General features: G+C 41.3%; 50 protein-coding genes (2 of these 50 only partly in view). 20 read left to right on the top strand and 30 right to left on the bottom strand.

Annotated features, from left to right (window positions below):
• Nucleotides 1–264 carry the beginning of a DUF3857 domain-containing protein gene (locus AC1DYB_RS13920; RefSeq protein ID WP_477435743.1) on the bottom strand. 1,659 nt of this gene lie to the left of the window's left edge, so 264 of the gene's 1,923 nt are visible here — the first part of the coding sequence; the start codon lies at nt 262–264; its stop codon lies off the left edge, out of view.
• A complete protein-coding gene (locus AC1DYB_RS13915; protein ID WP_477435741.1) occupies nt 264–3,554 on the bottom strand; it encodes a hypothetical protein in 3,291 nt (1,096 codons plus the stop codon). Before AC1DYB_RS13915 ends, AC1DYB_RS13920 begins: the two co-directional genes overlap by 1 nt.
• Before the next feature lie 362 nt (nt 3,555–3,916).
• On the opposite strand from AC1DYB_RS13915, the gene AC1DYB_RS13910 reads away from it, so the two are divergent.
• Nucleotides 3,917–4,375: a hypothetical protein gene (locus AC1DYB_RS13910; RefSeq protein ID WP_477435739.1), complete on the top strand. Its 459-nt coding sequence runs from the start codon at nt 3,917–3,919 to the stop codon at nt 4,373–4,375.
• Between the two features lie 301 nt (nt 4,376–4,676).
• On the opposite strand, the gene AC1DYB_RS13905 is transcribed toward AC1DYB_RS13910, so the two are convergent.
• The 6 genes from AC1DYB_RS13905 to AC1DYB_RS13880 all read right to left on the bottom strand — a co-directional run bounded on the left by AC1DYB_RS13905 (nt 4,677) and on the right by AC1DYB_RS13880 (nt 8,396).
• Nucleotides 4,677–5,228, bottom strand: a complete 552-nt coding sequence (locus tag AC1DYB_RS13905; protein WP_295719897.1) for a hypothetical protein — start codon at nt 5,226–5,228, stop codon at nt 4,677–4,679.
• Complete coding sequence (locus AC1DYB_RS13900) at nt 5,221–5,940, bottom strand: hypothetical protein (RefSeq protein ID WP_477395754.1); 720 nt, start codon at nt 5,938–5,940, stop codon at nt 5,221–5,223. Before AC1DYB_RS13900 ends, AC1DYB_RS13905 begins: the two co-directional genes overlap by 8 nt.
• A 212-nt stretch (nt 5,941–6,152) precedes the next feature.
• The gene (locus AC1DYB_RS13895; RefSeq protein ID WP_295719892.1) at nt 6,153–6,344 is read right to left on the bottom strand and encodes a cold-shock protein; all 192 of its coding nucleotides are present in this window, start codon (nt 6,342–6,344) and stop codon (nt 6,153–6,155) included.
• A gap of 119 nt (nt 6,345–6,463) precedes the next feature.
• Nucleotides 6,464–6,982 carry a hypothetical protein gene (locus AC1DYB_RS13890; RefSeq protein WP_295719888.1) on the bottom strand — a complete coding sequence of 173 codons (519 nt, stop codon included), beginning with the start codon at nt 6,980–6,982 and terminating at the stop codon, nt 6,464–6,466.
• Between the two features lie 181 nt (nt 6,983–7,163).
• On the bottom strand, nt 7,164–7,931 hold the full coding sequence (locus AC1DYB_RS13885) for a DUF4382 domain-containing protein (protein WP_477435736.1): 768 nt from the start codon (nt 7,929–7,931) through the stop codon (nt 7,164–7,166).
• Between the two features lie 120 nt (nt 7,932–8,051).
• Entirely contained in the window at nt 8,052–8,396 is a 345-nt protein-coding gene (locus AC1DYB_RS13880) for an MmpS family transport accessory protein (RefSeq protein WP_477435734.1), read from the bottom strand.
• A 262-nt stretch (nt 8,397–8,658) separates the two neighbouring features.
• On the opposite strand from AC1DYB_RS13880, the gene AC1DYB_RS13875 reads away from it, so the two are divergent.
• On the top strand, nt 8,659–9,114 hold the full coding sequence (locus tag AC1DYB_RS13875) for a GNAT family N-acetyltransferase (protein ID WP_295719881.1): 456 nt from the start codon (nt 8,659–8,661) through the stop codon (nt 9,112–9,114).
• Nucleotides 9,115–9,139: 25 nt separating this feature from the next.
• Complete coding sequence (locus AC1DYB_RS13870; protein ID WP_477435731.1) at nt 9,140–9,934, top strand: GNAT family N-acetyltransferase; 795 nt, start codon at nt 9,140–9,142, stop codon at nt 9,932–9,934.
• Nucleotides 9,935–10,025: 91 nt separating this feature from the next.
• Here AC1DYB_RS13870 and AC1DYB_RS13865 read toward each other — a convergent pair whose 3' ends face one another.
• The 3 genes from AC1DYB_RS13865 to AC1DYB_RS13855 form a co-directional block, all read right to left on the bottom strand.
• Nucleotides 10,026–10,856, bottom strand: a complete 831-nt coding sequence (locus AC1DYB_RS13865) for an energy transducer TonB (protein WP_477435729.1) — start codon at nt 10,854–10,856, stop codon at nt 10,026–10,028.
• Nucleotides 10,857–11,060: 204 nt separating this feature from the next.
• Nucleotides 11,061–11,885 carry an energy transducer TonB gene (locus AC1DYB_RS13860; protein WP_477435727.1) on the bottom strand — a complete coding sequence of 275 codons (825 nt, stop codon included), beginning with the start codon at nt 11,883–11,885 and terminating at the stop codon, nt 11,061–11,063.
• A gap of 252 nt (nt 11,886–12,137) precedes the next feature.
• Nucleotides 12,138–12,983: an energy transducer TonB gene (locus tag AC1DYB_RS13855; RefSeq protein WP_477435725.1), complete on the bottom strand. Its 846-nt coding sequence runs from the start codon at nt 12,981–12,983 to the stop codon at nt 12,138–12,140.
• Nucleotides 12,984–13,278: 295 nt separating this feature from the next.
• On the opposite strand from AC1DYB_RS13855, the gene AC1DYB_RS13850 reads away from it, so the two are divergent.
• Nucleotides 13,279–13,635: a hypothetical protein gene (locus AC1DYB_RS13850; RefSeq protein ID WP_295719869.1), complete on the top strand. Its 357-nt coding sequence runs from the start codon at nt 13,279–13,281 to the stop codon at nt 13,633–13,635.
• Nucleotides 13,636–13,830: 195 nt separating this feature from the next.
• Nucleotides 13,831–15,138: an ammonium transporter gene (locus tag AC1DYB_RS13845; protein ID WP_295719866.1), complete on the top strand. Its 1,308-nt coding sequence runs from the start codon at nt 13,831–13,833 to the stop codon at nt 15,136–15,138.
• Nucleotides 15,139–15,657: 519 nt separating this feature from the next.
• On the opposite strand, the gene AC1DYB_RS13840 is transcribed toward AC1DYB_RS13845, so the two are convergent.
• From AC1DYB_RS13840 to AC1DYB_RS13830, 3 genes are all read right to left on the bottom strand, one after another.
• Nucleotides 15,658–16,254, bottom strand: a complete 597-nt coding sequence (locus AC1DYB_RS13840; protein ID WP_477435722.1) for a DUF4468 domain-containing protein — start codon at nt 16,252–16,254, stop codon at nt 15,658–15,660.
• Nucleotides 16,255–16,379: 125 nt separating this feature from the next.
• Nucleotides 16,380–17,450, bottom strand: a complete 1,071-nt coding sequence (locus tag AC1DYB_RS13835; protein ID WP_295719863.1) for an outer membrane beta-barrel protein — start codon at nt 17,448–17,450, stop codon at nt 16,380–16,382.
• A 184-nt stretch (nt 17,451–17,634) separates the two neighbouring features.
• On the bottom strand, nt 17,635–19,257 hold the full coding sequence (locus tag AC1DYB_RS13830) for an ammonium transporter (RefSeq protein ID WP_295719860.1): 1,623 nt from the start codon (nt 19,255–19,257) through the stop codon (nt 17,635–17,637).
• Nucleotides 19,258–19,867: 610 nt separating this feature from the next.
• Here AC1DYB_RS13830 and AC1DYB_RS13825 point away from each other — a divergent pair.
• A complete protein-coding gene (locus AC1DYB_RS13825; RefSeq protein WP_295719858.1) occupies nt 19,868–22,042 on the top strand; it encodes a glutamine synthetase III family protein in 2,175 nt (724 codons plus the stop codon).
• 452 nt (nt 22,043–22,494) lie between these two features.
• Here AC1DYB_RS13825 and AC1DYB_RS13820 read toward each other — a convergent pair whose 3' ends face one another.
• On the bottom strand, nt 22,495–24,276 hold the full coding sequence (locus AC1DYB_RS13820) for a chloride channel protein (protein ID WP_477435720.1): 1,782 nt from the start codon (nt 24,274–24,276) through the stop codon (nt 22,495–22,497).
• Between the two features lie 187 nt (nt 24,277–24,463).
• Here AC1DYB_RS13820 and AC1DYB_RS13815 point away from each other — a divergent pair, with 187 nt between their 5' ends.
• Complete coding sequence (locus AC1DYB_RS13815) at nt 24,464–25,645, top strand: AIR synthase related protein (RefSeq protein WP_477435718.1); 1,182 nt, start codon at nt 24,464–24,466, stop codon at nt 25,643–25,645.
• Between the two features lie 170 nt (nt 25,646–25,815).
• Here the strand turns inward: AC1DYB_RS13815 and AC1DYB_RS13810 are convergent, their stop codons facing one another.
• Nucleotides 25,816–26,919 (bottom strand): NHL repeat-containing protein, encoded by a 1,104-nt coding sequence (locus AC1DYB_RS13810; protein WP_477435716.1) that lies wholly within the window; start codon nt 26,917–26,919, stop codon nt 25,816–25,818.
• 29 nt (nt 26,920–26,948) lie between these two features.
• Nucleotides 26,949–30,284: a TonB-dependent receptor gene (locus AC1DYB_RS13805; RefSeq protein WP_477435714.1), complete on the bottom strand. Its 3,336-nt coding sequence runs from the start codon at nt 30,282–30,284 to the stop codon at nt 26,949–26,951.
• A 369-nt stretch (nt 30,285–30,653) separates the two neighbouring features.
• Between AC1DYB_RS13805 and lpdA the strand changes: the two genes are divergently transcribed.
• Together lpdA and AC1DYB_RS13795 are read left to right on the top strand one after the other, a co-directional pair.
• Nucleotides 30,654–32,045: a dihydrolipoyl dehydrogenase gene (lpdA, locus tag AC1DYB_RS13800; protein ID WP_477435712.1), complete on the top strand. Its 1,392-nt coding sequence runs from the start codon at nt 30,654–30,656 to the stop codon at nt 32,043–32,045.
• Between the two features lie 213 nt (nt 32,046–32,258).
• The gene (locus AC1DYB_RS13795; RefSeq protein WP_477435711.1) at nt 32,259–33,098 is read left to right on the top strand and encodes an MBL fold metallo-hydrolase; all 840 of its coding nucleotides are present in this window, start codon (nt 32,259–32,261) and stop codon (nt 33,096–33,098) included.
• Nucleotides 33,099–33,412: 314 nt separating this feature from the next.
• Here the strand turns inward: AC1DYB_RS13795 and AC1DYB_RS13790 are convergent, their stop codons facing one another.
• Together AC1DYB_RS13790 and AC1DYB_RS13785 are read right to left on the bottom strand one after the other, a co-directional pair.
• Nucleotides 33,413–33,673: a helix-turn-helix domain-containing protein gene (locus AC1DYB_RS13790; RefSeq protein ID WP_477435709.1), complete on the bottom strand. Its 261-nt coding sequence runs from the start codon at nt 33,671–33,673 to the stop codon at nt 33,413–33,415.
• A 3-nt stretch (nt 33,674–33,676) separates the two neighbouring features.
• Nucleotides 33,677–34,324: a DUF2975 domain-containing protein gene (locus tag AC1DYB_RS13785; RefSeq protein WP_477435707.1), complete on the bottom strand. Its 648-nt coding sequence runs from the start codon at nt 34,322–34,324 to the stop codon at nt 33,677–33,679.
• A gap of 224 nt (nt 34,325–34,548) precedes the next feature.
• On the opposite strand from AC1DYB_RS13785, the gene AC1DYB_RS13780 reads away from it, so the two are divergent.
• The 6 genes from AC1DYB_RS13780 (at nt 34,549) to AC1DYB_RS13755 (ending at nt 40,636) form a co-directional block, all read left to right on the top strand.
• Nucleotides 34,549–35,409, top strand: a complete 861-nt coding sequence (locus tag AC1DYB_RS13780; protein ID WP_295719838.1) for a sigma-70 family RNA polymerase sigma factor — start codon at nt 34,549–34,551, stop codon at nt 35,407–35,409.
• 545 nt (nt 35,410–35,954) lie between these two features.
• Nucleotides 35,955–36,257, top strand: a complete 303-nt coding sequence (locus tag AC1DYB_RS13775; RefSeq protein ID WP_477397774.1) for a hypothetical protein — start codon at nt 35,955–35,957, stop codon at nt 36,255–36,257.
• Between the two features lie 4 nt (nt 36,258–36,261).
• On the top strand, nt 36,262–36,927 hold the full coding sequence (locus AC1DYB_RS13770; RefSeq protein ID WP_477435705.1) for an ATP-binding cassette domain-containing protein: 666 nt from the start codon (nt 36,262–36,264) through the stop codon (nt 36,925–36,927).
• An 83-nt stretch (nt 36,928–37,010) separates the two neighbouring features.
• Complete coding sequence (locus AC1DYB_RS13765; protein WP_477397778.1) at nt 37,011–37,967, top strand: aspartyl protease family protein; 957 nt, start codon at nt 37,011–37,013, stop codon at nt 37,965–37,967.
• Nucleotide 37,968: 1 nt separating this feature from the next.
• Nucleotides 37,969–39,405: a hypothetical protein gene (locus AC1DYB_RS13760; RefSeq protein WP_477435703.1), complete on the top strand. Its 1,437-nt coding sequence runs from the start codon at nt 37,969–37,971 to the stop codon at nt 39,403–39,405.
• Nucleotides 39,406–39,850: 445 nt separating this feature from the next.
• Nucleotides 39,851–40,636 carry a PhzF family phenazine biosynthesis protein gene (locus AC1DYB_RS13755; protein WP_295719828.1) on the top strand — a complete coding sequence of 262 codons (786 nt, stop codon included), beginning with the start codon at nt 39,851–39,853 and terminating at the stop codon, nt 40,634–40,636.
• 73 nt (nt 40,637–40,709) lie between these two features.
• On the opposite strand, the gene AC1DYB_RS13750 is transcribed toward AC1DYB_RS13755, so the two are convergent.
• Complete coding sequence (locus AC1DYB_RS13750; RefSeq protein ID WP_477435700.1) at nt 40,710–41,123, bottom strand: hypothetical protein; 414 nt, start codon at nt 41,121–41,123, stop codon at nt 40,710–40,712.
• Nucleotides 41,124–41,361: 238 nt separating this feature from the next.
• Here AC1DYB_RS13750 and smc point away from each other — a divergent pair, with 238 nt between their 5' ends.
• Nucleotides 41,362–44,901 carry a chromosome segregation protein SMC gene (gene smc, locus AC1DYB_RS13745; protein WP_477435698.1) on the top strand — a complete coding sequence of 1,180 codons (3,540 nt, stop codon included), beginning with the start codon at nt 41,362–41,364 and terminating at the stop codon, nt 44,899–44,901.
• A 229-nt stretch (nt 44,902–45,130) separates the two neighbouring features.
• On the opposite strand, the gene AC1DYB_RS13740 is transcribed toward smc, so the two are convergent.
• From AC1DYB_RS13740 to AC1DYB_RS13725, 4 genes are read right to left on the bottom strand one after another with little or no spacing between them, the layout of a single operon-like run.
• Nucleotides 45,131–46,654: a S41 family peptidase gene (locus AC1DYB_RS13740; RefSeq protein ID WP_477435696.1), complete on the bottom strand. Its 1,524-nt coding sequence runs from the start codon at nt 46,652–46,654 to the stop codon at nt 45,131–45,133.
• A gap of 56 nt (nt 46,655–46,710) precedes the next feature.
• The gene (locus tag AC1DYB_RS13735; protein WP_477435694.1) at nt 46,711–47,319 is read right to left on the bottom strand and encodes an HAD family hydrolase; all 609 of its coding nucleotides are present in this window, start codon (nt 47,317–47,319) and stop codon (nt 46,711–46,713) included.
• Complete coding sequence (locus tag AC1DYB_RS13730) at nt 47,309–47,617, bottom strand: hypothetical protein (protein WP_477435692.1); 309 nt, start codon at nt 47,615–47,617, stop codon at nt 47,309–47,311. Before AC1DYB_RS13730 ends, AC1DYB_RS13735 begins: the two co-directional genes overlap by 11 nt.
• A 13-nt stretch (nt 47,618–47,630) precedes the next feature.
• Nucleotides 47,631–48,284, bottom strand: coding sequence for an ABC transporter ATP-binding protein (locus tag AC1DYB_RS13725; protein WP_477435690.1), 654 nt, complete (start codon nt 48,282–48,284; stop codon nt 47,631–47,633).
• A gap of 249 nt (nt 48,285–48,533) precedes the next feature.
• Between AC1DYB_RS13725 and sucC the strand changes: the two genes are divergently transcribed.
• From sucC to AC1DYB_RS13710, 3 genes are all read left to right on the top strand, one after another.
• On the top strand, nt 48,534–49,769 hold the full coding sequence (gene sucC, locus AC1DYB_RS13720) for an ADP-forming succinate--CoA ligase subunit beta (RefSeq protein WP_477435688.1): 1,236 nt from the start codon (nt 48,534–48,536) through the stop codon (nt 49,767–49,769).
• A 257-nt stretch (nt 49,770–50,026) separates the two neighbouring features.
• Nucleotides 50,027–50,311, top strand: coding sequence for a DUF6958 family protein (locus tag AC1DYB_RS13715; protein WP_477435686.1), 285 nt, complete (start codon nt 50,027–50,029; stop codon nt 50,309–50,311).
• A 168-nt stretch (nt 50,312–50,479) separates the two neighbouring features.
• Complete coding sequence (locus AC1DYB_RS13710; RefSeq protein WP_477435684.1) at nt 50,480–50,839, top strand: hypothetical protein; 360 nt, start codon at nt 50,480–50,482, stop codon at nt 50,837–50,839.
• 510 nt (nt 50,840–51,349) lie between these two features.
• Here AC1DYB_RS13710 and AC1DYB_RS13705 read toward each other — a convergent pair.
• A complete protein-coding gene (locus AC1DYB_RS13705) occupies nt 51,350–51,763 on the bottom strand; it encodes a hypothetical protein (RefSeq protein WP_477435682.1) in 414 nt (137 codons plus the stop codon).
• A gap of 700 nt (nt 51,764–52,463) precedes the next feature.
• A complete protein-coding gene (locus AC1DYB_RS13700; RefSeq protein ID WP_477435680.1) occupies nt 52,464–54,104 on the bottom strand; it encodes an FMN-binding glutamate synthase family protein in 1,641 nt (546 codons plus the stop codon).
• Nucleotides 54,105–54,287: 183 nt separating this feature from the next.
• Here AC1DYB_RS13700 and AC1DYB_RS13695 point away from each other — a divergent pair, with 183 nt between their 5' ends.
• A complete protein-coding gene (locus tag AC1DYB_RS13695) occupies nt 54,288–54,830 on the top strand; it encodes a YceI family protein (RefSeq protein ID WP_295712437.1) in 543 nt (180 codons plus the stop codon).
• A gap of 182 nt (nt 54,831–55,012) precedes the next feature.
• On the opposite strand, the gene AC1DYB_RS13690 is transcribed toward AC1DYB_RS13695, so the two are convergent.
• The 4 genes from AC1DYB_RS13690 to gatB form a co-directional block, all read right to left on the bottom strand.
• Complete coding sequence (locus tag AC1DYB_RS13690; RefSeq protein ID WP_477435678.1) at nt 55,013–55,369, bottom strand: hypothetical protein; 357 nt, start codon at nt 55,367–55,369, stop codon at nt 55,013–55,015.
• Nucleotides 55,370–55,594: 225 nt separating this feature from the next.
• A complete protein-coding gene (locus AC1DYB_RS13685; RefSeq protein ID WP_295712432.1) occupies nt 55,595–56,284 on the bottom strand; it encodes a response regulator transcription factor in 690 nt (229 codons plus the stop codon).
• A 97-nt stretch (nt 56,285–56,381) separates the two neighbouring features.
• Nucleotides 56,382–57,542: a redoxin domain-containing protein gene (locus AC1DYB_RS13680; RefSeq protein ID WP_477435676.1), complete on the bottom strand. Its 1,161-nt coding sequence runs from the start codon at nt 57,540–57,542 to the stop codon at nt 56,382–56,384.
• A gap of 1 nt (nt 57,543) precedes the next feature.
• Nucleotides 57,544–57,671: the final stretch of an Asp-tRNA(Asn)/Glu-tRNA(Gln) amidotransferase subunit GatB gene (gatB, locus tag AC1DYB_RS13675; RefSeq protein ID WP_477435674.1), read on the bottom strand. 1,342 nt of this gene lie beyond the right edge of the window; only the last 128 of its 1,470 coding nucleotides appear in the window; its start codon lies off the right edge, out of view; its stop codon occupies nt 57,544–57,546.

Raw genomic sequence — 57,671 nt, 5'->3', positions numbered from 1 at the left:
GAAATCGCTATGCGAAAACCCGTAACCGCCCATATACGCTGTAGCGCTGCCCAGCAGATATTCTATCTGTTGCAGTTCCCTGCTTTCCACATGTGGCACACCGTTTTTAAGATTGATATTGTATTCAAAAACGCGATTTAAAAGCACCGCCTTTTCATCAGGAAACTGTTTGCGTAAAGTTTCAAAGTCTTGTGCTTTTGCTGTGCTTACCCATGCGCAAAAGCAGGTAAATAAAGCGCCAAATAATAAACGTGATTTATTCATTATTTAACAGAGATAAGTTTATCATAGTAATACCACGTAGTTTTAACCAGCTTTCCGTTTTCATCAAAATATTTTGTAGGTCCATGATATTCCCCGTTGTCAAAGGTCATTTCTTTCTTCAGGTTGCCGTTGGCATAGTACTCTTTACAAACCCCGTCCGGATTATCCATAATATAATTATATACAGATTTTAGCTTCCCGTTGGGATAATAGTCTTTTGTTATCCCGTAGGCCAGTCCATATGCCGGGGTATCTTCCGACCGGATTTGTCCGTTGCTGTAGTAAATCACATCGTGGCCGTTTTTACCCCCATCGCTGTAGCTGCACTCTCTTGATGGTTTTCCGTTCGGGAAGAAGGATTTTAATGTACCATTGTTATATGCTATAACAGCAGGCGGGGTTAGTTTACCATCCGTTGCCAGGAATGAGTAAGAAACCGCGTAATCATCATCAAATGTGGTTTGGTAGGCCAAGGTGCCGTCCGGATCATATTTTTTGGCTGGGCCATCAAGCACACCGGCTTTATATAGGCCAATGTAATCCTTAGCGCCGTTTTCAAAGTAATAAGTTCTTTCGCCGCTAAGCTCGTCGTTCACATAATTGCTGCTACTGCTTAGCTTGCCATCTTCATCATAAAACTTCCAGAAGCCGGTTTTACTACCATGATCAAACACGCCCTCAGAGTTTTTTTTGCCACCGAAACGGTAACTTACATAAGCGCTATCTATATAACCCCGTTTATACACAAAGCTACTTTCCAGGCTGCCATCAAAATAATAAGTTTTACACGGGCCGTCAAGCTCGCCGTTTACATAACTACCCTCTGTCATCGGCTTGCCGTTGGCGTAAATCAGCTTATATTTTCCGGTAGCTTTCGGGAAGGTATCTACCAGCATAACCTTTTCGGTGCTATCATACTGGGTTAGTTTTTCCAGCCAGCCCAGGTGATATTTTTCTTCCAGGCTTTTTTTACCATTAGGGCTATAGGTTTCTTTAAAACCATCCAGATCATTGTTTAAATAGTACGACCGGTTGGTAAGCCTGCCCTTCTCGTCATAAAAAAGCCAAACGCCCTGGTGGTCGCCGGCCTGCAGCCACCCTTCCGATTCCATCATACCGTTGGCATGATAGCTTACCGAGTAACCATTGCTTTCATCGTCGGTCACCGGTATTTCGGCTTTCTTTTTGCCGCTTGTGTAAAAGCTCAGCGATGTGCCGTTGAGCTTATCGTTTTTATATTCATCAATCTGGCTCACCCTGCCCGATGGATAAAACAAGGTATCCGGCCCATCCAACTGACCCGCGGCGTTAAAATGTCTGTGCCTTTTTTTAATACCATCAATGCTGTAGGTAACCAAATCGGCCAGGGCTGTTTTAGCTTCGGCATGGTAAACCTGTTTGCCGGCAAGGTCATTATATTCGGCCATTACAACAACACCGTTGGCAAACACCTGTTTACTCCATACCTTGCCATCTTCGCGGTAATAAACCACCTCGCCGTTTATCTTGCCTTTTTTAGTATTATAGGTAACCGATACCTGCCCGTTTTCATAATACTCGGTATGCGGGCCTTCCTCGTTGTTATTTATATAATTGCGCTTTTCTTTGATCTTGCCCGATTCATAGTAAAATTTCCACTCCCCTTCGGCATTAGCATTCACAAACTGGCCATCGGTTGATATGCCCAGCGTTTCGAACGATGATTTGTAAGGCCCTACGGCTTTACCGGCGCTAAAGTGCGATGTGCTTTTTATTTTACCGTTTTTAAAATATTCGGTAGCTATACCGTTAAGCTCATCGTTGCTGTAATTATCTACCTCCTGCAAGCTGCCGTTGGCGTAGTATTTGCGTTCTATCCCGTCTTTTTTGCCCTGCTTGTAGGTAGCCGTAAACTTAAGGGTACCGTTGTAATTGTATGTACTGCTCACTCCTTCCAGGTTGCCGTTTACATAGTTTTCCACCGAACTTGGGTTACCATTCTCAAAATAATATTCCTGTTTACCCATCAGCTTGCCAGCCACAAAATTCTCTTTAGCCTTTAACGCGCCCGAATAAAAATAGTACGTCCAGGTGCCAATCCGCTGGCCGGCATCATTATAGGTTCCGATGTTTTTTTTATTTCCGGCACCATAAATTGACAACCACGGGCCTATCACAATTTTACCATCAGCAGATAGCTTGCCCTTGCCAATCAGCTTGCCATCTTCGTAATAATACTTTTGGGTAACGGTATCGCGGTTGGCAAAATTCAATTGGCGGGTTGAGCGGAGCTGGTTAAAATAATATGCCGCTTCGTCAACAAACTTGTCCAGTTCCTTTTTATGCTTTTTGCTGTAATCCTTTACAACAGGCAGGTTCACGTTGCTGAATGCATGAAAAATAAACAACTCCAGTTTATTCTGGCTAAAAACCTGCTTGTAATAGGGCAGGTAATATTGCATCCAAAAATCCTTACTATCCTTTTGGTACTCCAGCTTTTCAAATACCGCCTGTATCTGGCGCGATATCGGGTCGTCAATAGATACCAGGGGTTTGTATGATTTATCGAGCGCTATTTTTGATAGCACAATTTCCTCTACCTCGGCATAAGGATCGTCGGCAGTGCCCACTTTATTCTTTTTAAGCTCCAGGATCTCATCGGAACCTTTAGATATTTTATCCAGGATGCCTATCGACCGCGACCAATACCTGCCCTCGGGGTTAACCAGCAGGTAGCCAATAAGGCTCAGCATAGCCGGCATAATTTTACCCTGCTGCAAAGCCACAAAACCCAGCTGGAAATGCGCGCTGTACATATAAGGGTTTACCAGCAAGGTTTTTTGAAACATCGCCTCGGCATCGGCATAGCGATTCATGCCCATATAGGTTATCCCTTTGTTAAAGTACAATAACGAGTACGATGGGTATTTGGCTATAGCCTGGTCAAAAATCTTAACCGCTTTTTCAGGTTGATGCAAATCATTTAAAGCGTTGCCATACGTATTATACAATTCAGGCTCATACTCCCGCTGCGTAGTAAGCGAAAGTCCTTCCTGGCAATATTTTATAGCTTGTGTGTATTGGCTGTCGGCCGAGCAATTGATTGCCTTTTCGTAAACCGACCATACGTAATTGGTATCGCTACGGTTAACTTTGGTAAGCACTTGAAGAGCATCCTTAAACCTGGCAGAATCGTAAAGGGTAATAGATTGTTTAATTATTTCGCCCGAATTGACGAGTTCAATTTTTTGTGCAGAAGAAGTTTTGGATAATACAACAAACAGCAAAAACAAATAGTAATAATATTTCATGTGATAAGGTTTCAAGCAGGGCTCTCGGACAGTGAAATTATTACTTTTTTTGAAACAAACTAAAGTTTTTTGAAACAAATATTCCTTTTGCGTAAAAAAAGAAAGTCACAAGTCCGCCATCTCTTAATGTCCACAACACAAGACTTGCGCCAAGGAAGATCTCGTTTTCCGAAAAGCTCTTTTGCCGCCGATAAGTTATCTTTTCAATACACAAGCTGTATACTGGCATGGTAAAAACATCGACCAGAGGCTGAACAGGTACAGTTACTTGTACCACCGATGCGCAACGCAAGTTGTTGAAATGTAATATATTTACGAAAAAATCACACGATAGAAAAATTTATAAAATAACCTAAATCAAAATGGAAAAAATGATATGGATAATAATTGCTGCTTTACTATCAGGATTTGCAAAATTATTTTTTGATGCATTTTTCCCTGACAAGGAAAAAAACAAGGCATTTATCATAAAAGCATTTAATATCCTACTGTCTTTTCTATTGCCAATAGGATACTTGGCGAACCTATTTTTAGAGGATTCCCTGATTGATAAATCTTTTATATTTAAAGTTCTATTAATGTCTCTTATCCTAATTTCAAATATCCTAGTGGAGTTATTTACACTCTATAATAGAAGAAATAGAAAAGAACTAATAGAAGCAATAGTGGTCACAGTTAACCAGTTGACCAGCCTACATGCTAAACACGTTGATTTAACTACAACAAGTGTAGACGCAAATATTCATATTAGAGATAAGACAATGGATTTGATATCTGACATTTCTAAAAGAGTAACAGCATTAGAGAGAAAAAGGCACTGATAAAATGACAAAGAGAGGTTGTCTTAAAATACTTCCATTTCTCCGCCTCGCTCCTGCTGCCACAAGCATCCGTTCGCCGCAAGCGTCCCCGGCTTCTGGCCCGAATGCTAAGTATACGATTTTGTGTGCCAGAGGTAGGCTACCTAAGGTTCCGTACCTCTGGCACGGAGCTTCATTTTTTGTTTTTTTGCTACAAAGCTATTCCCCCGCTGGGGGAGAAACTCATTAATTTAATAGCATTGGAGAATTCCCGAAGGGGACGAAAGTTTAAGACGAGTAGTTTTCTTTTCAAAAACCAACATCACCCTTTATCAATCTCGCTAACCCGTATGGAAAGAATCCCAAATGCAAAAGTGAGCGACACAAAAACCAGTTGGTATATTAATAAAAACAGCAGCATGCTATAATTTAACATGGCCGAGGATGATGACTGGATAACTGTATGCACATCATCACGGCCCCATTCCTTAATTAAATTGGCTTTACTGCCCATTTCCTGCAGCCCTTGTTGAAGTTCGCCCTGGGGCCACACCGGGAAAAATAGGGGCTTTGAGTCTTTATACCCAACAACATATTGGTTAAAAAGAAACAGGTAAAGAAACAGGGTGACCCCAAAGGTTACTATAGAAACAATAGCCAACCGATTGATTGTTTTTATGGGAAGGGATTTGAAAAAGCCGGAGTTGAACCTCAATATTAATAGCGTAAATACCCCAAAAGACTCTATTATGCCGCAAAACAGGTATTTTGAACTATCGGGCGGTACCCCTATGTTACTTAAAAGCACACCCAAACCCGGAATAGTTGCAAATACTCCTGAGCCGGTTTTTAAAATGGCTTTCCATTTATTCATTTTGAAAATCCGCGGTTACTTTTTGAGTTGGCTCTGTATCCATAGGCCTGGTATAATGGGTACGGATCAAAAATTTATTACCCAATTTAAATACCACTGTATAAACTGTTTCATCAATAGTTACAGAAGTATTTGTTTGATCGCTATCAACCATATAATCGCTTAAAGATTCGATATGTTCTTTCCACGGAGTGTTTTCAAATTTGCTTTTCCAAATTCTATGCGGTACTAAATATACACTGGCCCTTTGCGGCTGCGACTGAAGCATTAGTTTTATCCTCATGTTAATACCGCCATATTTAACAACCTGCATCTCGCGGCCCCACCAAACAGCCCAACAGGTGAGCATTTTATGCTGATCATAAATTTTCCTGGGGATACGAACCTTAATTAAAAAGCCGACGGAATCCTTATCGATCACCCTAGCTAAATCATGATACCAGTTTATTTCGGGGGTATTATAAGTGAGGGCAAAGCCTTGAAGCGTACCTGCGCCTTTTATTTTCGAAGTTGGGTTTACGTGTAAAAAGGCTGTTATAACGGAGTCTGTTTTAAGTGTGGTATCAGGGTTATTAACCCAGGTATTATAAATTGAATCCAGTTGGCTGGCATAAAACCGAAGGCTATCAGTTTGCGAAAAGCCCTTTAAGCTATATGCCAGCATAAAGACCAAAAGAATAGCAGCTCTTTTTAAAACACATTGAAAAGTCATACTAATAGGCTTAAGAGGGCAGACTGTTTAATATTTCAACTATTTATAATCCATTGAATATTAATCTAATATAAATCATAAAAAGGATACTTGCAACCCTTTTTTTACCCTGTTGCCAGCAGCCGCGTGCCGCCCGTTTCGCCAAAATATAAAGGCATAAAAAAAGCCCTCTCCCAAAAGGAGAAGGCTTCATGAATGGTTATAATAGAGTATTAAACTATTTTTACATTTACGGCATTAGGGCCTTTACGACCTTCTTCTACGTCAAAACTAACTGAATTGCTTTCGCGAATGTTGTCAATTAAACCTGAAGAGTGTACGAAAATTTCGCTTCCACCATTATCTGGGGTGATAAATCCGAAACCTTTTTCGTCATTAAAAAATTTTACTGTTCCTTGTTGCATTATATTGTATTTAATAAGCTGCAAAGGTAAACATAATTTATGACATTTTTACTATTGGTAAATTTATTTAAGTTTTTGTTAAATTAATCCACAAAGGTCATTAGGAAACAAACCTATATTTAATCTTTGTGACCATGACCGTGCCCATTACCATGTCCCTGGTCGTCATCATCGCCATGCTTGTCTTTTTTATATTTTTGCTTGTCCCAGCCTTTGTGCTTACCATTATCCCAATGATCGCGATATTTATCATCACGGCTATCGCGGATAACAACCTGGTCGCGGCGGCCTCGGTAAGCTGCATACCGGGTACGGTAAACATCATTTCTTACCCATGGGTTGCGTTCATTTATAACAACTTTATAGCCGTGGTAAAGGTCGTAATTACCATACCTGGCCGGCAATACGGTTGTTCTGGTCCATGAATTACTTTGATAATAAATGTATTGATGTGTGGGTACAGAATAGTATACGTCAATATCAGGCATGTAATAATAATCGGCATGATCATAGCCAACAGGGCCCCACTCGGGCTGGCTGCCAATATTAACACCCAGGCTAACACTAATCTGCGCTTCAGCAGCTTTAAAACTAAGACAGCCTAATAAAATGGCTGCGGTGAAAATTAATTTTTTCATATAAGGTGAATTTATAGTTATGACATGATGCAGGTTAAATGGTTTGATGTCCACTTAACTTATTTTGAATAAAAATCGGCAGCGGGTTGTATTTGTCAAATAAAAAAAGTCGTTCAGTTGAAATATACCGGCAATATTTTATTCAACTAAACGACCTTTAATTCTTTGTATTATAGCAATATTACTGTGCTATAGTAACTACACCAACATCTTTAACAGCACCATTTGTAATTACTACGTTATTAATGCTTTTAACTAAAAATGGGTTTAACGGTACAAAGTCAATTTTATAAGTTCCGGATGCTAAACCCGGGAAATAGAATTTGCCCGTAGCATCTGTAACTGTACCAACGGTATCTGTACCTTTAATGGCGTAAACCATCGGGCTGGAGGCTGCCGGAATAACTACCCCTACCATGGCACCAGATACTTCCTGGGGTATAGCGCGGATTACTGGTTTTAAAATATATTTTCCGTTGCCGGTAGTTACAATTGACTTCGCAGCATCAAAATCAAGCAACAGCGTATAGGCAATACCTGCTTTAAGGTCATCCTGTACTTTAAGCTTTACGCCTGATGTTTGCCCGCTCGGGGTTTTAAGATCATACGAAACACCATTTACAACTACCCTGTTTCCGCTATCATTTAAAACAAGGCGAACTTCCTGCAACCTGCCCGCAGGTACATCCTGTGCGGCCAGCAACGTATCTTTACCTAACCTAAAGTTCAATATGTTAATTGGTTTGCCATTTACTGCTAAATGACTTTCGACACCTGCGGATAAAACAACTATTTCTTTAACATTTAATATAACGGCATCATAGGCACCGGGGGCATCGGTCATTTTAACACTCATATGTGTTTTTGAACCAGCATTATCACCACCTTTTTTACAGGCCGTAAAAGCCAAACTTGCCATGGCAAATCCCAATAAAAGTTTTCTTTTCATTTTTTAGTATAGTTTTTATAATCAGACAAATACACTGAATATCAATGCATTTGCAAACGGATTAAATTTTAATATTGTTAAACAAATCAACTTGTTCTGAAATAACAACAAAGGTTATTGTTAAGGCAACACGGTTGAAATAGCGATATTGCTAACTGCGCCATTGCTTTGTGCTGATTGATTACCATCAATGAAGATTTTACCACCAACCGGGCTACCATCACTACTAATTACAGTTAATTTAAGCACCAAACCATGTTTGCTTGATGGGAAACTAATAGTCCAGCTTGCATCTTCATTATTCTGAGATTGAACATTTCCATTCTGATCGGTGTAGGTAACGTTCGATTTACTTGAACCCTGGATAGTATATTTTACCGTATGGGTGCTATTGGCATCTTTTTTACAGGAAAAAGTAAAAACTGAAACCAACGCGAGGACGGAAAAAAGCAGTATTTTTTTCATGAGCTTAATAATTTTACATTCTTTTATAACATTATTGTTACAGGCGCCAGCTTACAAATGCGATGCCAGCGCTTAATATTATGTTAACCTACTCATATGCAATCCAATAACACGAGCGCTCAATTGGGTCTAAATCTCCTATTATGTATTTTATTTAGGTCATTTTGATTGATAAGCACCATTAATTTAGGGATTGAGGAATGTTTTACTTTTTAGCTTTACCCCTCCCTCCTTTTTTCCAGCTTATTATATTTTTGCATCAATGAAAACAATCAGCATAACCAGGACCACCAGTGATAACCCCGATTTCCGCAACCTTACCCGCGAACTGGATGCCGACCTGCGCGACCGCAACGGCGATATCATGAATCTGTACGATCAGCATAATGTAATAGATCAAATAGATACGGTGGTACTTGCTTATTTAAATGATGCTCCGGCTGGCTGCGGATGCTTTAAAGGATTTGATGCCGATGCGGTGGAAATTAAAAGAATGTTTGTACGCCATAACGCGCGAGGAAACGGCATAAGTACCATGATACTAAAAGAACTGGAAACCTGGGCATTTGAATTAGGTTATCAATACACTGTATTGGAAACCGCCAGTAAACAACTGGAGGCACATGGCTTGTACCGAAAATCGGGCTACGTACAAACCTCCAATTACGGCGTGTATGTTGGTTTGCCCGATAGCCTTTGTTTCAGAAAGGTTTTGTAGAGATTGATATTTTTAAAATAGGCATATGGAAGTTCAGCCTTTGAATGATAACGATGTAAACCTGCTTGGTGACTTGCAACCGAGTGGCTGGCCCAATATTATACCAAGCTTCCGCTTTTACACCGCTTCGTCTTTTTGCTTCCCTATAAAAATAATTATCGACGGTAAAATTGCCGGCATAGGCGCAACAATCATTCACCATGAAATAGCGTGGCTGGGCCATATAATTGTCCATCCGGAATACAGGGGTAAAGGAATTGGCGGCTATATTACCCAAACCCTGGTTGATATAGCCAAACAACATCATTGCGAAACAATTAATTTAATTGCAACCGACCTTGGAGCCCCCGTTTATGCAAAAGCCGGCTTTATCACAGAAACCGAATACCTTTTTTTCAAAGACATTCATATCACATCAGCACTTTCGCCTCACGTTATACCCTATAAAGAAGAATTCAGGGAACAAATTGCATACATTGCCTACTTAACCTCACAGGAAAACAGGATGTTTTTCTTTGAGGAACACCTTACCCGCGGATTGGTGTATTGCAGCAATAATATGGTTGAAGGTTTTTATCTACCTACCCTGGGTGAAGGCTTAATCATCGCCAATAACCCGGATGCAGGAATTGAACTACTGAAAGTACATCTTAATGCCAACGATAAAGTTGCTTTCCCTAAAGATAATTTATGCGCTGCTACATTTTTGTATGAAAGAGGATTTAAAGAAATCCGTACCGCCAAACGAATGATATTGGGTAAACCAAGGAACGTAATACTCTCCAATATCTATAACAGAATAGCAGGAAATATTGGTTAAGTGCAATAAAAAGCCCCCGCATAACGGAGGCTACAACCACACCACTTATTCACCACCATCTCACACGCCCCCCGCAACCCGAAACCCGATCCTAATTATCGACTAACTGAAAATTCATCGGTATTACATACTTAACCCGTACCGGGCGCCCGTTTTGAATACCGGGTTTCCACGCTTTGGCCAGCTTTAACACCCGTGTAGCCTCCTCATCAAATCCGTAACCCGCGCCGCGCTCAACAATTATGTTGGATAAATGACCATCCTTTTCTATTACAAAACTTAAAAATACCCTACCCGAGATACCCTGCTCCTGTGCAACGGCGGGGTACCTGAGGTTCTTTTGCAAAAACTTACTCCAAGCTGCGGCACCACCTACAGGCTCGGGCATAGCTTCAAGTCCTTCGCCACCGGCGTCGTAAATATGTTCATCTATTTTAACGGCATCTCCGCCCCCACCTGTTCCTGTTTCAGGTTTAATAACATTATCACCACCGGCAAGTCCTTTAGCATCTTGCGGACCAATAGCATCTTTTATATCCGCAATAACCGGTGGCTGCTCAACCGGCTCGTACGACACAATCACCGGAGTAACAAACCCGGTTGCAGGTACAGGAGGAGACACCTTTGCAGGTTCAACATGCTTAATAACCTCGGGTTTTTTAATCTCCGGATCTATAATTTTAGATACAGGCGGCAGAATTCGAAACTCAGGACCTATATAAACCGTGTTTGCAGGCTTAGGTTTAAAAATAACGCTCGCCGCTATTAAAACAGCAAGCCCGGCAAAGGTTAAGCCCATGGCTTTGCTCATTGTACGGCTATAATGCTGCCTTAGTTCGTAAGCGCCGTATGCTTTGTTACGATGGTCAAACACAAGGTCGAGCCACTCGGCATTGTACAAATTAAATTTCGAAATACTCATCTCAAACAAATTAAGTTTCTTTTAAATCAAATGTACAGAATAATATTTTACATAATTAATATTTTTGAAATTTTATTTTGATTTACAATTATTTACTGCCCATTAATTTGGCAAACAAAAAAAGCCCCCGTATAATACGGAGGCTACAACCACACTACTTATCTACCATCATCACACACGAGCCTCGCAACCCGAAACCCGATCCTAATTATTATCAGCCAACTGAAAATTCATTGGTATTACATATTTAACGCGTACTGCCTGCCCGTTTTGCATACCGGGTTTCCAGGCCTTGGCCAGTTTTAAAACTCGTGAAGCTTCCTCATCAAATCCAAAACCTGCACCACGCTCAACCTTTATATTTGATAGCTGACCATCTTTTTCGATAACAAAACTCATATATACCTTGCCCGATACACCCTGCTCCTGCGCCACTACAGGAAATCTCAGGTTTTTTTGCAAAAATTTGCTCCAGGCAGCTGCGCCCCCCACCGGCTCGGGCATTACTTCAACCCCATTAATGTCATGTACAGTATTATCAACCACGGGGCCGCTCCCGGTACCAACCGGTCCTTTATCTGCAATTACATTTCCCGGCTTATCGTCTCCTTTGCTTTCTACACTTCCAATAGTACTTGCCTGTAACTCTGCAGTGGTATGCGGCTGAACAACAGGATCATTGGCAACTATTACCGGCGGTGGGCTTGCCAGGGTTTTGATATGTTCAACAGGCTTTGGAGCATCTTCTGCTTTAGCCTGTTTTGGTTTTTCAATTAATTTTTCCTGCTTAAACGTTTTCATATCCAATATCGGCACATCGCGTATAACCAGTATCTCTCCTGGTTTGGGTTTAAAAACAATGCTGGCAATTACTAAAACAGCAAGCCCCGCAAAGGTTATCCCCATGGCTTTCGTCATGGTACGCCCATAGTGCTGCCTTAATTCATAAGCACCGTATTCTTTGTTACGACTGTCAAATACAACGTCGAGCCACTCGGCTTTGTACAAATCAAATTTTGTGATAAGCATAGTTTTAAGAATTAAATTTTATCTATAACGAATATACATACTTTATATTTTACAAAACATAAAATTATCGCACTTATTTAAAAAATAAATTTCATCAAAATTTCATCTTCAAAAATATGCTTACCGCTTAATCGTTCCTTCGCGACGGACTTAAAAAAGGTTTAGAGAAGCCAATGTGTTTAACAACAAAAAAGCCCCGCATTATACGGGGCTAAAAAACTATTACTCAATACCATTCACCACAATGGCTACTCACTGTTCAGCTAACTGAAATTTAATAGGTATTACATATTTAACACGTACAGCCTGGCCATTTTGTACACCCGGTTTCCAGGGCTTAGCCAGCTTTAGCACTCTTAGTGCTTCTTCATCAAACCCAAACCCCGCACTATGTTCAACTGCTATGTTTGATAACCTACCATCTTTTTCGATAACAAAACCTATGATCACTCTGCCGGATACACCTTGTTCCTGGGCCATAATGGGGAAGCGTAAATTTTTTTGTAAAAAACCGCTCCACGCTGATGGGCCGCCAACCGGCTCCGGCATCACTTCCAGGCCGCCAAAATCATGTATGGTATTATCTGCTACAGGAACAACCACCGGGGCGGTACCGGTACCTCCTTTGGCTCCAGAATTATCGAGTACGTTTTCAACACCTCCACTTCCGGCAACCTTAACATCGGCGTTGCCAATAGCGCCTTCAATTTTGCTAATTACGGGCGGCTCTTCGGTTGGCCCTTTACTAACAATTACCGGGGTAACAAACCTGGTGGTTGATACAGGCGGAGCAGATTTAACCGGAGGAGCCGGCACTGCAGGTTTTGGCGGTTCAATGGGCTTTACTGGCGCAACGGGCCGGCTAAGCTGCGGGGTAAGATCAACCATTGTTATTTTTACAAGTTCGGGTGGTTTGGGCTTTAAGATCAGGCTGAGCGCTACAAACAATGCGACGCCTGCCAAAGTTATAGCAAGGGCTTTTGCCAAAGTACTCTTATAATGCTGCCTTAATTCATAAGCACCGTATGCTTTATTACGATGGTCAAATACAAAATCGAGCCACTCGATTTTGTATAAATCAAATTTGGCCGAATGCATTTTGTTAAGAATTAAATACAATTATATAACGAATGTACATACATAATATTTCGCAAAAATCGAAATATTCCTACCCCAATAGCCCATTTATGACCCGTAAACCGACATCGCTAAATTCCATGAATACTCTTTATTTATTAACAAATAATCAATAAACAGTTTAATTTTTACATTATTTTAATAAATTATCAAATTTAAAAGACAAAATCAATACATAATTACCATATAAACAGATAAAAGATTAAAATATTTACAAAAAAAGCACGTTTATTTTAATTTTTTACTACTTTTAGATATGGTTAACAGGCTTTATCGATTTACTGCCTTATTTTTTCTACTCTTTTCCGGGTTTTCAGCCTCGGCAAGGGGAGCATTATACCATATTAACCACAAAGACGAAAAAAAATCCACCGTATCGGCTACAACAGCTCATCATAATCCATATAATTATGACGCTATCCTTAACAATGTACCGGTACAGCTTATCAACCTGCAACAGCACAGGGGTGCTTACCCGCTGCATGGCATTTATATAAGCCCCAATTTTTACACTATACATGTAAAGTATCTCAACTTTGTTTGCGGCGGGGGCACCAGCGAACTATCGCGTTTCCGCAAACTCATCCTTTTTCCGTTTCATGATTTCTGGTAGCAGATAAAACAGTTTCATCCGTTTGCGCTGATTACGCAGCCGGATTTTATTGTTTTTTAAAAAATTTAGTTTTAATACTGATGGCATTTTGATTGGGTGCCTCATTCAGTATTAGTTTTTGAAACTGCCCGGTATTTTGATTGGGTACCGGGCAGCTTCTTTAAATTTTATTAACTCTTCCCTAAAACCCGAAGCATGAAAAAATTCATACCATTTGGCATACTTTTACTTATAATCGTATTAGCCCTTGTATTTCCATCTGTTACCTTAACAACTATTAAAGACAGTAAAATTGATACGGGCGATACCGCCTGGCTATTAGTGAGCACTGCTCTTGTATTGATTATGACACCTGGCCTTGCCTTTTTTTATGGCGGTATGGTGAGCAAAAAAAACGTACTCTCCACCATGCTTCAAAGCTTTGTGTGTATGGGCGTAATTACTGTAATATGGGTTATTTTTGGTTTCAGCCTTGCCTTTGGTGATTCCATTGGCGGTTTCATTGGCGATCCGCGTACCTTTTTTATGATGAAAGGCACGCTGGGTAATGCTACCTGGAAACTTGCCCCTACTATTCCGTTGGTATTATTTGCCATGTTCCAGTTAAAATTCGCGGTTATTACCCCCGCGCTGATCACCGGCGCCTTTGCCGAGCGGATCCGTTTTAACTCCTATGTTATTTTCCTTTGCCTGTTCATGATATTCATTTACGCCCCGCTGGCCCACTCCACCTGGCACCCGGATGGCTTTTTATTCGGAAAAGGCGTGCTTGACTTTGCCGGTGGTACAGTAGTACACATGAGCGCAGGATGGGCAGCGCTTGCATCAGCTTTATATTTAAAGGGACGTAACGAAATATCACACAGTCCGGCCCGTATAAGCTACGTACTATTAGGTACAGGTTTATTATGGTTTGGCTGGTTTGGCTTTAATGCTGGCTCTGCATTAGGTTCTGGTACACTTGCAGCAACTGCATTGGCTACTACAACCACAGCATCTGCCGCGGCAGCAATGGCCTGGATGTTTTTTGATATTCTTCGCGGTAAAAAACCTGGGGTATTAGGCGCTTGTATTGGTGCCGTTGTAGGCCTGGTAGCTATTACGCCTGCGGCCGGCTTTGTAACAATCCCCCACTCATTAATCATCGGTATTGTTGCGGCTGTGGTAAGCAACCTGGTAGTTATCTGGAGAAGCAAAACCAGCATTGATGATACGCTGGATGTATTTCCGTGCCATGGCGTAGGCGGTATGGTAGGTATGCTGTTAACCGGCGTATTTGCTCATCAAAACGTAAACGCGGGTAACACAACCGGCAATGGCTTGTATTATGGCGAAACACATTTATTCTTCCTGCACCTGATAACTTTAGTAGGTGTATCGGCATTCGCGTTCTTTGGCTCATTAATCCTGTTAAAAGTAACAGACATGATCAGCACGTTACGTGTTACTCCCGAAGAAGAAATGGCAGGCTTGGATCTTAGCCAGCACGATGAAGGATTGTAATTTTTATAATAATATCAATTGTTCCTGATTTTATCAAACCCTAACTAAACTAACAAGACAAGAAACAAATTTTAAAAAATACTTTGTCAAACCAATAACACAAAGAATTAACGTTTTTATTATTATCTCGCCAGGTTAATAAAAAACTAAAGCCGCCCTGTATTAAAGGGCGGCTTTTTTATTGACCACGAATTTGGCGAATGTAAAAGGGACGAATTTCACTAAGAGAGTCGCTCTTATTATCTCCCCAACCAGCCTACAATATGGACACATCTCTTGGAACTTATCAATTAATAAAACCGTTTGCCATTTCGACCGAACCAATTGGGGTTTTGAGCGCTGGAGGTGAGGAGAAATCTACTACCCCCTGCATCTCGATATAAAAAGCCTAAATACAGGGTGCAGAAAATTTCTCTTTCGCGCTCCCGTTCTTTACCCTCCCTTGCTCAATCGAAATGACAATCTATTTTATTAAAAAGTGCTTCCACAAAGCACTTCTGAATCAATGGGCCAGGCAACCTACCACTCCTTGGTCGATATCTTTTTGATCCCTTTATCGGTTTTTGGCAGCGATGAGGTTTTTAACATGTATGATTTTAATATCGCACCTACCTGGCGGCTGTTTTGCAGCACTTTATCCAGGTAAACAGCCAGATCCCTCTTGTCAACTTTATTTTTGGCCTCCTCCAATGGTATATTTACACCTGGCGTAGGCACATCAGCCCCATATCTATCGCGCTGGTACGGCGTATAAACAAAATCGGTAAACCAATAGCGGTATTTCCCATCCTTCACCTCTATCCTTAAAGTGTAGGTAATCTGGCCGCCAACGCTGCTTAATATCAAAGCCTTTTTAGCAACCATAAAACTACCGTTGCCTGTTAAAACACCCTGAGCTTCATCAGCCAAAGATGTTTTTATTTTGCTTTTTGAGGCCGCCGTTTTCATAAAATATAAACCCCTGCGGTACAGTGTATCTTTGCTCAAATCGGCTTGCGCTACGGTTTGGTAATAAATATACTTGTTGCGCTCATCAAAAGCCAGTGAATCTGCTTGCTGTGCCGCTACGGTTTTAGCAAAAAAGATACACATCATGGCCACTATCAAATTTCTCATACGTTTAAAATAAGTATTATAAACAGCTGCGCCAAATTTAACCCGGGCATGCAGCTTTTGCTATAAAGATAAAAAGCCTCCCGGTTATCGGGAGGCTTTTCTAAAAATATTGCTTTACGTAAATTTTAGAAAGAATATACCGCCGCTAATACAAATTGCGAAGCGGATTTAGTACCGGTTAAACCGTCACTTTTAACAAATCCATCTATATTTTTGGTGTGATCCAACCTAAATTCTGGTATAAAATTTAAAGGACCAGCTTTAATATTAGCAGTTAAAGTAGAAGCAAATACTGAATTACCCGGAGCAATACCAATATCAGGACCACTGTTTGTTGCTTTTGCTTTGAAATACTCTTCTCTTAAACCAAAAGTTACTGTTTTTGAAACAGCCAACTGCGGATACAACGCGTAACCGTAATAATTTAACGCGCCAGCACCTGTTTTTCTTGCAGCATTTAAGCCTAATTTAAAGGCATCAGTTATTTGGTAAGCTGTAGTTAAATCCAATACAGTACCAGAATATTTACCGCTTGCCAGGTTAATATAAGCTGTCCACCCTTTAACAGGGGCTAAAAACAACTGCGCACCAAAGGTTGATACTTCCGGAGTACCTGAATTTGATTTGTAGGTATTCCAGTTATCATTAAATACACCAGCCATTAAACTAACTTTATCAGAGAAAGCGTAAGTCGCCTTAAAGCCTGCATTTTGGAACGGGCCGGCACTAAATAAATATGATGTGGAATAGTTAAAATTGGCTGCCGGGCTAATAACTTCGTAACCAACAAATGTTGCCATATAACCTGCGGTTAAATTAAAGCTCGCGGTTACATCATATGAAACATATAAATTTTGAATATGATAGCTGGAGGTTCCTGCTGGTAAAGAGCCATAAAGCGCATCAGGAATTGATTGCTCCTGGCCACGCGGACCAAAAGACATTTCACCAACAAAAGATGCTTTACCCACTTTTTTCTTCAAGCCCAGATCAATCATACCGATAGATACTGAATTTTGATCAGAGGCAAAAGAAGTTTGAATATTGGGACGCTTTGCAAAATCATATTTGTAATAAGTATCTACCGAGCCATAAATGACCAAAGGAGCATCTGAAGTGGTCTTCACCGTGTCCTGCGCTTTAACCGTAAAAGCGGCAATACTTAAGAATGATAAAAGTAAAAGTGTTTTTTTCATGATAACGATTTAATTGATTTGAATTTGATTTGGGTTGAATAAAGCTTCCCCATTAAGCTAATGCACAACATAGCCTTCAGGTAAAGCGGTTAAAATTTAAAAGATTAAGAAAAATACCTGTGCGGATGGTAAAACAGATGTCGGTAATGATTTAACCAACCGCACAAGGTATTATAGAATTTTATTATACTGTAGTTGGGGATTTTACACCTTTATCAAAAAGGCCGCTCAAGCTGATCTCGTCATCCTGAACCGGGTAAACTTCAATACCGTGATCAAATACATCGATACCACCGGCTCCTGTTTCACCTTCTTCTTCAATGCGTAATTTCCATGGATGACCTAATTTATTGATGACAAACATCATTGCAAAAGTTACTATAAACACAGCTGCTGTAATGGTAAAGCTACCAATGGCTTGTGCTTTAAGTACGCCAAAGCCGCCACCGTAAAATAAACCTGTAACCGGTGCTGAGTTATCAGCTCCTGTTGGGCCTGTAGCACCAAACTGGCCAGATGCAAATAAACCTAATGATAATGTACCCCAGATACCGTTAAAACCGTGTACAGATACTGCACCAACCGGATCGTCTATACGGAACCATTCGATCAAATAAACACCACCAAAGATGATGAAACCAGATATACCACCAAGCAATATAGCACCAAGCGGGCTTACCCAGTAGCAAGGGCAGGTAATGGCAACTAAACCAGCAAGGAAACCATTAATAGTGAAAGCTAAATCAAACTTACCTTTGGTTGGGCCAAACCATAAAGCAGCAAGCATAGCAGTAAAACCACCGGCGCAGGCGGCAAGCGTAGTGTTGGCAGCAACACGGCCAATACCCTGCATATCCATTGCAGATAAAGTAGAACCCGGGTTAAAACCGTACCAGCCAAACCACAGGATGAAACCACCCACTGCAGCTACTAATAAGTTATGACCTGCAGGTAATCCGCCTTTTTCTTTATCATCACGGGCAAAAATCCTACCCAACCGTGGGCCTAATACCATTGCACCCGCCAATGAAGCTACACCACCAATAGTGTGCACCACTGTTGAACCTGCAAAATCACGGAAAGGCTGAGCGCTGATGTGAGCTAAGAAGCCTGAAGTTCCCATTGTTGCAAGGAAACCATCCGGTCCCCAGGCCCAGTGACCAATTATTGGGTAAATAAAACCTGTAATACCTATACTGTACAAAATATCGCCACGGAAGCTGGTACGACCAATCATTGCACCAGAAACAATAGTTGAGCAAGTATCAGCAAAAGCGTACTGGAATATCCAGTGTGCCAAAACAGGGATACCTGTTGAACCGTAAGTATCAGGCGTGTTTTGCAGGAAGAACCAGTTAGTGATGGTTTTACCATCAGCACCCAATCCACCCCAGCCAATGAAACCGTTACCATTACCAAACATAAAGGCATAACCTATGGCATAAAATAACAAACCACAAAGGCAAGTATCAAAAATACACTCCATTAAAACGTTCACCGTTTCGCGTTTGCGGGCAAAGCCTGCTTCAAGCATAACGAAACCAGCCTGCATACCAAATACTAAAAAGGCTGCAACCAGCGTCCAAACCGTGTTAACTGTATTAATTAACGTGGTTTCATGAGCGGTGTATGTATCGGCAGCATGTGCCGATGTGCCAAATACACCTGGCAGAACCATCATTGCTGCAAATACCAGCAATAGGCCAATCATTTTTCCTGTTAGAATGGTAGCACCCAGCGCCCATTTCTCTCGTGTCAGCTGCCGGACTGAACTTAGGAGGTCTAATTTTGTAGAACTTACTTTCATTTGTTTTTTAATTTAGTTTGATTGTTTTTTAATAGTTTAATTTTAGTTTGATTGTCGTATTGTTAATTTGTTTGATTGCAAGGGATAAATTATTCAGAATTACCTCTCAAAAACACACTCTTTAGGTTTTGACCTATAAAATCTACATTCCTTTTGTAAAAAATATAATATTTATAGGGTTTCTGTAAATTATTTCCTGAAATTAGGTAGTATTTTTAACAATAACAAATTTTCGACAAAAAAAAGATCACAAAAAGTGTAAAAATTATAAAAATCATAATTCAAAAGTTAAAAACAGATTAAATTTTAATGAATTTCAAATTACAAAACGCAATAAATTCACATTAAATGAAAATAACACAAAAAATAAGATGATTTAAATCTTAAAGTTCCATTTTTTACCTGTTTTAGTTAAAAACAGTTAAAAAATTAACGCAAAAGGTAAGTTTTATGGCATTATGCAATAAAAATAAACTTTCACTTATATAAATGATTTATAAATCAGGCTGCCGTATATCACTTCCCTCTATTATATTTCAATTATTTTTAATGCTTATTTAAAGGATAGTTCTATTTTTGATTTTGCCTTTATTTTAAACCGCATATAATTATGTCTAACATTCGATTTAAAGCACTGCAGGACGTTCTGAGCAGAACCATACCTGAAGTTAAACCACCTGCTGCAAAAATCTCTGATTATTTTGGTGCCAATGTTTTTGATAAAAAGAAAATGAAGGAATACCTTTCAACAGAAGCATACCAGGGCATTGTTAATTCTATTGAAAAAGGCGAACCTATCCCACGTGATTTAGCAGAACAAATAGCATCTGCCATGAAATCATGGGCTTTGGGCAAAGGAGCAACACACTATACACACTGGTTTCAGCCACTTACCGGCACAACAGCCGAAAAACACGACGCTTTTTTTGAACCCACTGCCGATGGCGGCGCAATTGAGCGTTTTAGCGGCGATGCTTTATCTCAACAGGAACCGGATGCATCCAGTTTCCCGAGTGGCGGCATCCGCAATACCTTCGAGGCCCGGGGCTATACCGCCTGGGATCCTTCATCGCCCGCGTTTTTAATGGCGCGTACTTTATGTATACCCACCGTATTTGTATCATACACCGGCGAAGCGCTGGATTATAAAGTACCATTATTAAAGGCTTTGAACGTTTTAGACAAAGCCGCGGTGGATGTTTGCCACTTTTTTGATAAAGGAATTGAGAAGGTAAACGCCTCTTTAGGTTTAGAACAGGAATATTTTTTAGTTGATATCGCCTTATTTAATGCACGCCCGGATATGTATTTAACCGGCCGTACCCTTTTTGGTCATATCTCGGCCAAAAACCAGCAGCTGGAAGATCATTACTTTGGCGCGATACCAGGCCGGGTATATGCCTACATGCAGGATATGGAAGCCGAAGCCCTATTATTGGGCATCCCATTAAAAACACGCCATAATGAGGTTGCGCCGTCACAGTTTGAATGCGCCCCTATTTATGAGGAAATAAACCTGGCCATTGACCATAACCAATTATTGATGGATTTGATGGATCGCGTAGCCAGGCGACATAACTTTAAAGTGTTACTGCACGAAAAGCCATACGCCGGCATCAACGGATCAGGCAAGCACAATAATTGGTCGCTGATTACCAATACCGGTAAAAACCTGTTATCGCCAGGAAAAACGCCAAAGAACAACCTCATGTTCCTTACGTTTTTTGTGAATACCATAAAAGCGGTTTATGAACATGCCGACCTCCTGAGGGCATCGATTGCATCGGTGAATAATGATCACCGCCTGGGCGCTAATGAAGCTCCTCCGGCCATTATATCTATTTTCCTGGGCAGCCAGTTAAATGATGTACTGGATGAGATAGAAACCTCCAGGATCAGCAAAAAAATAAAAGAGGATAATTTATTATGGCAGGGCATCCCTAAAATCCCACAAATATTTCCTGACAATACCGACCGTAACCGTACATCGCCTTTTGCTTTCACCGGTAATAAGTTTGAGTTAAGGGCAGTGGGTTCTTCAGCCAATTCGGCAAGCCCAATGACCATTTTGAACCTTATTGTGGCCGATCAGCTTAAAAAGTTCAAATATGATGTTGATAAGCTGATAAAAAAAGGCGAAAAGAAGGATCTTGCCTTATTGATCGTTATTAAAAAATACATCAAGGAATCAAAAAATATCCGTTTTGAGGGTAATGGTTATAGCGATGAGTGGGAAAAAGAAGCCGAAAAACGTGGCTTAGCCAATATAAAAACTACGCCTAAAGCGCTTGATGCATTTTTATCAGAAAAAGCGGAAGTACTGTTTGCAGAAACCGGCGTATTTACGCCGCGTGAGGCTCATGCCCGCCACGAGATATTATTAGATAGCTTCTACAAAAAACTACAGATTGAAGCCCGCGTAATGGGCGAGCTGGTACTCAATGTGATCATCCCGGCGGCGATCGCTTACCAAACCAAACTGGTTGAAAATGTAAAAGGACTAAAAGACTTGGGTATGGCCCCTTCAACTTATGAGGCTCAAATGGATATTATCAATAAGATATCTGAACATGTTAACTTCATTAAAACCAACGTTGATCACATGGTTGAAGAGCGCAAAAAAGCAAACATCATTGAAGATATCCGCCAGCGTGCCATTGATTACGATGAAAAGGTAAAATCATTCTTCGCACCAATCCGTTACCGGGTTGATAAGCTGGAGCAACTGGTTGATGACGGTATGTGGCCATTGCCTAAGTTTAGGGAGTTGCTATTCATCAAATAATTACTCCACTAACTTCACGGAATAAAACGAATGCCACTAATTTTATAAGTTAGTGGCATTTTGTTTGAAGTATGACCTTTCTTGATACCTGTTTTGAGGTAGCTTGCAATGTAAGGCTTTGCAAGTTTGCTCTGTGTGCCACCTCGGGGTCCTCTGCGAGAGCCCCCCAATGCTATTAGTTTATCAGTTTCTCCCCCAGCGGGGGGGGGGGAATAGCTTTGTAGCAAAAAAGCAAAAATGAAGCTCCGTGCCAGAGGTACGGAACCTTAGGTAGCGTACCTCTGGCACGCAAAAGACTATGTATTTATGTTTTTCTACAAAGCTTTTGCTCCCCCGGAGCAACCCATCACTCTCCTAACTTAATAACATTGGAGAGACCCCGAGGGGACATAATCCGACTGAATTAGCATCATTCGCTTGTATTCGTGAAATTCGTGTATCATAAATTCGTGCTATGCAAACAAATCACTCGCCTTATGCTGCTCAATAATTGCCTCACGATACTTACTTAACAGGGACGACTTGGATATAAAGCCAATAAACAGGTTATCTTTTGTTACCGGGAGCTGCCATACATCAATGGCATCAAAGGTTTCCATTACACTGCTGGCTGGCTGCTCATAGTCAATTATTGTTGGCGGTACAATCATAATATCCGCAATGGTATTATCGGCTATCTCCTGGTTAAACAGGCGGCGGCGAATGTCATCAATCAGCACTACACCTTCCAGCCGGCCATCATCTTTCAATACGGGGAAAATATTGGCATCGGTTACCGCCAAAATCTTATAAAAATCATTAACTGTTGTTTGCTTGTCAACCGCAGTGTATTTTCTATTGATAACACTATCAAGCGTAATGGCATTCAGCATACTATAATCCTGCCCGGGATGAATGTTTTGCTCATGAATAAGGTGCTGCCAGTATATATTATGTGGCGACGACAACCGCGATATAATGTAGGAGATAGAGGATACAATCATCAGCGGAATAAATAAAACATACCCCCCGGTTATTTCGGCAATCAAAAATATGGCGGTGAGGGGCGCGTGCAGTACACCGCTTAACGCCCCGGCCATGCCTACAGCAATAAAATTACTGGTATTTAAATGGATAAGCCCGGTTGCATTTACGCTATAAGCCACCAGCAAACCTAAAAACGCGCCGGTGAACATGGTAGGCGCAAATGAACCGCCATTACCACCCGAGCCTAAGGTGATACCTGCCGCTATGATTTTCATAAACACCAGCGATGCGATAAACAGGATCATGAGCATCGGCTGCGAAAGCCAGTTAGCAAATAACGATTCATCTTTTAGGGCATCAATATTACCATTCAAAATCTCCTGCAGGTAATGATAGCCCTCGCCAAAAAGCTGCGGAAATAACATAATAATACCGCCTAAAAACAAACCACCCAAAAGCGCCCGCACATAACGGTTTTGTTTTTTCAGGATTCCGCCCTCCAGCTTGCCGCCTACCTTATTAATATATAAGGCCATCCATCCGCTAAACAAACCCAGCAAAATATAAAAAGGAATTGCGGTAACCACCCAGCCCTCGGTAACCAAATGAAAAAGCTGACCAGAATATAATAATTTAGAAACCACCACCCCCGTTGCTGATGCAATCAATAAGGGTATAAATGTAGGTATGGTAATTTCGCCTATTAATATCTCCAATGAGAACAATACTCCCGCTATGGGACTGTTGAATACCGCCGCTATACCAGCCGAAGCCCCGGCAGCCAGTAATACCGTTTTTTCGTAGGGACTAAGTTTAAAAAACTTACCCACATTGGAGCCGATGGCGGCACCGGTGGCTACAATAGGCGCTTCCAAACCGGCCGATCCTCCAAAACCTACGGTTAACGAACTGGTTACTATATGCGAGTAAATATTATTTACCCTGATGTTTGATCTGTTCTTTTTAATATTGACCAAAATACTGCCTATGCCTTTTTGAATTTTATCGCGGTTGATGAGATGCTGCCAGGCTACGGCCAAAAAAATACCCAGTGCGGGCAAAAACACATAAGCGATATGATAATACAGGTGCGATGAGATGCTGTGGCTTACATCCTCCATAAAATGCACCAGAAACTTTAACGCGATGGCTGCAAGGCCTCCAAAAAAGCCCACAAACACACTGCAATAAATTAAAAAGTTACGCTGGCTGTTTCGCCTAAGGCGCCAGCGGTTTATTTTATAGGAGATAGATTTTAATATCAACACAGATTTCACGAATTAAGTCGAATTAACACCAATTCCACCGCACATGGCAAGTTATACATTTTGAAAAACATTCCCCACACTTCTACCTATTTGTAAAACCCGTATTTCTTAAATTCGTGATGATTCGTTCCCATTCGTGAAATTCGTGTTTATTTGAGATTCGTCTACGATTAATTTATATTTGCCCATGATTTCTTCGCAAAGATATGATCAAAGAGGTGTATCCGCCTCAAAAGATGATGTACATAATGCCATTAAAAACATTGATAAGGGCATTTTCCCGAAAGCCTTTTGTAAAATAGTACCAGATATTTTAACCAACGACGCGGAATACTGCAATATTATGCATGCCGACGGTGCGGGCACAAAATCGTCACTGGCATATACTTACTGGAAAGAAACCGGCGACATATCTGTATGGCGCGGCATTGCCCAGGATGCCATCATCATGAATCTTGACGACCTGCTTTGCGTAGGCGCTATTGACAATATCCTGCTATCATCAACCATTGGCCGCAACAAAAACCTAATCCCGGGCGATGTGATTGCAGCCATCATTAACGGCACCGAAGAAATATTAACCGAACTGCGCGATGCCGGTATTGGCATTTACTCAACCGGGGGCGAAACTGCCGATGTTGGCGACCTTGTACGCACCATTATAGTCGACTCTACGGTAACCTGCCGCATGAAGCGTGAAGATGTTATCTCCAATCACCGCATCCAGCCTGGCAACGTTATAGTTGGCCTGGCCTCATACGGACAAGCCACCTATGAAAAAGAATATAACGGCGGCATGGGCTCTAACGGACTAACATCTGCCCGCCATGATGTGTTCAATAAAACCATTGCCGATAAATACCCCGAGAGTTATGACGCGGCTATCCCCTATGATCTCATTTTTAGCGGCAGTAAAAACCTGACGGATCTTGTTGACATTGGCAATGGCCAAAGTGTAACCGCCGGCAAACTGGTTTTAAGTGCCACACGTACTTATGCCCCTATCATTAAGGCGATGCTTGATAAATATCGCAGCCAGATAAACGGCATGGTGCATTGCAGTGGCGGCGCGCAAACCAAGGTGCTGCATTTTATTGATGAACTTCATATTATAAAAGATAACCTGTTCCCGGTTCCTCCGCTGTTTAAGCTTATCCAGGAGGAGTCAAAAACCAGCTGGCAGGAAATGTACAAGGTATTTAACATGGGGCACCGTATGGAGCTGTATGTACCCGATGCAATAGCCGAAGATCTGATTAAAATATCTCAAAGCTTTGGTGTTGACGCGCAGATCATCGGGCGTGTTCAAAAGGCAGAAACCAAAAAAGTAACCATCACATCGGAGTTTGGCGTTTTTGAGTACGAATAAATTTTATATCCTTCTATATAGATAATAAAAAGGCCTTGATTTCAGGGCCTTTTTTGTTATCACCACTTTCAAATCTCTGGCGATTTTCTTCTGTAAAACAAATACAGGTAAAAAAAAGAGGCCGCATCATTTGATATGACACGGCCTCTTTCCATAATAAAGAAACCTAATTACTTAACAGCGATTGTCTGAATTAAGTTGCCAAGTGTATTGGCTACGTATACATTACCTGCATTATCTGCAGCCACGGCTGATGGGCCGTTAAATGGAGTAACCAAATTATAATAACCGCTACCGGCTACAGATGTTACAACACCTGCAGGGGTAATTTTACGCACCAGGTTATTACCAGCATCGGCAACGAATAAATTACCAGCATTATCGATAGTGATACCACTTGGGTGGCTAAATGAGGCTGCTTTACCAGTTCCATCATTATTTCCAGCTTTTCCGTTTCCGGCAATAGTGGTTACTGCACCTGTTAAATCAATTTTACGGATGCTATGATTATTTGCATCAGCTACATATAAATTACCAGCAGCGTCTATAGCTATAGCACGTGGACCATTCAATGATGCAGCTGTGCCAACACCATCAACATTTCCTACTGATTTACCTGCGACGGTTGATATGCTTCCGTCTATCGCTGAAATTTTACGGATCAAATTGTTGCTATAGTCGGCAACATATAAATTACCTGTAGCATCAAGTGCTAAGCCAGCAGGGTTATTGAACCGTGGATTTATGGCCTTCACTGTTGCAGTAGCAGGGATTACCGCGTTGTTATTGCCTGAATTTCCGCTTACTCCCGCAAATACAGTAACAGCGCCGGTGGATGCAATTTTTCTAATAGTATGATTGCCAAAGTCAGCCACAAAAATATTGCCTAATGCGTCAACAACAACACCTGTGGGGCCATTGTATGAAGCTGCGTCACCAATTTTGGTGGCGTTTGCGCTACCAGAAAGTAAAGTTCCGGATACGGTGCTTACAACACCTGCAGGGGTAACTTTACGAATTTGGTTGTTGCCTTTATCAGCGATAAATAAATTACCTGAAGCATCAAGTGTTAATCCGTTTGGATAGTTAAATGAAGCGAGGACGCCGGTTCCATTTGCAGCGCCAAATGATCCGCTTCCGGCCAATGTAGTCACCACGCCGGTGGTGGCTACCGGGTTTGGCAACGGAGTAACCTTGTCATTTTTACATGCCTCAAAAAACAGGGCAGAAAAAAGCACAAGTGATAGTATAATTATATTTTTATTGAATTTCATAATGTCAATTTTTTTCAATTAATAATAGCTTAATTAAATATATATCTAACACCAATCTGAGCCTGGAAGCGTGAGAACTGGCTTATATCTGTTTTATAAGAGTTGGTAACAGGTGTCGCGGTGTTTGGATCAAGATAAGGGAAAGCGTATGTTGCTCTTCCGGTACCAGCATCTTTACCCATATAGGTTAACACTGTAGTTGCTCCGTTATTAAAGCCGCTATATGAAACTTGTTGTAAACCCCAATTTCTGTTCAACAGGTTGGTAAAGTTGATCACATCAAAAGTAACCTCCAAAGTGTTTTTTACTTTACCAGTTTGGATAAAGAAATCTTGCGCAAAGTGCAGGTCAAGACGTTTGTAGGTTGGCAATATAGCACCATTCCTTTGTGCAAACTGTCCTCTGTGCTGGCTAAGATAATTGTCCTGGTTAATAAAGCTATTTAACTGAGTCCAGATTTGAGCAGGTGTACGAGTATCTGGAGTTCCATTTGATGCGTTGTTAGCTCTCACCAACATAATATCTCCCTGATTTTTAGGAATATATAATAAATCATTTGTAGCACCGTCATTATTAGGATCACCTGAAGAGATATATGATACGGCACCGTTGTTAGATGCTTCAAATATAAAACCTACAGTAGTAGCCAAATTTTTCGCGTATTGCTTACGATAAGATACAGTTGCAATAATCCTGTTTGGCTGCACGTATGAACTGTTTGACAGGTTGTCGGTATTAGGGTTACCGGCTACATATCTTGTGCTCCAGATGGTGCTGGCAGTTGAGCCGCCATCATTAACATCTTTTGATTTGGTATAAGTATAAGCAACACTTGCTGCAAAACCATTTGTGAAGCTTTTTTGTAACTGACCGGTAATAAAGTATGAAAATCCTTTGTTAGTGTTTTTCATGTAGTATAAACCGGTGATAGACGGGTTCTGAGCAGTTGCTGCAGCCGCTGCAGGAGTTGTGTTTTTAGAGTCGTATTGTATTTGACCTTCAACTCCCGGAAGTGTAGTAAAGCCATCAGACAATACTAAATTCTGGTGATAGATAGCACGGATATCTTTAGTATATGCACCTTCGATAGTTCCGATGATGCCAAAAGGTAATTTTTGATCAACCGCAAGATTTGTTCTCCAGATTTTTGGATATTTCAAATTTGGATCAGCAACATCAAGCTCGTAAGATGTGTTTGCAGTTGCATTTTGTGGACGGTTAGCATTAACATTCGGATTAAAAACTAATTGCGAATTGGTAGGATCATTAGCTTTTGTGATTGTGCGTGAACCAAACAATAAACCATTGTTTGAAGCCTGGTTAGATATCCATACAAACGGTACCGATCCTGTAAATAAGCCAGAACCACCACGTACCTGTGTAGAACCATCACCATGAACATCCCAGTTAAAGCCTACACGAGGAGAAAGCTGTATTCTGTTTTTAGGTAATTTAGAAACATCAACATGAGTACCACCCTGGAAAGTTAAAGCAGCAGCATTGCTGTTTGCCGCCAACGATGTAGGGAAAGCATCATAATCAGCCCTTAAACCATAAGTTAACCTGAAGTTATCAGTAACATGGTATTTATCCTGTATGTAAAGGCTATAAATAGAAGCCTTTATTTTTGCTAATGGCAATTGGCTGCCTGAAGCAGGGTAACGTAAAGTATAAGCAGCGGCAGGTTTATCATTGATAAAGTCTGATGCTGAGTTATAAGTATATAAACCATTATAATCAGGAGCAAAACCATTCACATAGCTTTGGATTTGGTTACTTGTACCTATTGTAAACTCATGTTTACCTGAGTATATGGTAAAGTCATCAGCAAATTGCCAAATGTTGGTGCTTAATAAGTTACCGGCAGTATAAAGCTCAGAACCAAAACTTGTTGCTGTAGCGCTGGCGCCGGTAACAACATTACCATTGTCATCAGAAATACCGTTGCCAATATCAACCATTGGTAAAGATCCGTTGCCTAAAAAGGCACGGTAATCTCTAAGGGCTGAATAACCTACAGTAAGCTTGTTTGACATTGCGTTGGTAACGCGGGTATTCAACTCAACAATTCCGATATTAAAGTTATTGTTGATAGTATAACCCGAACCGTAGAACGGTAAAGTACTGGGGCCAGGAGCACGTGTTGTACCGTAACCTACACTGGTTTTACCATCGCTATTGCTGATACCTGAGTTACTGGCTGGCTGATCTTTAAACGATTTTAAGTAAAAATACTTAGCGCTTAAAGTATTGTTCTTGTCAATGTTCCAGTCTAATTTAGCAGTTAACTTATTGCTTGATGTTCTGTAAACATAGTTTTCATAAGCTCCCGGATCATAACCAAAGCTTTTTAGCTTGTTTTTAATGTCTTCTAATGTGCTTGACTGAACCGCAGACACGTTAGAACCACTTAAACCAGGACGACCTGCCACGTATGCAGTTGCAGGTGGCTGGCTAACTCTTTCCTGCTCGCCAGATACGAATAAGAACAATTTATTTTTGATAATAGGACCTCCTACTGATACACCAACAGTATGGTAATCAAACGGAGTGATAGGCACATTTGTATTACCGGCATGGTAACCTGTTAACCTAACACCACGACCGTAATAGTAAACAGTACCTTTTACTTCGTTAGTACCTGATTTTACTACTGTATTAACACCTGCACCGGTAAAGTTACCCTGGCGAACGTCATAAGGAGCAATATCAACCTGGATCTGGTCAATCGCATCTAATGAAATAGGCTGTGAACTTGCCTGGCCACCCAAAGTACCTGATAAACCAAATGAGTTGTTAAACAATGCGCCATCAACAGTAATGTTGTTAAAGCTACTGCTACGACCACCAAAGCTTAATCCGTTTGCAGATGGAGTTAACTTGGTAAAATCGCTTAATGAACGGTTTACAGTTGGTAAATTTTCAATTTGTGAACGGCTGATGGTTTCGCGGGCACCGGTACGTGAAGAGTTAATCACTTTACTTCCGGAAGCTGTTATCTTAACCTCAGACAAATTTGTAGTATTATCTTCAAGCGCAGCAGCGATCCTTTGATCCTGGCCGATAGATAATGTGATGTTATCCTGAACAAAATCCTTATAACCAATAAAGGTTACTTTAAAGGTGTAAGGACCACCTACCCTTAAGTTAGGGATATTAAAGCGACCGTCTGAGCGGCTAACGCTTGCATACACAGTTCCTGTTGGCACGTGTGTAATAGTAACGGTTGCACCTGGGATACCACCTTTAGCGTCGGTAACGATACCGTTGATGCTCGCGGTGGTAACACCCTGGGCGGCTGCATTCCTGCTAAAAAGGAATGATAAACCCGTTAATAATAATAAAAGAAGTAAAGGCTTCCTCATAAATTGCTTTTTTAATTATACTTTTAGTTAATTAGCGGCAAAGATAAGTAATCGTCTGACTGACAATGTTAAGTTAATGTTAACAATCGTTGTATTTTTTTCAACACAGTGTCATAAAATCATAAATAATCACAAGTAAATAGGTAGATATTATATGATATTCATAATTATTTCATTGCTTTAAGCCCCAGAAAACATTGTGCTGTAAAAATAAATTTTTATCGCCCTGGTAAATTGTTCAATTTTCTCATTTCGCCTGTTTTTACTTAGCTTTGGGCCTTTAAAATTATAGCGCCTGCGGTAAATAACACATCCCGCTATAATCCGTACAAAACAAAAATTTAGTTATCAAAGTATATCATTAAAAATATGGACTACGATTTAATTGTTATAGGGTCAGGCCCGGGTGGTTATGTAGCAGCAATCCGCGCTTCGCAACTCGGTTTAAAAACTGCCATCATTGAAAAAGAATCATTAGGTGGTATTTGTCTTAACTGGGGTTGTATCCCAACCAAAGCTTTAATAAAAAGCGCCCAGGTATTTGAATACCTTAATCACTCGCAGGATTACGGTATTAAAATTAACGGTGCCGGCGAAGTTGATTTTGCAGCTGTTGTTAAACGTAGCCGCGGTGTTGCCGATGGCATGAGCAAGGGCGTACAGTTTTTAATGAAAAAAAACAAGATCGATGTTGTAAACGGTTTTGGTAAATTAAAATCAAAAGGCGTTGTTGAAGTAAAGCTTAATGATGGCTCAACCAAACAAATCACTGCTAAAAATATCATTATTGCAACAGGTGGCCGTTCACGCGAGTTACCAAACCTTAAACAGGATGGCGTTAAAGTAATTGGTTACCGCCAGGCAATGGTATTGCCTAAACAGCCAAAATCATTAGTGGTTGTTGGCTCTGGTGCTATAGGTATTGAGTTTGCTTATTTTTATAATGCAATAGGTACCAAAGTAACCGTAGTGGAATTTTTAGATAATATTGTTCCGTTGGAGGATGAAGAAATTTCAAGAAACCTGCAACGTATTCTTAAAAAACAGGGTATCAACATCATGACCGGTTCAAATGTTGAATCTGTAGATACCAGCGGCGAACTTTGTAAAGTAAATATCAAAACCGCAACAGGTACCGAGGTTATTGAAGCCGAAGTGGTGTTATCGGCCGTAGGTATTGCTACCAACATCGAAGGCATTGGCCTGGAAGAAGTTGGTATTAAAACCGAAAGAGGTAAAGTGCTGGTTGATGATTATTACAAAACCAATATTGAAGGCGTTTACGCTATTGGTGATATAGTAAAAGGCCAGGCGCTTGCACACGTTGCATCTGCCGAAGGCATTATTTGCGTGGAAAAAATTGCTGGTCAAAACCCGCATCCTTTAGATTATAATAACATTCCTGGTTGTACCTATTGCTCACCTGAGGTTGCATCAGTAGGTTATACCGAAAAAGCGGCTAAGGAAGCAGGTTACGAGATCAGGGTTGGTAAATTCCCATTCTCGGCATCGGGCAAGGCAAGTGCCGCCGGCGCTAAAGATGGTTTTGTAAAACTGATCTTTGATGCCAAATATGGCGAATTCCTTGGCGCACACATGCTGGGTTACAACGTTACCGAAATGATTGCCGAAGTAGTTACCGCCCGCAAGCTGGAAGCTACCGGTCATGAAATCATCAAATCGGTTCACCCGCACCCAACCATGAGCGAAGCTGTTATGGAAGCTGCAGCAGCCGCTTATGACGAAGTAATACACTTGTAAAAGAAGTCCCATAAACGATAGCCGATAGTCCATTGTTATTTTTTTAACTTTGAGCTATCGGCTTTTTTGTGCTTATTTATTAGCAAAATGAAGTCCTTGGAAGATAGACCATAGTCCATAACTATTTTTTAACTTTGGACTATCAGCTTTTGCGCCTTTTACTAAAACCTTTATTAAAACCATGGTCTATGGACCATCGACTATTGACCCTCTATGAAGCTACACACAATAGATACCGGCTTTTTTAAATTAGATGGTGGCGCCATGTTTGGCGTGGTACCAAAAACAATTTGGAATAAAACTAACCCGGCAGATGCCAACAACCTTTGCACCTGGGCCTTGCGCTGCCTGCTGGTGGAGGACGAAGGCCGATTGATCCTGATTGATACCGGCATAGGTAATAAGCAGGACCAGAAGTTTTTTAGCTATTATTATTTACATGGCAATGCTACGTTGGATAGCTCATTAGCTGCCCTGGGTTTTCACCGGGATGATATTACTGATGTGTTTTTAACCCACCTGCATTTTGATCATGTTGGCGGCGCCGTGATCAGAGAGGGCGAAAAGCTGTCACCCGCATTTAAAAATGCCGCTTACTGGAGCAATCCTAAGCATTGGGACTGGGCCGTTTATCCCAATGATCGTGAAAAGGCTTCTTTTTTAAAGGAGAACATATCACCGATCCAGGAGAGCGGTCAGCTGCAATTTATCGCTCCAGAGGATGGCATCGCTTTTACCAAAGATTTCAATATTCGTTTTGTATCCGGCCATACCGAAGCCATGATGCTGCCGCTCATCAACTATAAGGGCAAACAAATCCTTTACATGGCCGATCTGCTTCCCTCTGTAGGGCACCTTCCGCTGCCTTATGTAATGGCTTATGACATGTTTCCGCTTACTACCCTCCAGGAGAAAAAGGTGTTCCTGACCGAAGCTGTGGAGAACGACTACATTCTCTACTTTGAACACGATCCTATCAATGAATGCTGCACATTGCAACAAATCGAAAAAGGCATCAGGGTGAAGGATACTTTTAAACTGAGCGAGATTTAAGGATTTGCTGCCAATGTGCAATGGGCAGGTCACGAAGTTAATAAGATACATGTAAGCTATTAACTATCAATACACATACAGTACCTAAAGAATCTATTTCATTGCGAAGCTGACATCCTTATAAAAACCTTTTGTCATCCTGAACGATAGTGAAAGATCTGCTATTCGCCATGCTTCTTCGCCCTGTACAGTCTGCGAATAGATCCTTCACTATCGTTCAGGATGACAAACTTTTCAAAGGTCATTTTCCTTTCAGTGTCCACTGGTATTTTAAACTCATAGCAATTAAAATGGCCATTGTTTGTTTATAACGCCTACATGTCATTACTATCCGCCCCATGATTCCATTTATTAATACTCTCAATAACAGCCGGTTGTGCGTATTCCAAAATATCTCCCGGCTGGCAATCCAGTGCTTTGCATATCGCTTCCAGGGTTTCTATACGGATAGCTTTTGCCTTACCTGTTTTAAGGACAGAGAGGTTTGATATGGTAATACCTACCCTATCGCTCAGTTCGTTTAATGACATTTTGCGTTTTGCCATCATCACATCAAGATTTATGATTATCGGCATGGCTTAAATGGTTAGGGCCTGCTCTTCCTTAAGCTTTGCACCTTGTTTAAAGGCCTCAGCAATAATGAAAACCAATATGGCAATTATCAAGGCTACAAAATCAAAAGAGGATGTGTTTATCACCTTCAATGGCGAATGGATCAAAAGCCTTTGTTCATAATACGTTATAAGCTGATAACCAAAATCAACCAGCGAGTAGGAGAGCAATAGCATCCCGATATTTTTGATCTGCTTAATACATTCCAGCTGAAACATGTTGCCTTCAGCAATATGTTGAATTACCCTGTTTATGGTGTAAGCCATTTTGCCCATAATAATTACAATACTCAGTATCAGCACAATTGTTGCCACCCTTATTATCCAGGGAGTTACCAATTTATCAGCATTAACCCGCACCTCGCTGGTAACGTTAATATCCCGCATAATGTAGTCGTCGCCTATCCTTAACTCACCATCGGCCTGGTGAGTTATAAAACTGCCATCTATAACAGGATGCAGGGGCGATCCTTGTGTAAAACCGCTGCTTTTTAAGCCTATTCCATCGCTTACACCCTCTTTAAAACCCCGCAATGCATCAGCAGCTCCATTCTGAATAAAAAACAAGCCAAATGCTATATAAACCAACACCTGTAATCTTCGTATTTTTTTCATTACCATATCATTAAATTACATGCAAAGTAAAATATAATTCATCAAAAATCGACTAATATTTATTATTTAACGATAAATATTAGTCGACTTTTATTTTATTAAATTTATTTTTTTATTTATATTAGCTACTTGCCATTGTCAATTTATATGTTTTATTTTAGAACAAATTTTTAACTTTATACGTTCTATTCAGAATATAACGGATAGAAAGTTTTATTAAATAGATGAGACAACTCAAAATAACGCAATCCATTACCAATCGCGAGTCACAATCGCTGGATAAATATCTTCACGAAATTGGTAAAGTTGATTTGATAACTGCCGAAGAAGAAGTAATATTAGCCCAAAAAATACGTGAAGGCGACCAGGCCGCATTAGAGCGTTTAACTAAAACTAATTTACGCTTTGTTGTATCTGTTGCTAAACAATATCAAAACCAGGGTTTAACCCTTGGCGATTTAATTAACGAAGGAAACCTGGGTTTAATTAAAGCAGCCAAACGTTTTGACGAAACTAAGGGTTTTAAATTTATATCCTACGCCGTATGGTGGATTCGCCAGTCGATATTGCAGGCCATTGCCGAGCAATCACGTATCGTGCGTTTACCGCTGAACCAGGTAGGCTCATTAAGTAAAATAAGTAAAGCGTTTTCAAAGCTGGAGCAGGAGTATGAGCGCGAGCCATCGCCAGAGGAACTTGCCGACATTCTGGAAACCACTGTTGATAAAATATCTGATACCTTAAGCAACTCGGGCCGCCATGTATCTATGGATGCCCCCTTTGTACAGGGCGAAGAAAATACACTGCTTGATGTACTGGAAAATCATGAACCGGATACCGATTCAATCTTAATTAACGAATCATTATCTGAAGAGATCAAACGGTCATTATCAACATTAACCGAGCGGGAACGCGAGATCATTATATTATTCTTTGGTTTAGGCACAAATCACCCCCTATCTTTAGAGGAAATTGGCGAAAAATTTAATCTAACCCGCGAACGTGTACGCCAGATTAAGGATAAAGCCCTGCAACGTTTACGCCATACATCGCGCAGCAAAATTTTAAAATCGTATCTGGGTTAATCATCCTTCAAAAATATTTAAGAGAAGCCATTGGTGAGTAGCCAGTGGCTTTTTGCATTTGTATGATTTGTTCTCCCAATAATCTATTCTTAAACGGCCTGTCACCCTGAGCCTGTCGAAGGGGCGCGCGCAGAGGCCTTTGCCCGCATGCTTCGACAGACTACCCATGACGTGTTTGTTTCATACCAGGCAATCGGCTCTGTATGCTGGCAACGACTCACCCCGCCGGTCCGCCCTTCGCGGACGGCGCCCCTCTCTTCGGCTGCGCCGGAAAGAGGGGCAAAAAAGTTAATTCCAAGTTTCAACTCCCTCTTTCCAACGAAGTTGAAGAGAGGGGTGTCGGGCGTAGCCTCGATGGGGTGAGTCTTAACCTTGGTTAGTTTCCGTCATTTCACCTTCAGAGTTTCGCGGAATTTTATCACTCAGCATGACAAAATATTTTTTTTCAAACACATCGTGGGTAGGTTGTATACAATAATTTCAAACCCAATAAAATTTAAAACCTAAGTTCCCGTTATTTAGCTTAACCTGTCATAATTAGCTAAATGAACAACACCTTAAAAATAGCCTGGTATTTTTATAAACCGACACTTGTATGGTGTTTGCTGGCCACATTCGCGTGTATCTATTATGTACTTTCCCGCCAATTAAATATCCCGCTTGCTTTCCTGTGCAAGCTATTCAGCTATGCTTCTATCCTGGGTATTCAGTATTTAAACTTTAATTCAACCAAAACCTACTTCTATTTCCGTAATGCGGGTTATAGTGTCCGTCGCTTATACTTTTATGTGTTCAGTTTTGATCTTATTACCTTCAGCATCCTTTTATCACTATCAACAATCCGCTAAAAAATTGGAGCCTCTCATTTTAAAAACCGACAGCGTGCTCCTGGAATTTGACGGACGAAAGATTCTGCAGGATGTTTACCTGGAATGCAAACAGGGCGAAGTATTGGGCATCCTGGGCCGCAACGGCTGCGGTAAATCATCATTATTACGCATCATGTTTGGTACGCTTACCCCTGCTTATAAACATGTAAGCATCAACGGCGAATACATTAAAAAAGGGTATCACAACAGGCGTATTGCCTACCTGCCCCAGCATAACTACCTGCCTAAAGGCATCAAAATTAAAAAACTGGCCAAAAGCATTATCGACCACCGGTTTTGGGATGATTTTTCGGCCCATCCCGTTTATCATGACCATAACGAGAAAACCATTGGCGAGCTTTCAGGCGGAGAAGTAAGGCAGCTGGAAACCCTGATGGTTATTTATAGCAAAGCCGATTTTATTTTACTGGATGAGCCTTTTACCCATATATCGCCCATGCAGGCAGAAATGTTTAAGGCTATCATAAAAAAATGCGCCAAGGTGAAGGGTATTATTTTAACAGATCATCAGTATTACAACATTTTAGATGTAAGCGACAGGATAATCCTGATAACCAATGGCTACACCCGGCCAATTAAGCATCGGGATGAGCTGGTTACCTACGGATACCTTAGCCACATTAATTAAATATTGCAAGCTGTAACATATAGTCATTCCGCCGTGTCTACTATACAAACAGCCCTGTGATGCCCCGTAGTTACTTATATTTGATGATATGTTTATTAGCTGTTTGCTGGCACCAAGGCCAATGCAGCAATAATATACCTATAAACGGCATCACCTTTAAAAACGCCATTCGCGACCCTGACCCAGACCCCTCCGGAGATTTCAATACGCTGATAGTCCCCATAAAACGGGCCGGCAACCTCATCATTGTAGAAGCGCAGATTGATAGCTTAGTTGGCAATTTTGTGCTGGATACCGGTGCGCCATACCTTGTTTTAAACGCCACTTACTTTAGGTATATGCCGCAAATATCCGAACAGGAATCGGCAGGTTTAAATGGTACGGGAGCCGCCACATTTACTACTAATGTGTATAATTTCAATATTCTCGATCTGCATTATTCCAGGCTTACCGCCGATGTTACCGACCTATCGGCCATAGAAAACAGCCGCAACATTAAAATATTGGGTTTACTGGGTACAAGGTTATTTAACAAATTTGCCATTACTGTAGACCTCTTCAGGAATACGCTGTACATTCATAAACTCAAAGAAGACGGCAATATTCCGCAGGGCGAAAAGGCTTTTCATGATCCCTGGATGGTTACCCCCTTTAAGTATTTAAACGATGTTATATTTATTAAGGGCATTGCCAATGATAGCCCGTTATGGTTCGCCTTTGATACCGGTGCAGAAACCAACCTGATGGATTATGACCGCGTGCGTAAACTGTTACCTGGCATGCAGGTGCTCAACCGCACTAAAACTACAGGGATTGGCGGTTCATCATTCGAGGTGATATATGCTCGTTTTGATACCCTGAAAATTGGAGACCGCCGATTTATGAAAAACCGGGTGCTATTAACCAGCCTGGATAAAATGGGCAAGGCTTACGGGCATGCCGTTGACGGAATATTGGGATATGATTTTTTTATCCGCGGTATATTCAGCATCAACTTTGTTAAAAAAGAATTTGAAATGTACATTTACACTAACCAGTAGTATGAAAAAGTACAGATCAATCGTCCTATTTTTATTGTTGCTCAGTTGTTTCGTTTCTGAAACAAAGGCGCAAAAACGCAGTTCGCTGGTTTTAGGTAAGGATCATTTGATCCTGCTGCTTGATATGCGCTCGTCAAAACAGGAGCTGGATAGCCTGTTTAAAGCAGCCGGTGTAAAAGGCGCCACCGCAACTGCTTTTTTTAACGGCGATTACTCGGCTTTTAAAAAGGATGGCTGGAATATAAATAAACGCTCAAAAAATTTAATTCAGTTTGATAGGTCACTCACCGACTTGAACATTAATGCGCAAAACAAGCCTTTTCTTATAACCACCAATATCTCCAATGAAAATGAAGGGCGTCCCGGTTACCCCGCCGATGAAACATTTGGAATCAATAAATTCTCACAACTTAATGTTTACGAACTTCCATCGGGCTTAACCCGTTTTTACTTACCTGGTTTTTTGAAGTCGAAACGTGTTTTATTATCGGGTAATTTCAATAATTGGAGCACCTTAAAGGGCGTTATGATTAAAACGGACAGCGGCTGGATAGCCGATGTAAAGCTCGCCGCCGGTGTGTATGAGTACAAATACATTATAGACGGCAAGTGGCAGCGCGACAGAAGCAATCTGCAGCAGCACCCGGATGGCTTTAGTGATGTAAACTCGGTTTATTACCGTTACAACCACACTTTCAGGCTGAGCGGCTTTGCAGGTGCGCATAAAATTACCCTTGCAGGTAGCTTTAATAACTGGGATGCCAATACCATCATCCTGCAAAAAAAGGGCACCAGCTGGGAAACCAAATTTTACCTGCACGATGGAATGCACACCTACCGGTTTTTAGTAGATGGGCAGTGGTTTACGGATCCAGCCAATCCGGTGACTGTAAAAGATGTTGATGGTCATACCAATTCGGTAATCAACCTGGGCGAGACTGTTAATTTCAATCTCGACGGATATGCAAACGCGCGTAAAGTATACGTAGCCGGCACCTTTAATAAATGGAAACCAGGCGAAATAGCGCTCAAAAAAACAGCAACCGGGTGGACTTTGCCTTTAATTATTCCAGCCGGTAATTATGGCTATAAATTTATAGTGGATGACAATTGGATCACCGATCCGCTGAATAAGCGTACCGTTGTGGAGGATGGCGTTGTTAATTCTTTTATCGCGGTTAAACCCAACTATACTTTTAAGCTTAAGGGCTACCCCAATGCAAAGGTGGTTCATCTTGCCGGTAATTTTAACAACTGGGATCCGGACGGTTTTACGCTGGCCCATAACGGCGACGAATGGACCATCGGCCTTTACCTTAAACCGGGCAAATACCGTTATAAATTCCTGGTAGACGGCCAATGGGTGTTGGATCCCGGAAATAAATTATACGAGAAAAACGAATATGATACCGGAAATTCCGTTTTATGGATTGAGTAGGAAGAAAGAGTGAGGAGATTGGAATCAAGAGTTAAGACTGGAAATTGAAAGGGAAATGAAATTTAAAAAAAGCCTTTGTCGTTATGAGTTTGAAAATTTCGGGTGACTCTGAAGGGGAAATGACATTTTAAAAAGTTTGTCATCCTGAGGTACGAAGGATCTATTCACAGACTGTACAGGGCGAAAAGCACGGCGAATAACAGATCCTTCACTGCGTTCAGGATGACAAATAGTTTTTTTAACACGTCATGAAATTTTTTTTAAGCTTGTCAAAGGCTGCATCGCGAAGAATCTATTCGCAGACATACAAGGCGAAGAAGTATAGCGAATAATAGATCCTTCACTATCGTTCAGGACGACAAATAGTTTTTTTTTATAATCTTAATTCTTACCTCTTGATTCTTGACTCTACTTAGTATATTAGCTAAACTATACCATTTTTTATATGACTATTCCCATATACCAGGCCGATGCGTTTACTGATACCTTGTTTGGCGGCAACCCGGCAGCCACCTGCCCGCTTACGGAGTGGTTGCCCGATGCCACCATGCAAAAAATAGCTATAGAGAACAATCTGGCCGAAACCGCCTTTTTTGTAAAAACAGATGCCGGTTACAAACTACGCTGGTTTACTCCCGAGTATGAGATTGACCTGTGCGGACACGCTACCTTGGCGTCGGCACATATCATATTTACCGAATTGGGCTACACCGGCGATTCTATATTATTTGAAACTGTAAAAGCAGGAACGCTTATTGTGAAACGCGATGGTGATAAATACACGATGGATTTCCCCTCAAGGCCGCCCATACCCATTGAACCACCAAACGGACTGGCCGAATCACTGGGCGAAAAGGAGCCACTGGCCTTTTTAAGATCAAGGGATTATTTTATCGTTTACAAAACTGAGCAGGACATCAAAGACCTTACGCCCGACTTTTTTGCAATGTCGAAAATGGATACTGTGGGCATTATAGCCACTGCCCCCGGTGATAACTCTGATTTTGTTTCCCGTTTCTTCGCGCCCGGCGCAGGCATCCCCGAAGACCCGGTTACTGGATCGGCACATTGCAACCTGATACCCTATTGGGCAAAAAGACTGGGTAAAAACAAGCTCCACGCCTACCAGATCTCGGCCCGCCGAGGCGAACTCTGGTGCGAGCTCAAAGGCGACCGTGTGCTGATGAGCGGCAAAGCGGTTACCTATTTAAGAGGAGAGATAAGGTTTTAGTTAACTCCCGCGAGGTAACTCGCGGGCAACATGATCCAAGCCCCCTGGCTTAAATCAGTCTAAAGCATACAAATTATTTAAACCTGAAAAACTTACTTACCCCATTTGAATTACTCATGGTTAAAGAATCCGTGCCCTTAAATTCTATTTTAAAAGCCTCCTTGAAATCATCGTAAGTAACTATTACCGAGTCGCCTTTAATTTTGTAGGCGTAATAGGCATGCTGATCGGGATAGTAGAATTTGTTTTTATCAACCGTAAAAGTTGCATTCTCTAAACTGTCCACAGCCCAAAAACCCTGCAGGCGCCCCGCCATAGAAGTATCAGTAACAGCTTTCATACCGTTATCCTTAGCCTTCTTACCTGCCGTAACAGATTGCTTCACATCAGCCGTTTTCGTATCGGCGTTTACAACGCCAATAGTATTATTGGATGTGCACGAAATAGCAGTGAGGGCATAAATAATGGAATAAAGATATTTGGTCATCGTGAATAGGTTTAGCCTTCAAAGCTAATATTTTTCTGAAATTAAAAATCCTTAAAACTAATATTCTTTCGTTCTTATTCAACCGTGGTAAGATTGGCATAGTATCATGATAAGACCAAACCTATCGCCGTTAAATTTTAACCTTATCTTCTTCTTATCCCGCTAAAAAAAGTTTCAAAAACCATTTTTTTATGATTACTTTGAAGGTTAAATTTTTTGCAAGGATACAACAAAATAAATGCAGCTTACCCGCTTAGAAATCAAGGGCTTTAAGAGTTTTGGAGATAAGATCACCATTAATTTTAATGAGGGTGTAACTGCAATTGTGGGGCCCAATGGCTGCGGCAAATCAAACGTGGTTGATGCCATACGCTGGGTACTTGGCGAACAAAGCACCCGCATGCTTCGATCAGAGAAGATGGACAACGTCATCTTCAACGGCACCAAGAGTCGCAAATCGGCCAACCTTGCCGAAGTTTCCCTTACTTTTGACAATACCAAAAACGTACTCCCTACAGATTATTCGCAGGTTACCCTTACCCGGAAGCTTTACCGCACCGGCGAAAGTGAATACCGCCTCAATGATGTACAGTGCCGCCTAAAAGATATTACAGACCTGTTCCTGGATACCGGTATAGGCTCCGACTCCTACTCCATCATCGAGCTGCGAATGATTGATGAGATCATTACCAATAAGGAAGGCTCGCGTCGCAATTTGTTTGAGGAAGCATCTGGTATCTCTAAATACAAGCTTCGTAAAAAACAAACATTCAGCAAGCTAAAAGATACCGAGGCCGACCTGGAACGCGTGGAAGACCTGCTTTTCGAGATAGAGAAAAATCTGAAAACGCTGGAGAACCAGGCCAAAAAAACCGAGCGTTATTACCGCATCAAAGAGCAATACAAATCGCTCAGCATTATGCTGGCATCTTTCAGAATTGTATCGTTCAGCGAATCGTTAAAGAAAATTGAGAACCAGGAGCAACAGCAAAAAGCCGAAAAAGGTGGCATTGTCGCCCAGATAGATACCCTGGAAGCCGCCTTGCAACAGCAGAAGCTGGACAGCATCACCAAAGAAAAAAATCTATCGGTACAGCAAAAAACCACTAATGAGTTTGTATCCAAGATCCGTGCTTATGAAAGTGAGAAAAAGATCAAGAACGAGCAACTGAAGTTTCAACAGGATAAAGAATCAAGATTAACCGAGGAGCTGGACAAAGATAAAAACCAGCTTAACCATGTTTTTTATAACATCAAGCGCCTATCCGAAGAAAAAGCTCTGGAGGATGAAAATCTGCAAACCATCCAAAGCCGTTTGCTGGATTTGAAGGAAGCTGTTGATGAGTTAAGAGCACAACAGGCCGAAGCCCGCAATGAGCTAACGGAAATTACCGGCATTAACACCCGGCTGCAAAACCAGGCCTACAAAGCCGAAAAGGATATTGACATACTGCAAATTCAGCAACAGGCTTTGGAGCAGGAAAGCCAGCGCAACATGGAAGATACCACTAATAAAGAGGTGGAACTTTCGCACTTTAACCAGGTAGTTGCCGAGCTGCAAAACCGCAAGGAAACACTGGATTATGATTACCAGTCGGCTTTGGATTTTGAGAATAAATTAAAAGAGCAGATAGCAGAAACTGATTCGGCATTGAGTTTGGTAAAAGATACCATCATCAAAGAAAGTCGTAAGCTTGATGCCAAGCAAAACGAGTACAACCTTACCAAAAGCATGGTGGATAACCTGGAAGGTTTCCCGGAATCTATCCGCTTTTTAAAGAAAAATGCCGACTGGGCCAAAAATGCCCCCCTGTTTAGCGATGTGCTTTTTTGTAAGGAAGAGTACCGGGTGGCGATAGAAAACTACCTGGAGCCACTCATGAACTATTACGTGGTTGATAACTATGATGAAGCTATAAAGGCCATACAACTGTTAAGTAACGCCGCCAGGGGCCGCGCGCACTTCTTTATACTGGAAAATTACGAGGAAATAGTACCTGTTAACCCGATTTTTGAAAATGCAGGCGCGGTTTCGGCCCTACAGGTTATTGAGGTTGATAAAAGGTATGCCCGCCTTTGTAACCATTTATTAAAAGATGTTTACCTGGTTGATGATGTTAAGGACCTGCAAATTAATAATGCCGCCCTGCCCGATGGCGTTGTTATAATAGGCAAGAGCGGTAAGTTTAATAAATCAAAACATACCATGGCCGGTGGGTCTGTAGGTTTGTTTGAGGGTAAGCGGATTGGCCGGGCCAAGAATCTGGAGAACCTGGCGAAAGAGATTAAGGGTATCGAAAACCTGGTTAACGCGCAAAAAGCCAAAACAGATGAGTTGCAAAGTAAACTTTCGGGCTTACGCTCATCTACCAAAAGCGCCGAGATCAATGAGCAGCAGATGATCATTAACCGGTTAAATACCGAACTCATCACCGTTAAAACCCGACAGGAACAGTATCAAACTTTTATTGAAAACAGCCTTAACCGCAAGGATGATATAGCCCGAAAAATTACCGGCATCAAAGATGAAATGATGGCACTGCATCCGCAGCTTGCCGACTTAAAAGCGCAAAAGCAGATCCAAAGCGAAATGCTGGTTGATAAACAGGCTGCCTTTAACGAGCTGAATGAATATGTATCGGTACAATCAAACGCTTATAACCAGGAAAATATCCGTTTCCATCAGCAGCAAAATAAAGTATCGGGCTTAGTAAAAGATCTGGAATACCGCGATAACCAACAGGAAAGCCTGGAGGTGCGCATCAAACAAAACAGCAGCGAACTGGAGAAAGTAAAAGCAGCCATACAGGACAACCTGAAACAATCAGACAACTCCGACGATGACCTGCTGGAAATGTACGAGCAAAAGGAAAACCTTGAAAAGGCCACCCAGCAAGCCGAGCAGGAATATTACCAATGGCGTGGAATTATCACCGAAAACGAAAATGAAGTTACGGCGCTAAGGCGCAAAAAAGATAATCATGAGGTTATTGAAAACGAACTAAGGGACGAACGCAATAACCTTAAACTGGAACTGAACGCCCTGAAAGAGCGTTTATCTGTTGAGTTTAATATTGACATTGAAGATTTACCGGAAACTGAAACTCCGGCCGAAAGTGAGCATGACCTGCGCGAAAAGGCCGACAAGCTAAAAAAACAGCTGGATGATTTTGGTGCTATCAACCCTATGGCGGTTGAGGCCTATAACGAGATGAATGAGCGTTATACCTTTATCCAGGCACAAAAGAAGGATCTGAGCGAGGCTAAGGCATCCCTGCTGGCCACTATACAGGAGATTGATGATACCGCCAAAGAAAAATTCATGCATGCCTTTATTATGGTACGCGAGAACTTTATTAAGGTGTTTCGCTCCCTGTTTAATGATGAGGATTCCTGCGACCTGATCCTTACCGATCCTAATCATCCTTTAGAATCGGACATTGATATCATTGCCAAACCAAAAGGTAAACGTCCGCTCTCCATCAACCAACTCTCTGGAGGCGAAAAAACACTTACAGCTACCGCTATCCTGTTTTCGCTTTACCTGCTTAAACCGGCCCCGTTCTGTATTTTTGATGAGGTAGATGCCCCGCTTGATGATACTAATATTGATAAGTTTAACAATATTATCCGCACTTTTTCAAAGGATTCGCAATTCATCATTGTATCGCATAACAAGCGTACCATTGCCAGTACCGATGTAATTTATGGTGTAACCATGGTTGAGCAGGGTATTTCGCGCGTGGTTCCTGTTGATTTGCGCGAGCTTGCAGATTAGGGAGAATGACATTTTTTTACCGTCATTGCGAGGTACGAAGCAATCTCTACTGAGGCAGATCGGCCCTGTAGAGCAGCTCTGTGCAGCTTAGAGATTGCTTCGTACCTCGCAATTGTAAAGGTCAACTAATTCGGTAACAGAATTAGCTTTAAGGAATAAAGCTAAATGTTATGCGAAACATTAACAATGACCTTACAGCAATGACGTATTGGCTATTAGCAAGCCTGTTCTATTTATGGCGAAGTTCCTTTTTGCCTACCATGCCTTTAAACTTACGTTCATCCAGTTTAAGGGTCATATTGGTAACCTGTTGGTCAGACATCGATTTGCTTTTTGACAAACTCTGAACTTTTGGCCCGCTTACGTCATAAACTCCTGTACTGATATAATTCAAGGCATGTTGCAGCAATACTTCGGTACTATCGCCAAAGTCCTTAGTAACATCATCATAATCAAGTTTACCCGGATAATCTGCTGAACCTGGCGTCATGCCTGAATAATAGCCTCCTTGATTAGCTGAATTTTTGGTTTCAAACTGGGGTACATACAATTGGTATTTATTGATGTCGATAGCAAAAAAGCCTACAGGTTTGCCATAGCTTGTACGGCCTATAAACTTCACGTCCATTTCGGGGCGCAGGTTGTTAATAGTTAACTCACTTGCCGAGGCTGTGGAGCCTGTTATAATAAAAAACACACGGCTAATGTTGAGCGAGCCATTTTTGGTAAAAAGAATCCGGTTATCAGGATTAGTAGGTAAAAAATCTCCTTTTTTAATATTGTATATCGCACTCAGCAAAGGATGATTATCAGCCTGCAGTTTATCGTTATAATAATAAGTATACATCTGTGAGCCATTTTTTGCCGTTGGTACAATCAGGTTATCCAGGTATTCGGCAGTTGATACATAACCGCCGCCATTATACCGCAAATCCACAACCAGCTCGGTAACATTAGCCGCTGTAAAGGCATTAAACGCTTTTAACAATTGAGGGCCAGCGTTTTCTGGCGAAGTAAATGTATTGAAAACCACATAACCCACTTTTTTATCACCCTGGGTAAAAACCTTATAAGTTAAAACCGGGTTAATAGTGTAAGTAGCTACAGCCAAAGAAACGTCAACCGTTGTGCCATCTGGTTTTTTAAGCGTCATAGTAATAGGATTGGCACCATAAACAGCATTCACTACAAAGTTTACGTTGGTTCCGTTATCATAATCCAATGTTGTGCGGCCATTAAGTTTTACTACCTGGTAACCTCTTTTAATACCGGCCTTATCGGCAGGCGAACCTGCGTAAACATATTTTATACGCAGATCTGTTGTTTCCTGGTATAGTACCGATAAACCGAAATCGCCGTTTGTACCACCCAATTCGGTAGATACCGATCCATCATCTATAAAGGAATACTTAGCCGAACCCGGATCTGGCGCATAATATTCATACGGCTGGGTAGTTAATGGATTTATCTTAAACTGTGATATTTGGTCAACTTCGTTTGTCAATGCGGTTATATCATCTGATCCGGTGATGCTACGGGGCTGAAAAGTTTTATAGTCAGGTATGGCATCATACCACAAATAAGTTTCTTTAGCATACAGGTATACCGAATCCTTGATCAGGTCGAGCGTCGATCCGGTTTTTGTTGGCCCGGTAAGTACTCCCCCATCCGTATTTCCAGGCGGCTTATCTTTTTTACAGGCCGAAAATAAACCGGTTGCCAGAACTAATGTGAAGTAAAATATTTTTTTCATGTACTATGAATTATAAAGGTGTTAACGTAATAAAAATAAGTATGTTACAACAAGCGTTATAAAAATTCCTCAACGCCCAGGTAATCTACACCAACAGTCTCCGCACATAAACTATCGGCTTCAGAATTTCCTATCATCAGGATGTCTCTGCGTTGTAGGTTATGATCCTGCATTAATAAGTGTATCGCATCGGGTTCTGGCTTAGGCGCCGTTTCTTCGGCAAAATAACAGGTTAGGTAAGGCTCCAGTTTATGCCATTCTACCTGTTTAATTTTATTTACCTGTTGTGGCACATTGCCGTTTGTAACAATGAAAAGTTTTTTACGATCAACCACAATTTCCTGTAGAAAGGTAAGCATATTCTGGTACAAAAGCAATTTAAGGGGGAGCTTGGCAGTCACCATAAGGTTGTCAAAATTCTCCCTGTATCTGGCAGCAACAGGAAACTCAAGGGCTACTTTATCAAAAACAGCTTCCGCTCCTTCCTGTACATACGTATCAGTCATCAGTTTGGTTGTTTTGCCGGCATCAACCAGCTCAACATATTCCAGCATGTTGGCAAAAAGGTAATAAACCTGGTATATGTAATCTTTAGCTGGAAATAAAACATCATCAAGCTCCAGAATGAACGCGGTTTTGCGTTTATCAATATCTTTATATTTCATTGTCCCCGGCAAGGATTGTTATGTTATATTCATTAAATAATATGGCTGACTGTTGCAGCAACTCCATCTCTTTTTCGCGAAAAAGGTAAACAAGTTCAACACCCAGATCAAGGCATAAAGTTAACATTTCATGCGTATAACTGGATGACTGAGGATCAGGCAAGCGGATAAGCTGCCCCGGTTTCAGCATAAAATCCGGCAGATCAAGATGATCACCCATGATCACGTTATCGCCGTTCAGTTTGTTTTTTAGCCTATAGGCCGGTGCAGAATTAGCAGCTGTTATTAATATCTTCAATTTATAAATAAACTTATTGTATAATTAAACCATCCTTCATCATCACCGTACGGTCTGATAGGTTGGCAAGATCTTCATTATGTGTAACTATTACAAAGGTTTGGTTAAATTCTTTACGCAACTTAATGAAAAGTTCATGCAACTCCAGCGCATTCACCGAGTCGAGGTTACCGGATGGTTCATCGGCAAAAATCAGCGCGGGCTTATTGATCAGCGCACGCGCTACGGCAACCCTTTGCTGCTCGCCACCCGATAGCTCATTGGGCTTATGGCTCATTCTATCCTTTAATCCAAGCAAATCAAGCAGTTCGGCCGATCTCTTTTCGGCGTCAGATTTTGATACGCCCGCAATAAAGGCAGGGATGCATATATTTTCAAGAGCGGTAAACTCGGCCAGTAAATGGTGAAACTGGAAAATAAAGCCAATTTTACGATTCCGGAAATCGCTCAGGTTTTTATTACTAAGCTTACTGAGCTCTATATCGTTGATATACAGCTGACCGGAATCCGGCCTATCCAGTGTACCCAAAATATTGAGCAGCGAACTTTTACCCGCACCGGATGCACCAACAATAGTTACAATTTCACCACGCTTAACTTCAAGATCAACGCCCTTTAATATTTGAAGCTGTCCGTATGATTTATAGATGGATTTGGCTTTAAGCATGGCGTAAAGTTAATATTTTTTGGTGAGTGGTTGGTTGTGGTGAATGGTTGATTGGGTTGATTAGGTGAGTGGTGAGTGTAAAGACGATCTGATTTGACGTAGTATGATTGAGCGAAGCAGCCTAATCAATTCAATATCCTCAATCAACCATTCACCTAATCAACTACTCACCACTCACCACCCCACAATGTAAAACCATTGTTATTAAATAAACATAGGGCAAATAAAGTGTACAAAGGCCCCAAACCTTTGAACAAAAATTGTAGATTTACCGCAAATTCTTCAAAAAACATGAATATTCACGAATATCAGGGCAAAGCCATATTAAAGAGCTTTGGCGTTAGAGTTCAGGAAGGCATTGTTGCCGATACTGTTGAGCAGGCTGCAGAGGCTGCCCAAAAATTGAAAGAAGACCTGGGCTCAAGCTGGGTAGTTATAAAGGCACAGATCCACGCCGGTGGTCGTGGCAAGGGTGGCGGCGTAAAGCTGGCTAAAAACATTGACCAGGTTAAAGAAATTGCAGGCAACATTATTGGCATGCAGTTAGTTACCCCGCAAACAGGCCCCGAAGGTAAAAAAGTAAAGAAAGTTTTAGTAGCCCAGGATGTTTATTACCCAGGCGAAAGCGAAACTAAAGAGTTTTACATGAGCGTATTGCTTGATCGCGCTAAAGGCCGCAACATTATCATGTACAGTACCGAAGGAGGTATGGATATTGAGGAAGTTGCGCACTCAACTCCCGAACTGATATTTAAAGAAGAAATTGATCCTAAAGTTGGTTTACAAGGTTTCCAAACCCGTAAAATAGCTTTCAACTTAGGCTTATCAGGCGAGGCTTTTAAAGATATGACCAAATTCATAGCTGCCTTGTACAAAGCTTATGAAGCTACAGATTCTTCGCAATTTGAAATTAACCCGGTATTAAAAACATCTGATAACAAAATTTTAGCTGTTGATGCCAAGGTTAATATCGATGATAACGCGTTATACCGTCACCCGGATTACGCCGCTATGCGCGATACTGATGAGGAAGACCCTACCGAAGTTGAAGCAAGCAGATCAAACCTTAACTATGTAAAGCTTGACGGTAACGTGGGCTGTATGGTTAACGGCGCTGGTTTAGCTATGGCAACTATGGATATCATTAAAATTGCCGGTGGCGAACCTGCTAACTTCCTTGATGTTGGTGGTACTGCCAATGCCGAAACTGTTAAAGCTGGTTTTAACATCATCCTGAGCGATCCTAACGTAAAGGCTATCCTGATCAACATCTTTGGTGGTATTGTTCGTTGCGACCGTGTTGCACAAGGTGTAATTGATGCCTATAACGAAATCGGTAATATCCCGGTTCCAATCATCGTTCGTTTACAAGGCACCAACGCTGTTGAAGCAAAAGAGCTGATTGATAACTCAGGTTTAAAAGTATACTCGGCTATTCTGTTAAAAGAAGCTGCTGAAAGAGTAAAAGAAGTATTGGCTTTGTAATTGAAGCTTTCTTCATATTAAAATAGCGATGGGTTTATGCTCATCGCTATTTTTTTTTGGGCAAATTATTACATAAACGCTTTATCATCTTTCCCTCTTGTATCAAAATTATATTGATATACCAGCGCGCCCTACTTATGCTTGTCAGAAATATCATCAATACCCAACAAGTAGTAAATTAATTTTTAACTTTAATAGTGGTATACCACAAAAAAAGAAGCATACAGATTGATATTAACCAATTTCGACCGATTAACATGAAAGAAGCCAAAATTCAAACCCTGCATCCCGATAACAATAAACAAAACAAAATTATTTCGGTCGAAAAATATGAAATAATAAAGGCGGCCATCATACAAATCTTAAAACACCAAAGCCTTACCCATACCCAGCTGATGCAGGTCCTTCACGATGAAGTGCATGACACCTTTGCGGGCAATGCCCATTGGTATGGCGAAACCGTAAAGTTAGACCTGGAAGCCCGGGAGATAATTAAGCGGAATAACGGCAAACCGCCGGTTTATAGTATTAATGTAATTTAGCATTAGCAGCGAACACGTGCATTCCGTTTTAGCGGGTATCTACTTGATAATACAAGGCCGGTTGAAAACAAATGTCCGAGCTTGACATATTTATTACTTGGCGTGTGGGCCACAGGCCAGGGAGGAAAAATTAATTTTAAAAAGCGGACATTTAAAATTGAAATAATTATGCAAACAATTGATTTATATAGTGACTACGAAGGCTACCAGAAAATCGTTCTGACAGAGGAGACGTCTCTAAATGAAATAATATTTGAAGTTCAGCTACTTGGATTTCATTTTGATGAGGTTCTCTCTTTTATTCCTTTAGGAGAGTATAATCAAGATAGTGTCAGTTATAATTATTTACGATCTACTGGTTGGCATGATGGCAAATGGGAATGTACGAGAATTCAGGAGTTTTATAATCAATTATTATTGTTAGATAATCTTATCCCCTCAAATTATATGAATGTTTATAATGCAATGAAACAAATTTGTAATTCAGCTTTGCAAAATGGGAATAAACTTTTTATCGATTTACAATAAAAACAAGAGGCATGAACTATTTTAAGAAAAACCTCCTCTGTCTTCCTTTTATGACAAGAACAATATAAGAAGGGGATTAAGCTCGTTGAGGCAAGTCTTGTGTGGCTGCCTTGAGGGTAAGAGGACTTGAGACTTATTGGAAGCATACAGGTCGCCCATATCACAAAACCCCAAACATAAAACCTGCGCTAAAAACGTCCAAAGTCTCGTGTGAAGAACAGAGTGAAGAGGACTTGAGATTGCCTTGATGACACGAAATTAATACATTAACGGGTAGACACTTTCTTAATCTCTGTGACTGGTTTTTTATGCCGAAAAATCTCTTGCTTAATCCTGAAGAAGGCGTAAATCAACAGGGCTAAACCCAAAATCCAAAACAAGGCATAAAAATTTCTTAACTTCTCCATCTAAAACAAATATCGTTAATAAATTAATAAAAGTACTTCTTACTCACCTACCTCACCGCAAAACCCCAAACACAAGCCCTGCGCTAAAAAACGGCGGCAACTTTTATGTTGTATAAGATCCCTCTTTCGCGCTTTCGCACATTTCCTCCCCGGCTCTATCGAGATGACAATTTGTAAAAAACAGAAATATGGTAAACGAAGTGTTCTTGTTTTCCCCCAAAGTGTCAGCAGAGCAGCTTCGGGCGAAAACGGGCAGAACGATGGTGGGCTGTGCGGCTGCAGGGCATAGGAAGTTTTTGCATGCGTAGGGCGGCGAGGCAGGGGCAAAATAATTCCAGCCCAGGTTCTGTCCGTTTTGCAGGGCAGAGGCCTGTGCGGCAAAGAAGCCTTTCTGCTGACTTGATTTTTTGGTTACTTTTGTATCAAGACAAAAGTAACTAGGCCCTCCCGCGGCCATGAGCGGGACGATGGTATCGGTTACAACTACATAACATTGGAATACGAAAGCCCTGTCCACCCTGTATAGTTCGCGATTGCTGCGTCGTTCCTCCTCGCAATGACATAAGTTTAGCGGCTCTGCTTTGTTGGGGATTGCTTCGTGCCTCGCAATGACGGGTGTAGAGGGCGGATTGCTTTCGAACGGCAATCTCGGGTGTAAAAAGGCCCCTGTCTTCGGGCGAAAATGTGAGCAACTTGTATGTTGCATAAGATCTCTCTTTCGCGCTCCCGCACATTCCTCCCCGACTCTATCGAGGTGACAATTTGTAAAAAAATAGAAATATGGTAAGCAAAGTGCTCTTGTTTTCCCCCAAAGTGTCAGCAGATCAGCTTCGGGCGAAAACGGACAGAACAATGGTGGGCTGTGCGGCTGCAGGGCATAGGAAGTTTTTGCATGCGTGGGGCGGTGTGGGTAAGGGCAAAATAATTCCAGCCCAGGTTCTGTCTGTTTTGCAGGGCAAAGGCCTGTGCGGCAAAGAAGCCTTTCTGCTGACTTGATTTTTTGGTTACTTTTGTATCAAGACAAAAGTAACTAGGCCCTCCCGCGGCCATGAGCGGGACGATAGTATCTGTTACAACTACATAACATTGGAATACGAAAGCCCTGTCGACCTTGTATTGTTCGCGATTGCCAAGTCGTTTCTCCTCAATGACATAGTTTAGCGGCTCTGCTTAGTTGGGGATTGCTTCTTGCCTCGCAATGACGGGTGGGTGAAATCTCAACTCATATACGAACTCACATTACTATAATCCACATTAGTAACCACAGTATAATCGGGTACGAAGGTGTTTTCACTGCTGAGGGCCATATCCAGCTCGAAGGTTGATGGGTATGGAGTATTGAGCAAACTTCCTTTAGGGATATATGGAAACAGTTCGCCGTAGGTCAGGATTTGACTGTGGTTAATGCGGCGATAGATGAACATGCGGTGCAGGTCGCAGGGTTTAACCAAACCTGCGGCCCCAATCATCTGGATAGCACTACCAACTGTGGCTTTATGAAAGTTGGCTACACGTACTTTTTTATCCTCAACCACCAGGCCGCGCATCAGGTTTTTATCCTGGGTGGCTACGCCGGTTGGGCAGGTATTCATATTACACTCTAGGGCCTGGATACAACCCAGGGCAAACATCATTCCACGGGCACTGTTACACATATCAGCACCCAAAGCAAAATTCTTCACCAGGTCGAAACCGGTGGCTACCTTGCCCGATGCTATCACCTTGATATACCTTTTAATATTAAAGCCGGTTAAGGCATCATAAACAAACGCCAGGGCTTCGCGCAGCGGCATCCCCACCGAGTTGGAGAACTCCAGCGGAGCGGCACCTGTGCCACCCTCACCTCCATCCACAGTTATAAAATCAGGATAGATCTGCGTTTTAACCATGGCTTTGCAAATAGCCAAAAATTCGCTCTTATGCCCAACGCATAATTTAAAGCCTATCGGTTTACCGCCCGAAAGCTCGCGTAGCTTTTTAATGAACGTGGTAAGCTCCATTGGATTACTGAAAGCGGTATGAAATGGCGGCGAAACTACATCCTGCCCCATCTCCACCAGCCTGATGCGCGCTATCTCGGGTGTTACCTTGGCTGCGGGTAAAATACCGCCATGCCCCGGCTTTGCCCCCTGCGATAGCTTAATCTCAATCATCTTAACCTGCGGCAATGCTGCACGCTCGGCAAAGGCCTCGTAGTCGATAGTTCCATCCTTATGCCGGCAGCTAAAGTAACCCGTACCAATTTGCCAGATTATATCTCCGCCCGGTTCAAGGTGGTGATCGCTGAGGCCGCCTTCGCCGGTATTGTGGGCAAAACCGCCCAGTTTGGCGCCACCGTTAAGGGCAAGTATTGCGTTCTCACTTAACGAGCCAAAACTCATGGCCGATATATTAAACACACTTGCCATATAAGGCTGCTTACAATCCGGACCGCCAACTTTCACCCTCGGCTCCATATTTAATTGATGATGATCAATAGCAGATATACTGTGGTTAAGCCATTCGTAACCGCTTTCGTAAACATCAAGCTCGGTACCAAAGGGGCGGGTATCATCAACCATTTTTGCACGCTGGTAAACTACCGTACGGTTTTGACGATTAAAGGGAGTTCCATTAGTGTCACTCTCAATAAAGTACTGGTATATTTTGGGCCTGAGATCTTCCATTACAAAGCGCAGGTGCCCAAAAACCGGGAAATTACGTACTATGCTGTGCTTTTTTTGCGCCAGGTCATAAAAGCCCACCACATATATGGGTACCATTATAATGAACGACCAGGCCGCTGGTTTCCACATAATTGTCCACGCAGTGAGCACTGTAAAAATAATAATGAACGACGCTATAAAGAGCTTTCTCATGAGCTGTTAATTTTAAATGAACCGGATATTAATTTTTGATAAAATTAGATTTATAATTAAACAATAAAGCAATTGTAGGGTTTAACTTCTTACTCTATGTCTGCGAATTGTAATTAAAGTAAAATAGATGTTTAAACATCTATTTTTGTATTATCTTTGTATCAACAAAAAAAAATAAAAATCATGTCAACACAAACAGCAACAAAATGGATCATTGATCCAATGCATTCAGAAGTACAATTTAAAGTAAAACATTTGGTTATTTCAACCGTGAGCGGCTTTTTCAAAAGCTTTGCCGGTGAATTAACCACAGATAACGACAATTTTGAAAATGCCGAGATTGATTTCACATTGGATATCAACAGCATCGACACTAATCAAACTCAACGCGATGAGCACTTAAAATCAGCCGAGTTTTTTGACGCTGAAAAATATCCGCAAATCAGCTTCAAATCTACCTCATTTACCTCAACCGGTGATGAAGAGTTTGCTTTGAAAGGTAATTTAACTATTAAAGATGTAACCAAACCAGTAACTCTTGATGTTGAGTTTGGTGGTTCAGCAGCAGATTTTTATGGCAACACTAAAGCTGGTTTCGAAATCACCGGTAAAATAAACCGTAAAGAATTTGGTCTTACCTGGGACGGCGTTACCGAAGCCGGTTCAATCGTTGTAGGCGAAGATATAAAACTGTTAATCAACGTTCAGTTTGCTAAACAAGCTTAATTGTTTTAATGCTGTTGCTGTATTTTAATAATTAAAATGCCGCTGTTGTTAAGTATACGTAACAGCACGGCATTATTAAAACCACCAGTACATTTAAAACACCAATAACACAAAAGCCATCCTTAATTGGGGTGGCTTTTGTGTTATATAATAAATTGAGCGATAGTTATACTTTGTGAATATCAATTGACCCGCAAAAGCGTAGCGGCCAAGTGTTGCCCCTGGTAAACAAGGTGCATTTTTATAGAGTCGCCGTAGAGTTTGCCAGTATGAGGCGCATTGCCATTTGGCACAGGTACGTTAAAAGAGAAATCATCACCGTTGATCATCCCATCGGTAATAGCTACCTCGCCAGCAGGTGTTAGCGCGGTACCCGTAACCTTGCTGCTATCTACCTTTAAATTATAAACCAATTGAAAAATACTATTATCAGGAAGCTTTACAGTGCCGGTCCATTTACCGGTAAGGTTACCTGCTGCAACAAAGCCTACCGTGAGTAAAAGTATACATATGGCGGCGATGGAAATCGTTTTTTTCATCGGGAGCAAATTTGTTAACTGGAATACAAATTTCAGGGGAATTGGTTTTAATTATTTCCCCCGTCGATCAAAACACAGATTGCCGGACCAGTCCACCTCTACTACAACTCCCCTCTTCATCTGCCCCTCAGCGAGGGTAAAACAAAGCCCCGATCTTCTATTAAAAGACCGGGGCTTTACTTTAAATATGCTAATCAAAGTTCCCTATTGCGGAATATTTGATGATTAAGCTTCAAACTTATATCCTACACCTTTTACGGTGGCTACACAATCGTCGCCCAGTTTTTCGCGCAGTTTGCGGATGTGTACATCAATGGTACGATTGGTTACCACGACAGAGTCTTCCCATATGTTTTTTAGGATCACTTCGCGGGTGTATACTTTACCTGGTTTTGAGGCCAGCAGGTATAGCAATTCAAATTCTTTTTTGGCTAATACCACCTTAACACCTTTCTGGTAAACCAGGTATGCTTCGCGGTCGATTATTAAATCGCCAATTTCTAATTTGTTATCAGGTGCTTCTTCGGCCGGTGCATTGCGGCGCAATATGGCGTTTATACGGCTTACCAGTGCACGTGGCTTAATTGGCTTGGCTATATAATCATCAGCGCCTACGTTAAAGCCCGCAATTTCTGAATATTCTTCACTGCGGGCGGTTAAAAATACCATAAAGGTGTTTTTAAACTCAGGCATGGTGCGCATAATGCGGCAAGCCTCGATGCCATCCATCTTAGGCATCATAATGTCAAGTACAATAAGATCAGGTAGTGATTTCTTGGCTTCAGCTACAGCTTCCTGGCCGTTGCGTGCCAAAAATACCTGGTAGCCTTCTTTTTTAAGGTTGTATTCAATCAACTCTAAAATATCCGGTTCATCATCAACAATAAGTATTTTCTGTTTTGGAGAGCTGCTCATGATGCGTTAATTTTTTTGTATAAAAGTATACACTTTACAAAAGCTTAAAGTTACCATAATATTAACAAATTGTTAAAGGTTACTTTATGTTAACGATTTATTGAACCTTATTGAACGTTTTGTTTAAAAAGGCCTCCAAATCGGCGCCTGTAATATTTTTGGCAACAATATTTCCCTGCGGATCGATGATGAAATTTGACGGAATGGCTTCTATATGGTAAAGCGTTTCGGTAGGGCCTTCAAAACTATTCAGATCAGATCCATGTGCCCATGTTAGTTTATCATCGTTAATTGCCTTTTGCCATGCAGCCTTATCCTTATCAAGCGATATACCTAATATATTAAAACCCTTGGAGTTAAAGGCAGCATATTGCTTTACCACGTTAGGATTTTCCTGCCTGCAAGGCGCACACCATGAAGCCCAAAAATCAAGCATTACGTATTTGCCTTTATAATCGGCCAGTTTAATTGGTTTGCCATCAATGCCGGTAACCGTAAAATCAGGCGCTTTGTGACCAATAGAAACGGGTTTAATCTTTTCCATCTGCCTTACAAAAGTTTGTACACCCGGGTTATCCTTAAAATTCGCTTTGATATCATCAGAATAAGCTACCAGCTGCGGTTCAAATTTATATACATCCAATGATGTTGCCGCATAAAAACCTGCCAGTGATGTTTTGTTATCGTTCACAAATTTTAAAACAGCCGCACCATAATCGGCCAGGTTTTTCTGAAATGTAGGCATGTATACCTTCAGCAATGAATCTGATTGTTTGCCCAGCTTTTGTGATTTCTCCTGGTATTCGGCAACCAGTTTGGAATTTTTTTCACCGTAAAAATTACTGATCTTGTTAAACTCCTTTATTTTTTCGGAGTCATCAGAGCCTTTAATGATATATGTATGGGTATTATCGTTATTATCGGTGCTAAACTCAATATCATCACCGTTTTTGGCTATCAGATCAAATACATTGTTTGCCCCTGCAGATTGCTCGCCACCGCCAGCGCTACCAATACGCAGTTTGTACAGGTTAGCATACGGCGCAACATGTTTAAACTGAAATTTGCCGTTCTCGCCCAATGTGGTGGAGTCAACAACTTTTATCTGGGTGCTATCGGCCTCAATTAAATAAACCAGCTTTAAACTACCTGGATTTTTAATGGTACCGTTGATGGTAAACTGCGAACTATCTTTACATGAATAAACAAACGCTGTTAAAAGCAGCAAACTGTAAACTGCCAAACTCTTTAATTTCATTCTACTTTGATTCTAATTCCTTGATCAATAATTGGTTTGTTTTCTGCGGATCGATCTTTCCTTTTGATAGTTTCATGATCTCGCCCATAAACAAACCTAAAACACCTTTTTTCCCTTTTTGATATTCCT

This window comes from Mucilaginibacter sp. P2_A4, from assembly GCF_056405015.1.
This window is presented reverse-complemented; position numbering and strand designations above follow the sequence as displayed.

Coding starts and splice junctions, on each gene's coding strand:
- AC1DYB_RS13885 (WP_477435736.1), bottom strand. CDS start 7,931: ATGAAAAGAAAACTTTTATTGGGATTTGCCATGGCAAGTTTGGCTTTT.
- lpdA (WP_477435712.1), top strand. CDS start 30,654: ATGGACTACGATTTAATTGTTATAGGGTCAGGCCCGGGTGGTTATGTA.
- AC1DYB_RS13915 (WP_477435741.1), bottom strand. CDS start 3,554: ATGAAATATTATTACTATTTGTTTTTGCTGTTTGTTGTATTATCCAAA.
- AC1DYB_RS13870 (WP_477435731.1), top strand. CDS start 9,140: ATGGAAGTTCAGCCTTTGAATGATAACGATGTAAACCTGCTTGGTGAC.
- AC1DYB_RS13700 (WP_477435680.1), bottom strand. CDS start 54,104: ATGAGAAAGCTCTTTATAGCGTCGTTCATTATTATTTTTACAGTGCTC.
- AC1DYB_RS13895 (WP_295719892.1), bottom strand. CDS start 6,344: ATGCAACAAGGAACAGTAAAATTTTTTAATGACGAAAAAGGTTTCGGA.
- AC1DYB_RS13815 (WP_477435718.1), top strand. CDS start 24,464: ATGATTTCTTCGCAAAGATATGATCAAAGAGGTGTATCCGCCTCAAAA.
- AC1DYB_RS13865 (WP_477435729.1), bottom strand. CDS start 10,856: ATGAGTATTTCGAAATTTAATTTGTACAATGCCGAGTGGCTCGACCTT.
- AC1DYB_RS13875 (WP_295719881.1), top strand. CDS start 8,659: ATGAAAACAATCAGCATAACCAGGACCACCAGTGATAACCCCGATTTC.
- AC1DYB_RS13715 (WP_477435686.1), top strand. CDS start 50,027: ATGAAAGAAGCCAAAATTCAAACCCTGCATCCCGATAACAATAAACAA.
- AC1DYB_RS13830 (WP_295719860.1), bottom strand. CDS start 19,257: ATGAAAGTAAGTTCTACAAAATTAGACCTCCTAAGTTCAGTCCGGCAG.
- AC1DYB_RS13710 (WP_477435684.1), top strand. CDS start 50,480: ATGCAAACAATTGATTTATATAGTGACTACGAAGGCTACCAGAAAATC.
- AC1DYB_RS13795 (WP_477435711.1), top strand. CDS start 32,259: ATGAAGCTACACACAATAGATACCGGCTTTTTTAAATTAGATGGTGGC.
- AC1DYB_RS13790 (WP_477435709.1), bottom strand. CDS start 33,673: ATGCCGATAATCATAAATCTTGATGTGATGATGGCAAAACGCAAAATG.
- AC1DYB_RS13755 (WP_295719828.1), top strand. CDS start 39,851: ATGACTATTCCCATATACCAGGCCGATGCGTTTACTGATACCTTGTTT.
- AC1DYB_RS13680 (WP_477435676.1), bottom strand. CDS start 57,542: ATGAAATTAAAGAGTTTGGCAGTTTACAGTTTGCTGCTTTTAACAGCG.
- AC1DYB_RS13855 (WP_477435725.1), bottom strand. CDS start 12,983: ATGCATTCGGCCAAATTTGATTTATACAAAATCGAGTGGCTCGATTTT.
- AC1DYB_RS13850 (WP_295719869.1), top strand. CDS start 13,279: ATGGTTAACAGGCTTTATCGATTTACTGCCTTATTTTTTCTACTCTTT.
- AC1DYB_RS13765 (WP_477397778.1), top strand. CDS start 37,011: ATGATATGTTTATTAGCTGTTTGCTGGCACCAAGGCCAATGCAGCAAT.
- AC1DYB_RS13890 (WP_295719888.1), bottom strand. CDS start 6,982: ATGAAAAAATTAATTTTCACCGCAGCCATTTTATTAGGCTGTCTTAGT.
- AC1DYB_RS13825 (WP_295719858.1), top strand. CDS start 19,868: ATGTCTAACATTCGATTTAAAGCACTGCAGGACGTTCTGAGCAGAACC.
- AC1DYB_RS13845 (WP_295719866.1), top strand. CDS start 13,831: ATGAAAAAATTCATACCATTTGGCATACTTTTACTTATAATCGTATTA.
- AC1DYB_RS13840 (WP_477435722.1), bottom strand. CDS start 16,254: ATGAGAAATTTGATAGTGGCCATGATGTGTATCTTTTTTGCTAAAACC.
- AC1DYB_RS13740 (WP_477435696.1), bottom strand. CDS start 46,654: ATGAAAAAAATATTTTACTTCACATTAGTTCTGGCAACCGGTTTATTT.
- AC1DYB_RS13685 (WP_295712432.1), bottom strand. CDS start 56,284: ATGAGCAGCTCTCCAAAACAGAAAATACTTATTGTTGATGATGAACCG.
- AC1DYB_RS13805 (WP_477435714.1), bottom strand. CDS start 30,284: ATGAGGAAGCCTTTACTTCTTTTATTATTATTAACGGGTTTATCATTC.
- AC1DYB_RS13905 (WP_295719897.1), bottom strand. CDS start 5,228: ATGAATAAATGGAAAGCCATTTTAAAAACCGGCTCAGGAGTATTTGCA.
- AC1DYB_RS13900 (WP_477395754.1), bottom strand. CDS start 5,940: ATGACTTTTCAATGTGTTTTAAAAAGAGCTGCTATTCTTTTGGTCTTT.
- AC1DYB_RS13910 (WP_477435739.1), top strand. CDS start 3,917: ATGGAAAAAATGATATGGATAATAATTGCTGCTTTACTATCAGGATTT.
- AC1DYB_RS13735 (WP_477435694.1), bottom strand. CDS start 47,319: ATGAAATATAAAGATATTGATAAACGCAAAACCGCGTTCATTCTGGAG.
- smc (WP_477435698.1), top strand. CDS start 41,362: ATGCAGCTTACCCGCTTAGAAATCAAGGGCTTTAAGAGTTTTGGAGAT.
- AC1DYB_RS13760 (WP_477435703.1), top strand. CDS start 37,969: ATGAAAAAGTACAGATCAATCGTCCTATTTTTATTGTTGCTCAGTTGT.
- AC1DYB_RS13810 (WP_477435716.1), bottom strand. CDS start 26,919: ATGAAATTCAATAAAAATATAATTATACTATCACTTGTGCTTTTTTCT.
- AC1DYB_RS13690 (WP_477435678.1), bottom strand. CDS start 55,369: ATGAAAAAAACGATTTCCATCGCCGCCATATGTATACTTTTACTCACG.
- AC1DYB_RS13750 (WP_477435700.1), bottom strand. CDS start 41,123: ATGACCAAATATCTTTATTCCATTATTTATGCCCTCACTGCTATTTCG.
- AC1DYB_RS13880 (WP_477435734.1), bottom strand. CDS start 8,396: ATGAAAAAAATACTGCTTTTTTCCGTCCTCGCGTTGGTTTCAGTTTTT.
- AC1DYB_RS13785 (WP_477435707.1), bottom strand. CDS start 34,324: ATGAAAAAAATACGAAGATTACAGGTGTTGGTTTATATAGCATTTGGC.
- AC1DYB_RS13775 (WP_477397774.1), top strand. CDS start 35,955: ATGAACAACACCTTAAAAATAGCCTGGTATTTTTATAAACCGACACTT.
- AC1DYB_RS13835 (WP_295719863.1), bottom strand. CDS start 17,450: ATGAAAAAAACACTTTTACTTTTATCATTCTTAAGTATTGCCGCTTTT.
- AC1DYB_RS13695 (WP_295712437.1), top strand. CDS start 54,288: ATGTCAACACAAACAGCAACAAAATGGATCATTGATCCAATGCATTCA.
- AC1DYB_RS13860 (WP_477435727.1), bottom strand. CDS start 11,885: ATGCTTATCACAAAATTTGATTTGTACAAAGCCGAGTGGCTCGACGTT.
- AC1DYB_RS13725 (WP_477435690.1), bottom strand. CDS start 48,284: ATGCTTAAAGCCAAATCCATCTATAAATCATACGGACAGCTTCAAATA.
- AC1DYB_RS13780 (WP_295719838.1), top strand. CDS start 34,549: ATGAGACAACTCAAAATAACGCAATCCATTACCAATCGCGAGTCACAA.